Annotated in this window: 56 protein-coding genes and 1 other annotated feature; of the genes, 27 read left to right on the top strand and 29 right to left on the bottom strand. The window is 36.8% G+C overall.

What is annotated here, in order from left to right; genetic code table 11:
* Positions 1–60 precede the first annotated feature (60 nt).
* Both ACIQ7T_RS13555 and ACIQ7T_RS13550 read left to right on the top strand, forming a co-directional pair.
* Positions 61–579 carry an antibiotic biosynthesis monooxygenase family protein gene (locus ACIQ7T_RS13555; protein WP_402870959.1) on the top strand — a complete coding sequence of 173 codons (519 nt, stop codon included), beginning with the start codon at positions 61–63 and terminating at the stop codon, positions 577–579.
* 379 nt (positions 580–958) lie between these two features.
* Positions 959–2,119, top strand: coding sequence for an amidohydrolase (locus tag ACIQ7T_RS13550; protein WP_402870957.1), 1,161 nt, complete (start codon positions 959–961; stop codon positions 2,117–2,119).
* A gap of 58 nt (positions 2,120–2,177) precedes the next feature.
* On the opposite strand, the gene ACIQ7T_RS13545 is transcribed toward ACIQ7T_RS13550, so the two are convergent.
* Entirely contained in the window at positions 2,178–3,362 is a 1,185-nt protein-coding gene (locus ACIQ7T_RS13545; RefSeq protein ID WP_370080898.1) for an ABC transporter permease, read from the bottom strand.
* Positions 3,346–4,095 (bottom strand): ABC transporter ATP-binding protein, encoded by a 750-nt coding sequence (locus ACIQ7T_RS13540; protein ID WP_370080899.1) that lies wholly within the window; start codon positions 4,093–4,095, stop codon positions 3,346–3,348. The genes ACIQ7T_RS13545 and ACIQ7T_RS13540 overlap by 17 nt, the downstream gene beginning before the upstream one ends.
* A gap of 104 nt (positions 4,096–4,199) precedes the next feature.
* Between ACIQ7T_RS13540 and ACIQ7T_RS13535 the strand changes: the two genes are divergently transcribed.
* From ACIQ7T_RS13535 to ACIQ7T_RS13515, 5 genes are all read left to right on the top strand, one after another.
* The gene (locus ACIQ7T_RS13535) at positions 4,200–4,622 is read left to right on the top strand and encodes an HIT family protein (RefSeq protein ID WP_402870954.1); all 423 of its coding nucleotides are present in this window, start codon (positions 4,200–4,202) and stop codon (positions 4,620–4,622) included.
* A 123-nt stretch (positions 4,623–4,745) separates the two neighbouring features.
* Positions 4,746–5,276 carry a tryptophan transporter gene (locus ACIQ7T_RS13530; RefSeq protein ID WP_370080903.1) on the top strand — a complete coding sequence of 177 codons (531 nt, stop codon included), beginning with the start codon at positions 4,746–4,748 and terminating at the stop codon, positions 5,274–5,276.
* Between the two features lie 141 nt (positions 5,277–5,417).
* Positions 5,418–5,813, top strand: a complete 396-nt coding sequence (locus ACIQ7T_RS13525) for a YtxH domain-containing protein (RefSeq protein WP_370080905.1) — start codon at positions 5,418–5,420, stop codon at positions 5,811–5,813.
* A gap of 156 nt (positions 5,814–5,969) precedes the next feature.
* Positions 5,970–6,530, top strand: a complete 561-nt coding sequence (locus tag ACIQ7T_RS13520) for an HTH-type transcriptional regulator Hpr (RefSeq protein ID WP_370081047.1) — start codon at positions 5,970–5,972, stop codon at positions 6,528–6,530.
* Positions 6,531–6,712: 182 nt separating this feature from the next.
* Positions 6,713–7,258 carry a DUF3267 domain-containing protein gene (locus ACIQ7T_RS13515; protein ID WP_370080907.1) on the top strand — a complete coding sequence of 182 codons (546 nt, stop codon included), beginning with the start codon at positions 6,713–6,715 and terminating at the stop codon, positions 7,256–7,258.
* A 597-nt stretch (positions 7,259–7,855) separates the two neighbouring features.
* Here the strand turns inward: ACIQ7T_RS13515 and ACIQ7T_RS13510 are convergent.
* Positions 7,856–7,960 (bottom strand): YjcZ family sporulation protein, encoded by a 105-nt coding sequence (locus ACIQ7T_RS13510; protein ID WP_082337661.1) that lies wholly within the window; start codon positions 7,958–7,960, stop codon positions 7,856–7,858.
* Between the two features lie 144 nt (positions 7,961–8,104).
* On the opposite strand from ACIQ7T_RS13510, the gene ACIQ7T_RS13505 reads away from it, so the two are divergent.
* On the top strand, positions 8,105–9,067 hold the full coding sequence (locus ACIQ7T_RS13505; RefSeq protein WP_370080909.1) for a peptidylprolyl isomerase: 963 nt from the start codon (positions 8,105–8,107) through the stop codon (positions 9,065–9,067).
* A gap of 310 nt (positions 9,068–9,377) precedes the next feature.
* On the opposite strand, the gene yhaM is transcribed toward ACIQ7T_RS13505, so the two are convergent.
* The 3 genes from yhaM to ACIQ7T_RS13490 are packed head-to-tail and all read right to left on the bottom strand — an operon-like array spanning position 9,378 to position 14,424.
* Complete coding sequence (yhaM, locus tag ACIQ7T_RS13500; RefSeq protein WP_370080911.1) at positions 9,378–10,316, bottom strand: 3'-5' exoribonuclease YhaM; 939 nt, start codon at positions 10,314–10,316, stop codon at positions 9,378–9,380.
* Complete coding sequence (locus ACIQ7T_RS13495; RefSeq protein ID WP_402870948.1) at positions 10,313–13,204, bottom strand: ATP-binding protein; 2,892 nt, start codon at positions 13,202–13,204, stop codon at positions 10,313–10,315. The genes yhaM and ACIQ7T_RS13495 overlap by 4 nt, the downstream gene beginning before the upstream one ends.
* 5 nt (positions 13,205–13,209) lie before the next feature.
* Positions 13,210–14,424 carry a metallophosphoesterase family protein gene (locus ACIQ7T_RS13490; RefSeq protein WP_402870945.1) on the bottom strand — a complete coding sequence of 405 codons (1,215 nt, stop codon included), beginning with the start codon at positions 14,422–14,424 and terminating at the stop codon, positions 13,210–13,212.
* Positions 14,425–14,773: 349 nt separating this feature from the next.
* Between ACIQ7T_RS13490 and ACIQ7T_RS13485 the strand changes: the two genes are divergently transcribed.
* Complete coding sequence (locus ACIQ7T_RS13485; protein WP_370080917.1) at positions 14,774–14,959, top strand: YhzD family protein; 186 nt, start codon at positions 14,774–14,776, stop codon at positions 14,957–14,959.
* Positions 14,960–15,112: 153 nt separating this feature from the next.
* Here ACIQ7T_RS13485 and ACIQ7T_RS13480 read toward each other — a convergent pair whose 3' ends face one another.
* Positions 15,113–15,895, bottom strand: coding sequence for an enoyl-CoA hydratase (locus ACIQ7T_RS13480; protein ID WP_402870941.1), 783 nt, complete (start codon positions 15,893–15,895; stop codon positions 15,113–15,115).
* 137 nt (positions 15,896–16,032) lie between these two features.
* Here ACIQ7T_RS13480 and trhO point away from each other — a divergent pair, with 137 nt between their 5' ends.
* Positions 16,033–17,004 carry an oxygen-dependent tRNA uridine(34) hydroxylase TrhO gene (gene trhO, locus ACIQ7T_RS13475; protein WP_402870938.1) on the top strand — a complete coding sequence of 324 codons (972 nt, stop codon included), beginning with the start codon at positions 16,033–16,035 and terminating at the stop codon, positions 17,002–17,004.
* A 61-nt stretch (positions 17,005–17,065) separates the two neighbouring features.
* Here the strand turns inward: trhO and ACIQ7T_RS13470 are convergent, their stop codons facing one another.
* A complete protein-coding gene (locus tag ACIQ7T_RS13470) occupies positions 17,066–17,263 on the bottom strand; it encodes a hypothetical protein (RefSeq protein ID WP_370080923.1) in 198 nt (65 codons plus the stop codon).
* A gap of 182 nt (positions 17,264–17,445) precedes the next feature.
* A complete protein-coding gene (locus ACIQ7T_RS13465) occupies positions 17,446–19,098 on the bottom strand; it encodes an FAD-binding dehydrogenase (protein ID WP_402870935.1) in 1,653 nt (550 codons plus the stop codon).
* A 408-nt stretch (positions 19,099–19,506) separates the two neighbouring features.
* Positions 19,507–19,745, top strand: a binding site (T-box leader).
* 162 nt (positions 19,746–19,907) lie between these two features.
* Between ACIQ7T_RS13465 and serA the strand changes: the two genes are divergently transcribed.
* The 8 genes from serA to ACIQ7T_RS13425 all read left to right on the top strand — a co-directional run bounded on the left by serA (position 19,908) and on the right by ACIQ7T_RS13425 (position 27,776).
* Positions 19,908–21,515, top strand: coding sequence for a phosphoglycerate dehydrogenase (serA, locus tag ACIQ7T_RS13460; RefSeq protein ID WP_370080927.1), 1,608 nt, complete (start codon positions 19,908–19,910; stop codon positions 21,513–21,515).
* A 153-nt stretch (positions 21,516–21,668) separates the two neighbouring features.
* Entirely contained in the window at positions 21,669–22,256 is a 588-nt protein-coding gene (locus ACIQ7T_RS13455; RefSeq protein WP_402870933.1) for an RNA polymerase sigma factor, read from the top strand.
* Positions 22,216–22,974, top strand: coding sequence for a hypothetical protein (locus ACIQ7T_RS13450; protein WP_402870931.1), 759 nt, complete (start codon positions 22,216–22,218; stop codon positions 22,972–22,974). The genes ACIQ7T_RS13455 and ACIQ7T_RS13450 overlap by 41 nt, the downstream gene beginning before the upstream one ends.
* Positions 22,968–23,849, top strand: coding sequence for an ABC transporter ATP-binding protein (locus ACIQ7T_RS13445; RefSeq protein WP_402870928.1), 882 nt, complete (start codon positions 22,968–22,970; stop codon positions 23,847–23,849). Before ACIQ7T_RS13450 ends, ACIQ7T_RS13445 begins: the two co-directional genes overlap by 7 nt.
* Positions 23,846–25,081, top strand: coding sequence for an ABC-2 transporter permease (locus ACIQ7T_RS13440; RefSeq protein WP_370080935.1), 1,236 nt, complete (start codon positions 23,846–23,848; stop codon positions 25,079–25,081). The genes ACIQ7T_RS13445 and ACIQ7T_RS13440 overlap by 4 nt, the downstream gene beginning before the upstream one ends.
* A 1-nt stretch (position 25,082) precedes the next feature.
* Positions 25,083–26,213, top strand: a complete 1,131-nt coding sequence (locus ACIQ7T_RS13435; protein WP_402870924.1) for an ABC transporter permease — start codon at positions 25,083–25,085, stop codon at positions 26,211–26,213.
* A 146-nt stretch (positions 26,214–26,359) separates the two neighbouring features.
* On the top strand, positions 26,360–26,857 hold the full coding sequence (locus ACIQ7T_RS13430) for an RNA polymerase sigma factor (protein WP_370080939.1): 498 nt from the start codon (positions 26,360–26,362) through the stop codon (positions 26,855–26,857).
* The gene (locus tag ACIQ7T_RS13425) at positions 26,844–27,776 is read left to right on the top strand and encodes a hypothetical protein (protein WP_370080941.1); all 933 of its coding nucleotides are present in this window, start codon (positions 26,844–26,846) and stop codon (positions 27,774–27,776) included. Before ACIQ7T_RS13430 ends, ACIQ7T_RS13425 begins: the two co-directional genes overlap by 14 nt.
* A gap of 287 nt (positions 27,777–28,063) precedes the next feature.
* Here the strand turns inward: ACIQ7T_RS13425 and ACIQ7T_RS13420 are convergent, their stop codons facing one another.
* From ACIQ7T_RS13420 to ACIQ7T_RS13400, 5 genes are all read right to left on the bottom strand, one after another.
* Entirely contained in the window at positions 28,064–28,852 is a 789-nt protein-coding gene (locus ACIQ7T_RS13420) for an HAD family hydrolase (protein WP_370080943.1), read from the bottom strand.
* Positions 28,853–29,150: 298 nt separating this feature from the next.
* Complete coding sequence (locus tag ACIQ7T_RS13415) at positions 29,151–29,399, bottom strand: DUF3006 domain-containing protein (RefSeq protein WP_370080945.1); 249 nt, start codon at positions 29,397–29,399, stop codon at positions 29,151–29,153.
* Complete coding sequence (locus tag ACIQ7T_RS13410; RefSeq protein WP_402870920.1) at positions 29,386–30,585, bottom strand: MBL fold metallo-hydrolase; 1,200 nt, start codon at positions 30,583–30,585, stop codon at positions 29,386–29,388. Before ACIQ7T_RS13410 ends, ACIQ7T_RS13415 begins: the two co-directional genes overlap by 14 nt.
* A gap of 238 nt (positions 30,586–30,823) precedes the next feature.
* Entirely contained in the window at positions 30,824–32,170 is a 1,347-nt protein-coding gene (locus tag ACIQ7T_RS13405) for a GntP family permease (RefSeq protein ID WP_402870918.1), read from the bottom strand.
* Positions 32,171–33,310, bottom strand: a complete 1,140-nt coding sequence (locus ACIQ7T_RS13400; RefSeq protein ID WP_370080951.1) for a glycerate kinase — start codon at positions 33,308–33,310, stop codon at positions 32,171–32,173. It abuts the gene before it with no gap.
* Between the two features lie 98 nt (positions 33,311–33,408).
* Between ACIQ7T_RS13400 and ACIQ7T_RS13395 the strand changes: the two genes are divergently transcribed.
* Positions 33,409–34,533 carry a CdaR family transcriptional regulator gene (locus ACIQ7T_RS13395; RefSeq protein WP_402871021.1) on the top strand — a complete coding sequence of 375 codons (1,125 nt, stop codon included), beginning with the start codon at positions 33,409–33,411 and terminating at the stop codon, positions 34,531–34,533.
* A gap of 128 nt (positions 34,534–34,661) precedes the next feature.
* Here ACIQ7T_RS13395 and ACIQ7T_RS13390 read toward each other — a convergent pair whose 3' ends face one another.
* The 7 genes from ACIQ7T_RS13390 to ACIQ7T_RS13360 all read right to left on the bottom strand — a co-directional run bounded on the left by ACIQ7T_RS13390 (position 34,662) and on the right by ACIQ7T_RS13360 (position 41,233).
* Complete coding sequence (locus tag ACIQ7T_RS13390) at positions 34,662–36,167, bottom strand: coproporphyrinogen III oxidase (protein WP_402870915.1); 1,506 nt, start codon at positions 36,165–36,167, stop codon at positions 34,662–34,664.
* A gap of 150 nt (positions 36,168–36,317) precedes the next feature.
* A complete protein-coding gene (locus tag ACIQ7T_RS13385) occupies positions 36,318–37,358 on the bottom strand; it encodes an LCP family protein (protein WP_370080954.1) in 1,041 nt (346 codons plus the stop codon).
* Positions 37,359–37,519: 161 nt separating this feature from the next.
* A complete protein-coding gene (locus tag ACIQ7T_RS13380) occupies positions 37,520–38,440 on the bottom strand; it encodes a stalk domain-containing protein (protein WP_370080956.1) in 921 nt (306 codons plus the stop codon).
* Between the two features lie 347 nt (positions 38,441–38,787).
* Positions 38,788–39,450, bottom strand: coding sequence for a ribonuclease H family protein (locus ACIQ7T_RS13375; RefSeq protein ID WP_370080958.1), 663 nt, complete (start codon positions 39,448–39,450; stop codon positions 38,788–38,790).
* A 109-nt stretch (positions 39,451–39,559) separates the two neighbouring features.
* Positions 39,560–39,742 carry a hypothetical protein gene (locus tag ACIQ7T_RS13370; RefSeq protein WP_402870911.1) on the bottom strand — a complete coding sequence of 61 codons (183 nt, stop codon included), beginning with the start codon at positions 39,740–39,742 and terminating at the stop codon, positions 39,560–39,562.
* Positions 39,729–40,073 carry a YlbF family regulator gene (locus ACIQ7T_RS13365; protein ID WP_370080960.1) on the bottom strand — a complete coding sequence of 115 codons (345 nt, stop codon included), beginning with the start codon at positions 40,071–40,073 and terminating at the stop codon, positions 39,729–39,731. Before ACIQ7T_RS13365 ends, ACIQ7T_RS13370 begins: the two co-directional genes overlap by 14 nt.
* A 17-nt stretch (positions 40,074–40,090) precedes the next feature.
* A complete protein-coding gene (locus ACIQ7T_RS13360; RefSeq protein ID WP_370080962.1) occupies positions 40,091–41,233 on the bottom strand; it encodes a DUF445 domain-containing protein in 1,143 nt (380 codons plus the stop codon).
* Between the two features lie 315 nt (positions 41,234–41,548).
* On the opposite strand from ACIQ7T_RS13360, the gene ACIQ7T_RS13355 reads away from it, so the two are divergent.
* From ACIQ7T_RS13355 to ACIQ7T_RS13345, 3 genes are all read left to right on the top strand, one after another.
* Positions 41,549–41,752 carry a YheE family protein gene (locus tag ACIQ7T_RS13355; RefSeq protein ID WP_370080964.1) on the top strand — a complete coding sequence of 68 codons (204 nt, stop codon included), beginning with the start codon at positions 41,549–41,551 and terminating at the stop codon, positions 41,750–41,752.
* 255 nt (positions 41,753–42,007) lie between these two features.
* On the top strand, positions 42,008–42,424 hold the full coding sequence (locus ACIQ7T_RS13350; protein ID WP_370080966.1) for a hypothetical protein: 417 nt from the start codon (positions 42,008–42,010) through the stop codon (positions 42,422–42,424).
* Between the two features lie 767 nt (positions 42,425–43,191).
* Entirely contained in the window at positions 43,192–44,520 is a 1,329-nt protein-coding gene (locus tag ACIQ7T_RS13345; RefSeq protein ID WP_370080968.1) for a hemolysin family protein, read from the top strand.
* Positions 44,521–44,842: 322 nt separating this feature from the next.
* On the opposite strand, the gene ACIQ7T_RS13340 is transcribed toward ACIQ7T_RS13345, so the two are convergent.
* From ACIQ7T_RS13340 to ACIQ7T_RS13330, 3 genes are all read right to left on the bottom strand, one after another.
* Positions 44,843–45,121, bottom strand: a complete 279-nt coding sequence (locus ACIQ7T_RS13340) for a hypothetical protein (RefSeq protein ID WP_370080969.1) — start codon at positions 45,119–45,121, stop codon at positions 44,843–44,845.
* Between the two features lie 212 nt (positions 45,122–45,333).
* Positions 45,334–46,074 carry a zinc ribbon domain-containing protein gene (locus tag ACIQ7T_RS13335; protein ID WP_370080970.1) on the bottom strand — a complete coding sequence of 247 codons (741 nt, stop codon included), beginning with the start codon at positions 46,072–46,074 and terminating at the stop codon, positions 45,334–45,336.
* Positions 46,075–46,144: 70 nt separating this feature from the next.
* Positions 46,145–47,065: a helix-turn-helix transcriptional regulator gene (locus tag ACIQ7T_RS13330; protein WP_402870905.1), complete on the bottom strand. Its 921-nt coding sequence runs from the start codon at positions 47,063–47,065 to the stop codon at positions 46,145–46,147.
* A 611-nt stretch (positions 47,066–47,676) separates the two neighbouring features.
* On the opposite strand from ACIQ7T_RS13330, the gene ACIQ7T_RS13325 reads away from it, so the two are divergent.
* Positions 47,677–48,795 (top strand): response regulator, encoded by a 1,119-nt coding sequence (locus ACIQ7T_RS13325; RefSeq protein WP_370080972.1) that lies wholly within the window; start codon positions 47,677–47,679, stop codon positions 48,793–48,795.
* Between the two features lie 78 nt (positions 48,796–48,873).
* Here the strand turns inward: ACIQ7T_RS13325 and ACIQ7T_RS13320 are convergent, their stop codons facing one another.
* Together ACIQ7T_RS13320 and ACIQ7T_RS13315 are read right to left on the bottom strand one after the other, a co-directional pair.
* Positions 48,874–49,521: a response regulator gene (locus tag ACIQ7T_RS13320; protein ID WP_370080973.1), complete on the bottom strand. Its 648-nt coding sequence runs from the start codon at positions 49,519–49,521 to the stop codon at positions 48,874–48,876.
* An 11-nt stretch (positions 49,522–49,532) separates the two neighbouring features.
* Complete coding sequence (locus tag ACIQ7T_RS13315; protein WP_370080974.1) at positions 49,533–50,648, bottom strand: GAF domain-containing sensor histidine kinase; 1,116 nt, start codon at positions 50,646–50,648, stop codon at positions 49,533–49,535.
* A gap of 443 nt (positions 50,649–51,091) precedes the next feature.
* Between ACIQ7T_RS13315 and ACIQ7T_RS13310 the strand changes: the two genes are divergently transcribed.
* The 3 genes from ACIQ7T_RS13310 to ACIQ7T_RS13300 all read left to right on the top strand — a co-directional run bounded on the left by ACIQ7T_RS13310 (position 51,092) and on the right by ACIQ7T_RS13300 (position 54,902).
* Positions 51,092–51,517 (top strand): disulfide oxidoreductase, encoded by a 426-nt coding sequence (locus ACIQ7T_RS13310; RefSeq protein WP_370080976.1) that lies wholly within the window; start codon positions 51,092–51,094, stop codon positions 51,515–51,517.
* Positions 51,518–51,572: 55 nt separating this feature from the next.
* Positions 51,573–52,412: an RluA family pseudouridine synthase gene (locus ACIQ7T_RS13305; protein ID WP_370080978.1), complete on the top strand. Its 840-nt coding sequence runs from the start codon at positions 51,573–51,575 to the stop codon at positions 52,410–52,412.
* Positions 52,413–52,739: 327 nt separating this feature from the next.
* Positions 52,740–54,902, top strand: a complete 2,163-nt coding sequence (locus ACIQ7T_RS13300; protein ID WP_370080980.1) for a 5'-nucleotidase C-terminal domain-containing protein — start codon at positions 52,740–52,742, stop codon at positions 54,900–54,902.
* Between the two features lie 51 nt (positions 54,903–54,953).
* Here ACIQ7T_RS13300 and ACIQ7T_RS13295 read toward each other — a convergent pair whose 3' ends face one another.
* The 3 genes from ACIQ7T_RS13295 to ACIQ7T_RS13285 all read right to left on the bottom strand — a co-directional run bounded on the left by ACIQ7T_RS13295 (position 54,954) and on the right by ACIQ7T_RS13285 (position 56,511).
* Entirely contained in the window at positions 54,954–55,784 is an 831-nt protein-coding gene (locus ACIQ7T_RS13295) for an aldo/keto reductase (RefSeq protein ID WP_370080982.1), read from the bottom strand.
* Positions 55,785–55,868: 84 nt separating this feature from the next.
* Positions 55,869–56,045: a hypothetical protein gene (locus ACIQ7T_RS13290; RefSeq protein ID WP_323657194.1), complete on the bottom strand. Its 177-nt coding sequence runs from the start codon at positions 56,043–56,045 to the stop codon at positions 55,869–55,871.
* 307 nt (positions 56,046–56,352) lie between these two features.
* Positions 56,353–56,511, bottom strand: a complete 159-nt coding sequence (locus ACIQ7T_RS13285) for a hypothetical protein (RefSeq protein WP_402870899.1) — start codon at positions 56,509–56,511, stop codon at positions 56,353–56,355.
* A gap of 157 nt (positions 56,512–56,668) precedes the next feature.
* On the opposite strand from ACIQ7T_RS13285, the gene ACIQ7T_RS13280 reads away from it, so the two are divergent.
* Complete coding sequence (locus tag ACIQ7T_RS13280; protein WP_402870896.1) at positions 56,669–57,514, top strand: VOC family protein; 846 nt, start codon at positions 56,669–56,671, stop codon at positions 57,512–57,514.
* The last annotated feature ends 157 nt before the right edge of the window (positions 57,515–57,671 follow it).

Below are 57,671 nucleotides of genomic sequence, written 5' to 3'. Positions count from 1 at the left end.
CTTCCACTTAAATGGAGATAATCACGCTATATTACGAAAATTCATAAGGAGGTCAATTTTATGTATATTTATTTAACTTCTGGTACAGGTGATTTTTTAGAACAGATTAAGAATAAATATCCAAACGAGGCAATGATTTTAATACATGGAGAAGGGAACTCCGTGCTTATACACGAAACTGAAAGAAAATCAGTCTTTGCCACACCTCGTAAGTTTGAAGTGCTAGATTCAGTAAATGATTTAGAAGAACGCGGCTTCTTTGTATTCAACAATATTCCCGTTACAGATGAGGGTCGACCAGTTTTTGAACATCGCTTTTTAAATCGAGCAGGCGCTATAGAAGATGAGCCAGGCTTTGTAGCATTTCGACTACTTCGTCCATTAAATAGTGAAACATACATTGTCATGACACAATGGAACGGCCCTCATTCGTTTGAAGCATGGAAAAGCTCAAAGGCCTTTGCATCCGCACACGCTGAACGAAAAGAACCAACAGGTGTGAATCAACAAAATATTTTCTCAGCAGCTTCATATGTCACAACCTATAGCGCTGCTCCAAAGGAAGAAAATGAAGATTAGTTAGGGCGTGCAGGGATTCACTGCTTTCCACGGGTATCTCCCGGGTGCGAGGATATTCGCTTCTCTTCCGCGAGTATTCTCCCAGATTCGCGAGTATTCGCTTCCCTTCCGCGAGTATTCTGCTCGGGTGCGCGAGTATCCACCAGGTGCAGGGTACTCGATGTTCTTCCGCGAGTGTTCGCTGCCCTTCCGCGAGTATTCTCCCCGGATTCGCGGGTATCCACCGACCTTCCGGGGGCATTCTCCAGAACGCGGGGAATGCATTACTCTTGCCAAGAATATTCTTTTATGAGAAGTGCTGAACCGCTGTTTATCCAGTTTGTGAAACTATTATGTTACTAATAAAAATCTAGGATAATCTGTTTAAGGGGGTTTTACTGTGAACCAACGTTTACTTGAAAAGATTGATGCCCATTTTGATGAAATGGTGGCGATTCGTCGTCATCTACATATGCATCCGGAGCTGAGCTTTCTGGAGCAAGAAACCGCTAATTATATTATTCAATTTTATAAAAATCTAGGCGTACCGGTTGAAGCTAATGTCAGTGGATACGGTTTAATTGCACGGATTAAGGGAAGCAAGCCTGGCAAAACGATTGCCTTACGAGCAGACTTTGATGCACTGCCTATACAAGATGAAAAAGACGTACCATACAAATCAACTGTATCTGGCGTTATGCATGCTTGCGGGCATGATGGTCATACAGCTACTTTGTTAATTGTCGGTAAGCTATTGTGGGAAATGCGCGATGAATTAGCAGGAGAATATGTACTGATTCATCAGCATGCTGAAGAGGCTGATCCAGGAGGAGCGATTGGGATGGTACAGGCTGGAGCTTTGGATGGCGTTGATGCTATTTTTGGTACACATCTATCTTCTAACCATCCAACAGGCATGATTGGCTACCGCGTCGGTCCAACGATGGCTGCTGTTGATAGTTTTGAAATGAAAATTCAAGGTCAAGGCGGTCACGGCGCTCATCCGGATCAAACAAAGGATGCAATCGTTATTGGCTCTCAGCTTGTTATGAATTTACAACAACTTGTCGCACGTCGAGTTGACCCAATCGAATCGGCTGTTTTATCAGTTGGTTCATTCGTAGCATCTAATGCTGACAATATTATTGCCGATACAGCCTATTTAAATGGTACAATTCGAACATTTGATAAGAATGTTCGTGAAACGATGGAGCGTGAGTTTAAACGGGTTATCCAAGGTACAGAAATTGCGCATGATTGTACAATTGAACTGAATTATCGTCGTGGCTACCCCGCAGTTGTAAATCATGAGAAAGAAACACTATTTGTGCGTGACATCGCACAGGATATTTGCGATGTTATGGAAGTTAAAGCAAGTATGGGGGCTGAAGATTTCGCTTACTACTTAGAAGAAAAACCAGGTACTTTCTTCTTTACTGGAGCCAGACCATCTGAATATGCACCACATCATCATCCAAAATTCGATATAGATGAAAAAGGTATGCTCATTGCTGCAAAGGTATTATTAACAGCAGCACTAGACTACCAATTAGTAGAATAGAAAATAAAGCTCATTTCTCCAATTCTTTTATCGGAGAAATGAGCTTTTGATTTCATTATCAAGATTTTGAGACCTTAGCAGTCAATTCACTTACAATCAGTATGATAATAAAAGTTACATAAAACATTGGCTGTGTGATACCACATAGACCAACTATAATAGCTTGAGTGATCATCGCAAGACGTACAATTTGATTGACTGCTACCTTACGTGCTTCATCAGGTAAAGGATAAAGCATGTCCATGCGGAACTCACCACTTGATAATAATGCCGACTTTAATTGTATAGTTGTAGCAAAGCTTAATGCACCTGCAACAATCCATGAAACGACTGGTATATCTACAAAGGCTGCAATAACAGCTGAAATCACTGTTAAACGGAACCATAAATAAAAATGATCATCTGTTCGGATGAATGTACGGTACACCAAGTATTTTTGAGTATTATCCTTGTTGTATGGAACAAATTTGTAAAGCCAGTCAAGCCAACCTCGACGACGGATGCTACCACGTAGATGTGGAACGTCTGTGAAATAATTAGCAAAACGATAGAAGCTCATCATGCGGTTTTGTTCAAGCTTTACGAAATGCTCGTATGGGACAGGTTCACCCGTGCATTTTTTTCTAAATATTACAATATACACACACCCAATTGCAGCAGCAACAATTGCTAAAATAAGCTGCATATGAAGCCCCATGTACACAGCAACACTAAAGATAACAGCTCGAATTAGCCTGTCCACCCATATCATTTGACCCCGTTCACTATAACGAAAGCTAAATTCGCCCTGAACGCTCAAATACTTCAATATAATAATAAGTAGGAACACTGACCAAATTTCAAATGTAGTTAATTCAGTAACAGCCTTTAGTAAAGGGATACTAACGATATAAACAATTGCCACAACCCACACCTGTGACCAAAACGTCCACGCTAACGCCTTTTTGAAATACTGCGACATTTTTGATTCTAAAGGTAATAAATACACTTGGTCTGGCTCTCTCAAAAGTGAAGTTGGACGACTAAATGCTAGTAAAATCCCTACAAATACTGCGATTAATACCTCTGCTGGAAAATCAGACTGTACAACTTTCAGCCATTCACTATATTGATAACCCCCTGCTCCGATAAGAAATACTAGTACAATCGCTAAATGCCCTGTAAAAATAAACCGCATATATTTTTGCACTTCACCTATATAGTGCATGAAGCGAGAGGACCATACATCACGCAAGTTCTTCATGGTCGCGCTCCTTTGTCATTGCAATATATAAATCATCCAATGTCGCATGTGGCATCGCAAATGCGTTGCGTAAATCCTCCATTGTTCCTTGTGCTCGCACACGTCCTTCATGCAATAAAATGATGCGGTCACAATGCTTTTCAGCGGTCGATAAAATATGCGTGGACATTAATATAGAAGCGCCCTCTTTTTTCTTTTCATCCATCTGATCAAGCAATGATTGAATCCCAAGTGGATCAAGACCCACAAAAGGCTCATCAATAATGTAAAGACTTGGATTGACTAAAAAGGCACACATAATCATAACCTTTTGACGCATTCCCTTTGAGAAATGCGAAGGGAACCAATTAAGTCGCTTTTCCATTCGAAATTCTTTTAATAATATTTCTGAACGAGCTGCGAGTGTTGCTTCATCTAAACCGTAAGCCATTGCGGTCAATTCTAAATGTTCACGTAATGTTAGCTCATCGTATAATACAGGTGTTTCAGGAATATAGGAAAATGCTGTACGATACTTGTCCGTATTTTCCTTTAACGTCACACCATTCAAACGAATGTCGCCTTCTTTCGGAAGCATTGTTCCGATGATATGCTTAATCGTTGTACTTTTCCCAGCGCCGTTCAAGCCTATTAAGCCAACAAGCTCTCCTTTTTCAATCGCAAATGATAAATCTTTAATAACAGGCTTTCTTGTATAACCACCTGTCACATGTTGTACTTCTAATACCGTCATGCCCTCACTCCTCTTCTAGTTTATATTTTATCAAAAATTAGCAAATGATACAGTTATGAGTGTGATAGAATGTACTTACATATAAAATAAGGAGGAATTTTCAAATGAGCGATTGCCTATTTTGCAAAATCATTGATGGATCTATTCCAAGCACAAAAATTTATGAAGACGAGCATGTCTATGCATTTACTGACATTTCGCCCGTTGCAAAAGGTCATACACTATTAATTCCAAAACATCACTGTAAGGATCTATTCGAAATGCCTGAGGATGTAGCTCGTAATTTATATGCAGTAGCACCGAAAATTGCAAATGCTATTAAAGCTGCTTTTAATCCAATCGGACTGAATACAATTAATAATAATGGTGCTGCAGCTGGACAAACTGTTTTCCACTATCACTTACATTTTATTCCACGTTACGATCAAAAAGAAGGCTTGGGCTTAATTTGGCAAACACAAAAATATACACCAGAGCAATTAACTGAAGTTGCTGAAAGCATTAAAGCTAACATTGAGACACTCTAATTGTCAGAATTGTGTGTTGCAATTTTTAAATTTATAGCGTACAATCACAAATAAGTTTCGCTAACGGTCATGAGGACACGTTAGGAGACAAAAAAGATTAGCATAGTCGAGGAGAGATTAGAAATGAATACAAAGAATTTAGTATTAATGGCACTTTTAGTTGGTGTTGGTGCTACCCTTTACGTGGTCACACCAGGTATGGTAAATGGCATGAAACCTGATTTCATGCTAACAATGATGTTTATTGGCATTTTATTGTTCCCTACTTTTAAAGAAACGTTCTTACTTTCTTTAGCAACAGGAGTACTTTCAGGATTGTTTACAACATTTCCAGCTGGCCTTGTTCCAAATATTATCGATAAAGCAGTAACAGGCTTTGTCTTTTTAGCTGTCTTAATGGTGCTAAAAAAATTGGCAAGCAATTTCGCAGTATCTGCTGGCTTAGTTGGTTTAGGAACAATTTTATCTGGAACGGTCTTTTTAGCAGTCGCACTTTTTGTTTTCAATGCAAATGTTGGTGCAACATTCGCTGTTCTATTTGTAGGCGTTGTATTACCTGCTGTAGTATTTAATGTTATTGCTTTTGCAATTATTTATCCTATAGTTGCAAAATTAGTGAAGCGTTCTAAATTCCAAACAGCTATTTCAATTTAATAAAAATACATGTTCATCTACAAAGGAAACTAAACAGTGATTCAAAATCACTCGTTTAGTTTCTTTTTTCTTTTTGTATTTGTACATTTCATGGTTTAATAGTAGGTAACACATGATCATTAAAGAAATGAGGTATTCAAAATGAAAGCAAAACCATTTTTATTTGGACTGGCAGCTGGGATTGTCGGCGGTACAATCGCTGTATTTTTTTCAACTCCTCAATCAGGACAACAATTACGTGCTAATTTGCGAGCAAATGCTGCAAGTACAAAGGACAAGCTTTTAGATGTAAAACAGCAAGCAGGCACAGTTAAACAATCCGTTAATTCACTCACAAATGAAATGAAAAATAATATACCACTAATAATAAATGATTTAAAACAAACTATTACTACATTTACTGAAGAAATCGAGCCGTCAAAAAATAACTTACAACAAGAAATAGAAGCATTACAGAATTCAATAAGCGAAATCGAGAAAAACGTTGCACAATTTACAGAAAAAAAGAAAAAACCGCAAGAAAAAGTTAGCGACTAAAGTCCTTGCACACTGATAAATAAACTGCATTTTTATCAATTTCAATCTATATAATGTTATTTTTCAACCACTTTTCAATTTTTTAATTTTTCTAACTTTAAACTTTTTTCCTTTATTGCTATAATATTTTTAAAATGTTAAAGAAAGCAGTAGGTGATGGCTTTGTCAGAGGAATTATACACTCAAAAAGAAGCGATGCTTTATAGTCAAAGAATTGCGCAATTATCAAAAGCCTTATGGAAAGCAGTGGAAAAAGATTGGCAGCAATGGATTAAACCCTACGATTTAAATATTAACGAACATCATATTTTATGGATTTCGTATCATTTAAAAGGGGCTTCAATTTCCGATGTGGCAAAATTCGGGGTTATGCACGTTTCTACAGCATTTAATTTTTCTAAAAAATTAGAAGAACGTGGATTCCTTAAGTTTTCAAAGCGGGATGACGATAAGCGTAATACGTATGTTGAGTTAACAGAAACAGGTACAGAACTTATTGTTGAAATGAATAGTAATTATCATAATACGTATCATTCTGTGCTAGAAGGCTCATTAGCTTTAAAAGACCTATACGGTCGCTTCCCAGAATTTTTAGACGTTATGGCTGTTATTCGCAATATATACGGTGAGGACTTCATCGACATTTTTGAGCGTTCCTTCCAACACTTCCGTGAGTCCTTTGATAAGGTAGAAGAACGTCCAACTGTAAAAGGATGAAAGTGAAAATAATAGGCTTTTAGGGTCGGTTGTTCGTAATCTGAGCTTAATGGCCTTAAAGCCTATAAATCATGCTAAAAGAGGTACTTCAGAAATTTTTCTGAGATACCTCCTTTTTCTTGCATTCTAGCAAAAATCAATTTACATTAGATAGGACCATTCATACTACGGAGTTGATAATCATGCATTGTTGGAAAATATTAAACCTTGAACATCATTACGGAAAAACGCGTATTATGATCATGGCTATATTTTCTTTTTTAACTGTATTCTCTCTTTCCTATGTAACATTTAATTTATTTAATGATGAGCACTATACAGATCGTTTGTTTTGGCTATTTGTAATTGCTGTATTTGCAATCTATCCAATCCACAAATGCTTACACTTTCTAGCATTGTATGATTTACGTCAACATTTAAAATTGCGTGTGCGTACCCAATTTTATGTTATTCCTGTGCTACACATGCGTATCCGTGAACCTTTATCGAAAAATCGTTATATTTTAGCTTTACTCACACCATTTATTGTTTTAAATACAAGCATTATATTAGGTACACTGCTATTCCCTGCGTATACACATTACGGCACTTTACTTTTAGCTTACCATTGTAGTCTATGTGTAATTGATATTCTATATGTGAAATATTTATTGAATTCACCTAAAGACTCCCAGGTTGAGGAGACGCCTAAGGGCTATGAAATTTTAGTGCCACCTACTATTCACTAAATTGCTTGTACTTGTGTTTTATTGACGTTTTTTGTTATGCTATTAATACTGAAAGAGGGGAGGAATAGACTTGCTGTTAATGATTGTAGTTCTATTCTCGGTGTTCTATTTATTTCAAATAAACCGCATGACTTATGCGCTGTGCATGCGACGTGAAATTCCCGAAGAAAAACAACCAAAAGTATTCCGAACTATAAATATACTTATAACAATATTACTTGTCTCATTTTATATTGAAGTTTTATATGCAGTATAGTAGATCAATTATGCCTCGGCATAATTCCGTGACATCCGCCGGAGGCTTTAACTTATTTCAGCGGATGTTTGGACACCTTTTGAAAGTTACTTAAATCCGCATTCATCTCGCCACCAATAGAGGTGGAAGATTTTTGTAGCTGGCGCTTCGCTTTCGCTACAAAAGTCATCTGCTGAAAGAAGTTAATAAGAAAAAGGCATCCACTTCCTTTTGGACACCTAATGTGATCACTTGGTCTGACCATATATTTGTGACGTGACCTCAAAACTGCGGTGTGGATGCCTTACATTGTAAAAAAAGCTAAGGACGTTAAACCCTTAGCTTTTCGTCATTTTTATTAATTAATATAGGAACGCTGCACCAACGATAATTAATAAAATAAACAACACAACTAATAAAGCAAAGCCTGAGCCGTAGCCACCGCCACCATATCCTCCGCTGCTCATAACTTCACCCCCTTTCTTTTCTATATCCTATGCGCTTGAAAGTTTGAAATATAGGCTATACTCAAGGGGGAACCATTTTGTTTTTAAAACGTTTATGTTATAGTAAAAAATGGACGAAACCATTGTAAGGAGAGAATATCCACTATGAAAAAGACAGTTTTATCTTTAACATTAGCTGCTTCGGTATTAGCGCTTGGTGCTTGTAGCGGAGGAGACAACAAAACGATTGCAACTTCAAAAGTAGGAGACATTACAGTTGCTGACTTTAACAAAACATCAAAAAATTTAGCAGGTTCTCAAATACTTTCACAAATGTTGACTGAAAAAGTATTAGCTGATAAATATAAAGTATCAGATAAAGAAGTCAAAGAGGCATATGACGCAACTGCTTCACAATTTGGTGATGACTTTGCCCAAGCACTTTCTGAGAACGGCCTAACTGAAGAAGGCTATAAAGATGCTTTACGTGTTCAACTTCTTTCTGAAAAGGCTTTAAAAGATAAAGCTTTTAAAGAAGCAGATATCAAAAAACATTATGAGCAAATGAAAACTGAGTTAAATGGTCGTCATATTTTAGTAGCAGATGAGAAAACAGCTCAAGAAGTCATTGCCAAAATTAAAGGTGGCGCTAAATTTGCTGATGTAGCAAAAGAATACTCAACTGATACTGGCTCTGCTCCAAAAGGCGGAGAGCTTGGTTGGTTCTCTGTTGGCGCAATGGTAGATGAATTTAATGATGCTGCTTATGCCCTTCCTGAAAACACTTTAAGTGAACCAGTTAAAACAAGCTTTGGTTACCACGTTATTGAAATTACGGACAAGCGTGATGTAAAAGGTGTTGGCTCATTCAAAGATGAAGAAGAAAACATCCGTTCACAGATGCTACAAAAATTAGGGCAGACAGGTGAGGACCAACAAGTTCTTAAAGATATCATTGCAAAAATGGCAAAAGATGCTGATATTAAAACATCTGATAAAGAATTAGAACCTGTTATCAAGTCCCTTACAACAACAAGTGAAGAGCAAGCTAAAGCTCAAGAAGAAGCAGCTAAAAAAGCTCAAGAAAACGCTGAAAAAGAAAGTAATAAAGATACTGACAAAAAATAATCTAAATTTGTTGTTATTTTACTATATGAAAAAGGGTTACGCTTATACAGGCGTAACCCTTTTTATACAAAAAGTATCTTGAAAACACTTATAAAAGACAAATGAAGAGGATTTATTTTGAATAAAGTTTAATCAAAATGAATCCTCTTTCCTTTTAAATGCTATTTCATTTTTTCACAAAGGCGCTATCACATGACTTTGCTTTTAGCCTTCTTCCTTTACTAAGAGGCTCATCTGTGACGCTTTCGCTCGGTCCTGAATCCAATTAACTTATAGACAGAGCATCCCCTCTGAAGCCTCAGATCTACATTTATTTAATAGACGGCTTATAAAACGATCGATTATCAAGCGGAAATAGTCGCTCAGTAAACTCACCTGGCGCTGTTTTACCTAATGCTCGTGCTAGCATGTTCATCTTTGCATCAATATTATCAATATAATGCAAGATTTCCGCTTCTTGAATCATCGGTTTTTTCGGGCTGCCCCATTCTTCTTTACCGTGGTGAGAAAGCACCATATGTTGCAATAGCATGACTTCCTCTCCCTCGATCTCTAGTTCACTAGCAATCTTGGCAATTTCATTGACCATAATCGTAATATGACCAAGTAAATTCCCTTCTACAGTATACATTGTTGCAACTGGCCCTGATAGCTCAACAACCTTACCGATATCATGCAGAATAATCCCTGCATATAACAGATCTCGATTTAATGTAGGATATAAATCAGCAATTGCTTTTCCTAGTCTTAACATTGACACCATATGATCCAAAAGACCAGATGCATAATCATGGTGATTTTTCGTTGCAGCTGGATATACTAAAATAGCATCTTGATGTTTTTTAATAGCTGCACGTGTAATTCGAGAAATATTTGGATTTTTAATATCAAAGAAAAATTGCGTCAATTCTTCATATAATTCTTCTTTTGGAGTTGCTGAGGAAGGAACTAAATCATTAATAGCAATTCCCTCCTCCGGTTTTGCTACACGGATTGATTTTATACGCAATTGGTTTTTGCCACGGTAGTCATGAATTTCTCCACCTACACGGACAATTGCCTCAGCGTGATACATTTTTTCATGATCATCATTTGTATCCCATAGCTTTGCCTCAATATCTCCACTTTTATCTTGTAATAACAGTGACATAAATGGCTTTCCAACTGTGGTAACTCCTTTTGTCGCCTGTTTAATTAATAAAAATTGATCAACTGATTCTCCAACCTGGAGCGTCGTAATACCCTTCATTTTGACGCCACTCCCCTTTCATTTGCTAGTGCTCCTACATTAACTATTTGGTCTTTCTGCCAATGTTCGAGCATCCCGTCATGGCAAGTAAAATATAAAATTTGACGTTCATACCCTACTTCTTTCATTAATTGTACCATTTTGTCTGTACGGTTTCGATCAAAATGGACAAAAGGGTCGTCCATAATAAATGGAAATGGAGCAGAAGTTGTCAGTGTTTTTGCTAGTGCCATGCGCAACGAAATATAAGCTTGCTCCTTCGTTGCCTGTGATAATTCTGCCATTTGATAACGTAATCCAGAAACATCCTGTGTAACAAAATAGCCTTCATCATTAATTAAAAGCTTCTCGTAACGTCCACCTGTTAATAAATTAAATATCGCATTAACCTCTGTCAAAACATATGGTAGTTTTTCTTCTCTTAGGCGGAACAATGTTTCATGAATTGCAGTAGCCAATGCCTTTTTTGTAGCCCATTGCCCTATTAGCTGTTGCAGCACTGATTTCTCCTCTTCAAACTGTTGAAGCAATTGACCATATTTCTCGTCATTTAGAAGATTCTCCTTCTGAATTTGTAGTGTCGCGCGTTGTTCTAAGCAATGATCTATAGCTACCTGCATTGCGCCACGCTCTTCTTCTAAAGTAAGTAGTTTTTCTTTAAGCTGTTCCTCGTCCATTAATGACTGTTCGTTTCCTACATTCAGCGAGGCTAGCTGACTCTGAATGGCTTGAAGTTCTGTTGTTATTTTTTGTTGTTGCTCAAATTGTTCATGAGTTTCGTAATAAGCCTTCTCTGATTGAACATTCGCAGCATTATATAACTGAGTAATTTCAGACTCATAGCTGTCTATATGTGATTGAACTCCTTGAATTTTGGTCTGAAGGCTAGTTAACTGCTCTTTTGCTTGTTGAGATATCTGTTGCTCCTGCTGTAAGGTAAGGAATGTATTACGTAAATGCATAAAGAGTTCTTGCTCACTATACTCTGCATGTAAGACTCGCTGTACTTGATCTAGAAGCTCAATTTTCTCCGCTTGTACCGTTTGTAGGAGTGTAAATGTACTCTTCTTTTTTGCTGCCAACTCTTGAGCACCACGAATGCGCATAAACAGCTCGGGTAATAATGTTTTCGGTATATTCCCCTCTAAGCGATAGCGCCCTAAAAAATGTTGAAGCGACTGAGTAGCCTCTTCACTCACCTGCTCAGCCCGCTGAATTTTATATTCAAGTTTCACATATTGATGTTCTTTTTCTTGCTGTTGCTCATTTACATGTAACAAGCGATCTTCAAGTTTTTGTTTTTTCAGCAGGATGGCTTGAGCAACATTTTCCTCCTGCTCTAACTCACGTATTTGCTGACTTTGTTGTTTACTCGGCGCTTCATGTGTTTGTCTAGCAAATTTCAAATATAAAATAATGATCAGCGACATAACCGCTCCTACAACGATGACAGCCATATTTTTTTCCATAACACCATAAATAAACGAAAGTATACTTATGGCTAACACAATAAATATAAAAACATTTGGTTGTTGTTGTTTCGAGCGCTGCGACCTTCCATAGCGCAATTGTTCAAGCTTTCGCTTTCGTTGAGGCCACTGTGCTAAAATATGTTCTTCCTCTGTAGATAATGACTCCTGTTGAAGCTGTTGTTTTAGTTGAGCAATTGTATCTAATTCTGCATGTAGTTGCTCCAACGAACGCAAATGAAATTTCAGTTCTTCTTCTGCTTCTTCTAATAGGCTTAATTGTTGTTGAAACTGTTCTTCTTGCTGTAATGACACTGTTTCCACAAGTAGAATATCCTGCGCTGTTTTTTCCTGAACACCTAACAAACGAAACTGCGCTTCTATTTCTTGCTCGATTAAAAACAGCTCATCCATTAAGTTCTGTTCCTTAACGACTAACTGATTCCATGTTGCTTCCCTATTTAAAAGCCGAGACATTTCAGTAATAGTTTGCTCGTCCACCGTTAATTGTAGCTTTTTTTGTAGTTCCTGATACTGCTCCCTCAGCTGCTGCATTTGTAGTGTTTCATGCATAAGCCGATCCTTTAATTGCTCATAACGTCGGATCCCTTCTGGTGGAAACTGCACATGTTCATAGCTTTTTTGCGTCTGTTCGAAAGCTTTTTGCTGTTTTAAAAGCGGCATAGCCTGCTGCAGAATTGTAAGCTGTTGCCAATTTCGTTGCTGTGTTTTTTGCTGATTATATAACCCTTCTAGCCTTTGATCGAGCTGTTGTAATTGTAATAATTTATCCTCAAAGGTCTGAATATTACCTTGTTCTTGTTTAATTGTGCGTTCTAGCTTTTTTACATGCTCCAATTTTTGATTAATGAGTGGCACTTTGCCTGTTTTTTTAAAAAGCTCACCAGATTCTTTGTCCATTTTCTTTTCTAGAGACGATAGCTGTTGAATCCCTGTTGTCCCAGAGGCAAGCAACAAATGTGTAAGCTCTTCCTCTGACATTTTTTCAATGCCCTGTAGTTCATGTAATGAAAAGGAGAAAATGGACTCAAAGGAAGCTTTTGAATAACCATATAATAGTTTTGCTAAAAGTTCCTCATGCCCAATTGTTCCGTCTTCTAGATAAACTGTGACATCTCCAGCGGCCTTGCCTTTAATGCGTTCTATCGTGCATTGCCCATACGTTGGATGCCCAATTGTAAGCTGACCACCGAATTTAGTCGATACTTTCGGCTCATATTTACGTTGTGTCTGCTGTCTCGTGGGAAATCCGAAAAGCATTTGTAAAATAAACTGTTGAATGGTTGTTTTACCCGCTTCATTCATACCATAAAAAATGGTAACACCTTCATGTAAAGTAATGGTGATGTTTTCATGCTTACCAAAACCATAAATTTGGATTTTTTGTATCGTTAGCATGTTATTCACACCCTTTGAATTTCTTCTGCTAATAATTCTTGCGCGTTGTGCATTAAATTTTTAATGTCCTGTTCTGTTAAAGGCTCGATCAGTCTTGCACCACCAGCATGTTGGTATAGTTCCTTTAAAATATCCTTCCATTCAGAAATGTCCCATTGCTCCATTAGATTCATAACCGATTCAGTCGCAGCAGTATGCTCATACAATACTGATGATTGATGTAACACAAGCTTTTGTACCCAGCACATCGGTTCAATCCCATCCTCAGCTTCTCGAATTGTTTCTAGCCATGCATCAACTGTAGCATGTTCAAATAAAGATTGTGATTGTTCATCTATATTTTTCAAATGCAGTTCAACAACAGATGCCCCATACTCTTGACGATTAAGCATCAGTGCTTCCTCACATTTTTTTAGGAGTTCATTTGCATGAAACACATTCGTACAATCCATCTCTACCGTGTTATAAACAACAGCAGATGTCGGTACAAATTCCAAATCAGTAGAGGTTTGTGACAAGGTTACGTCATAGAAGCCCTTTATCCCCTGCTCTTTCCGATGTCGGCTTTGAATATTGCCTGGATAAACAATCGGTGGATTTTGATGTAAAAGTTGTCGTTTATGAATATGCCCTAAAGCCCAGTAATGATAGTTTTTTTCAAGAAGTTGATCTTTTGTGAACGGTGCATAAACAGCATGTGTGGTATCACTAGCCTCACTACCATGAAGCATACCAATATGAATAGCATGCTCGTCCTGTGCAATAGGATAACTATCAATCATTGATTTCGTTATATGACGGTCACTATAGCTGAAACCATAAATATTAACTTGCTGACCACGTATTTTTAATTGCACAACACTTGTTTCAGCTGGTAATTCATAAACGTTGCTCGGTAAAGCAAAGCGGGTCCAAGCACCATTTAAGTGATCGTGATTACCATAACTTAAAATGACCGGGATATTATGCTGAAAGAGTTTCTCCATAGCTTCTTGAAATCGTCTTTGTGCCTGCAGGCTACGATTTTCACCATCATATATATCACCGACAATCAGTAAAAAATCAGGTTTCTCCTGAATAGCTTTTTGAATAATTTTATCAAAAGCTTCAAAAGTACTTGTTCGAATCTTTTTGAAATTTTGCTCTGGTAAACCAAATAAGCCCTTAAATGGACTATCTAAATGTAAATCCGCCATATGGAAAAAACGAATTGCTGACATCCAATCACCTCAAGTAATAAATAATCTATACCTTGTCGTCATTCTTTCATCACTCGCAGTGCAGTAATTAATTCAGTACATCGGAATTGCTACTTCAATAATTTACTAACTGCTATTTGTCTCATTTCTATAATGAGACATTCGTGAATCACGCCGAAACCGAATATTTGTTCTATTTTATCATACTTCCCGCTAGTTGAGAAATGTATTCAAAGAATGTTCATTATTAGTATTGCCTCAAATTTTCCACAACTTTCATAATTTATCGAAATTTTCGCTAGTTTTACCGTGAAGTTTATAAATCTTCTATGTATAATAGATATATATTTAAGTAAAGGGTGGGGTTTGTATGGAGAATTATCGTTTTACAGCTTTTGAAAAAACTGGGGAAACGTTGTTTGATGAAACATGGACTTTCGAAAACGATGAGACTGCAAAAATCAGCGGTCTACAGCAGATCGAAGAAAAAGGTGTTGCCAACAAAACTCATCGCCTTGTTAACTCTTCGGGTAAATTAATCTTATTTCATGTCTAAAAATGGCTAGTAAAAGGCACGTAGTACACCTTACTACGTGCCTTTAGGCCTACATGATGTTGGTCACTCAGTCGTTGCCACAGGACGTGGCGTTCTTAGACTGAGTTCCTCTATATCAACGGGTGTTTGGACACCCAATGAAAGAGGTTACATTTATTTTCCTACAAAGGCAGGTGCTCTTTTCTCTACAAACGCATGGATTCCCTCTAAATGATCGGCCGTTTTACGCATCGCTGCTTGCCCAGCTGCTTCCATCGATAAAATACTCTCTAATTGCGGTAAATTTTGAGCATGGAGAATTTTTTTAGTCGTAATCATCGAGGCAATTGGAGAAGCAAGCATTTTTCCAATTAGTTGGTCAGTAATCGCAAAAACAGTTCCTTCTGGTGCAACGTAGTCAATTAACCCTTCATCATGCGCTTCCGATGCAGTTAATACCTTACCTTCCCAAATCATTTGTTTAGCTTTGACAGTACCCACACGTTCCTTCATAAAGAAATGACCGCCACCATCAGGGATGAGTCCTATACCTATGAAATTCATAGCGAGCTTACTATTTTCACATGCCACAACGATGTCAGCCCCTAACGCTAGACTAAAGCCTAATCCAGCTGACGCTCCATGAACTGCCGCAATGACGATCATTGGTAGCTGATAATATGCCTTGACAATACGTGTTAAATAAACCATTGCATCATTTATTTCAAGTGGCTTATTTGAATCTAGCATCGCTTTAATATCGCCACCTGCAGAAAATACTTTTCCTTCCCCGCGAATAACGAGAACTTGTATTTCTTGCTCTTGATGTAGCGCTTCAAAGCATTCTGCTAGTTCACGCATCATCACATCATCCATGGCGTTCATGGCATGTGGTCGATTTAATGTTAATGTTGCGCGGCGATCTAATTTTTCTAATGTAATTGTTGAAAATTCCATCCCAACACCCCCAAATATGAATAGTCATTCACTATAACTATTCGTGTTTTTTTAGAAAACTCCTTCTCTCCTACGCAAAATAGCACTTGATATGCTATATTTAAGGACGAATATTGATTTAAAGGTGGTTAATAATTGTGACACAGAAAGACTATCGTGTATTACTTTATTATAAATATATAGCTATTGAAGACCCTGTAGCATTCGCAGAGGAACATTTAGCAGTTTGTAAAGAAATCGGGCTTCTTGGTCGTATTTTAGTTGGATATGAGGGCATTAATGGAACGGTTTCAGGTACAGTCGAGCAAACTGATGCTTACATGAATCATATGAAGGCAGACCCTCGTTTTAGCGATATTATGTGGAAAATTGATGAAGTTGAAGGGCATGCCTTTAAAAAAATGCATGTGCGCCCTCGTAAAGAGGTTGTACACCTTGGTTTGAACGATGATATCAATCCTTTAGAAATAACAGGTGATTATTTATCTCCAAAGGAATTTATGGAACGTATGCAGGAGGATAATACGGTAGTTATTGATGCTCGTAATGATTATGAATATGACCTCGGACATTTCCGTGGTGCGGTGCGTCCAGATATTGAAAACTTCCGTGATCTACCAGCTTGGATGGAGGCTCATAAAGAAGATTTTGCTGATAAGAAAATTTTAACTTACTGCACAGGTGGTATTCGCTGCGAAAAATTCTCTGGCTGGTTAAAACGTGAAGGCTATGGAGAAAGTGTTGGTCAGTTACACGGTGGAATTGCCACGTATGCCAAAGACCCTGAAGTAAAAGGTCAACTATGGGATGGACAAATGTTTGTCTTTGATCGACGTCGTAGTGTACCGATTAATCAGGTGGAACATGTGATTGTCGGCAAGGATTTTTTCACTGGTGCACCGACAGAACGTTATACAAACTGCGCAAACCCTGAATGCCATAAATTAATGCTTTGCGAGGAAAAGCATGAGGCTTTCTATATGCGTAGCTGTTCAGACGAATGCCGCCGCGCAGAACGCAACTTTTTTGTTGAAGAGAATGGTTGGACAAAAGAGCAGATTGAGGAACAAATCGCGAAAATCGCTGAAGTTCAAAATCCTTCTTTATAAGTAAAAGGAGCATCATCCATTTGTGGTGATGCTCTTTCATATCCCAAAATATTTTAATATTTTACACTGGATCATCATCGAAAATTGGAGATAGCATTTTTAAACATAGTTGATTGGAGTGGAGGCTGGGCGACTCCTTGGGGATCAGCGATTTAGAGGAACGAAGGCTAAAACCATCACGTCCTGTGATAACGCCTTCGTGACCAACATCCTGTTGGCCCGAGACCCTGGAGCGAGCAACGCGAGTGAAGCGGCTCATCGGACGCCCCCAGGAAGCTCTGCTCTGCGCGAAAGCGAAGCGTCAGCGGCAAAGCGCCCAGCCGGAACGGAAATCAACCCCACGTTCGATGAGAGAAGTACTCTTTTTCGCCTGAGTAATCGTACATTTAAGCGAGCATTTCCCTCTCTCTAGAGCTTGCTAAATCTCACTTAAATTTGTCTTCATTCCTCTCTAGCCAAGTAACGCCCTACCTGTCTGCCACTAAATAAACAACCACCAACAAATGTCCCTTCTAAAGCACGGTAACCGTGTACACCGCCACCGCCAAAACCACTAACTTCCCCAGCTGCAAATAAACCCGGTATAGGCTGACTATCAATTCCTAACACTGCACCATTCAAATTTGTCTGTAAGCCTCCTAATGTTTTACGCGTTAAAATATTTAAACGTACCGCAATAAGTGGCCAATTGTGGGGATCTAATATTTTATGGGGCTTCGCAACGCGCACAAATTTATCACCAACATAGTTTCTTGCGCCATGAATAGCATTAACCTGTAAGTCCTTTGTAAATTTATTGTCCATTTCACGATCCCTTGCTAAAATTTGTTCTTTTATTTTGATAAAATCAAGAAGATCATTGCCAGCCAACTTGTTCATCCCTTCAACTAACTCTTTTAAATCATTAGCAATCACAAAATCCTCACCATGATTTTTAAATGCCTGAATTGGACCCGGTGCTCCTGGCAAAACACGTTTCAGAACATCACTAATACTTTTATTTGTTAAATCAGGGTTTTGTTCAGAGCCTGATAATGCAAATTCTTTTTCAATAATTTTTTCAGTTAAAATAAACCACGAATAATCATAACCTGTTTTTTGAATTGCCTCTAATGTGCTTAACGTATCGAAACCCGGAAAATTTGGTGCTCCAAATCGATTGCCTTCTGCATCAAACCATAATGATGAAGGGCCAGGCAAAATTCGAATGCCGTGATTTGGCCAAATAGGGTCCCAATTTTTCAAGCCTTCTGTATAATGCCACATGCGGTCTCGATTAACGATACGTCCCCCCGCATGCTCAGTAATTTCTAACATTCTGCCATCTACATAAGCAGGGACACCACTGACCATATTTTTTGGTGGTGTACCAAGTCGAGCAGGCCAATTTTTTCTGATTAAATCAAAATTTGCCCCTATCCCACCGCTCGCCACAATAACCGCTCCCGCTTCATAAGAAAATTCGCCAATCCCTAGCCTAGAGCTTTTTTCACCGCGAATTGCATAGCTTTCAGCCAACACAGTTCCACTAATCCCTGTAATCCTGCCGTCTTGTTGAATAAACTCATCTACACGATGTCTTGGTTTAAAATCTATATATCCATCCTTTATGGCCTTTTTCACTTTTTCAGCAAAAGGCTTTACAATGCCTGGTCCAGTTCCCCAAACAATATGAAATCTAGGAACTGAATTTCCGTGGCCGCCTGCTAATGATCCACCACGTTCTGCCCAACCGACGACAGGGAAAAACTTAATACCTATAGACTTTAACCAACTATATTTTTCACCAGCTGCAAAATCTACATAAGCCTTGGCCCATTTATACGCCCACGAATCTTCATCCTCCAAGCGATCAAAGCCAGCCGTTCCTTGCCAATCTTGCCATGCAAGTTCTTTACTATCCTTAATACCAAGCCTTCTTTGCTCTGGTGAATTTACTAAAAATATACCGCCAAAGGACCAGAATGCCTGTCCTCCCATTGAATTTTCAGGTTCTTGATCTACTAAAACAATTTTTTTCTTTGCATCCGCTAACTCACAGGCAGCTACTAATCCTGCCAGTCCTGCACCGACAATTGCTACATCATACATCATTCTATACCCCCTAAAAATCAATCTTTCATTACTTACATTCTTCTCTAAAGGATCGTTTACCTTCTACACATTATAAATTTGACGAAATTGTGACAAGAAAAAAATGTTCGCTTTCTTCCACTAAACCAAGAAAGTTTCCATTCACGTAGTCCATTTAATCCCAATATATTTCCGTATAATTTTCGACCTCAAATATTTGTTAAACGCCCATGTAATCTGACTTAGCATCTATCGGTAGCGCTTTCATTGTCCTTTCCGAAAAGACGAACGATAATCGAATGAAAATAGTATAAAGTTCGTTTTTAGTTACTTTTCAGACTTTTAAAGTCAAGTTTTTTAATCTTTTTCAGAAATATTGTTGACAAAGGTGAACAATAAGGATTATGATGTTAACAAATTTAATCACACGAAAATATAACGACGGAGACATGCTAGTCGCAAGAAAATCCAAAGAGAGCTGATGGTTGGTGTAAATCAGCGATTTCTACGATAATAGTTCCACTCCTGAATAGATAAGCCGAACATCTCCAAAGTAAGCTTATCCGTCACATGCACGTTACGCATATAGCTAAGACTGCTAGAAATCTTTCAAGCAGTGATTAAGGGTGGTACCGCGAACCAAATTTATTCAGCCTTTCGCCCCTTACAACACAATCTTTGTGTTTGTAAGGCGCGGAAGGCTTTTTTATTGTTTTTTATTCTAGAAAGGAGATTGTTTGCATGCTGTAAGATATTTAGTTTTACAAATTTCAGACTGTTTCGTATATAAAGAACACTAAAAAATTTTTATTAAAAGGAGCTAATTACAAATGACTACTGCAACTAAAACAATTAACGTATTTATCGCTGACCCACTAAGTGAAGATGGTATTTTCCCACTACGACAAGAACAAGATTTAGACTTAAATATCATTGTTGATACTGGTCTTGCACCAGAAGAATTAATCGCAAAAATTGCGGATGTAGATGTTTTACTAGTACGTTCTCAAACAACGGTAACACGTGAAGTAATTGAAGCGGCTAAAAACTTAAAACTTATCGGTCGTGCTGGAGTAGGTGTAGACAACATTGATCTAACTGCTGCAACTGAACATGGCATTATCGTCGTGAATGCACCAGACGGTAACACGAACTCTGCTGCTGAGCACACTATTGCCATGATGACTTCACTTGCTCGTCACATCCCACAAGCATTCAATACACTTAAAAACGGTAAATGGGATCGTAAATCTTATGTTGGGGTTGAGCTTAAAAATAAAACGCTAGGTGTTGTAGGCTTCGGTCGTATCGGTGTTGAAGTTGCTTATCGTGCAAAAGGTCAACGCATGAACGTTATGGCATACGATCCATTCCTAACAGATGAACGCGCTAAAGAGTTAGGGGTAACAAAATCAACAGTTGAAGAAATTTGTGCAGCTGCAGATTTCATTACAGTACACACACCACTTCTTCCTGAAACACGCAACCTTATTAACAAAGAAAAATTCGCTATGATGAAAGACGGCGTGCGAATCATCAACTGTGCACGTGGCGGTATTATCAATGAGGATGATTTATACGATGCAATCGTAGAAGGTAAAGTAGCAGGTGCTGCTCTTGACGTATTCGTATCTGAGCCAGCAACAGATCACAAGCTACTTACTTTACCACAAGTAATCGCAACACCTCACTTAGGTGCATCTACAATTGAAGCACAAGAGTCTGTAGCTGTGGACGTTTCAAACGACATCATTAAATTCTATAAAACAGGTACTGTAACTAACCCAGTAAACATGCCATCTATTCCTAAAGAGTTACTTGCACAAGTCGAGCCTTTCTTTGAATTAGCTGAAAAACTAGGTTCATTCTTATCTCAACTTACAACTGAGCCTGTAAAAGAAATCAACTTATCTTATGCTGGTGAAGTAGCAAATTATGATGTACGTCCATTAACGTCAAACGCTTTAAAAGGCTTATTAGCTAAAAACCACGGTAATCATGTGAATGACGTAAATGCTCGCTACTTATCTGAACGTATCGGTATGAAAATTAATGAGCATAAAACTACAACTGCTAAAGGCTTCACTAGCTTAATTACAATTGAAATTAAAACAGTGAACGAAACACACACAGTTGCTGGTACATTATTAAATGGTTTAGGTGCACGTATTGTTAAAGTTGAAGACTATGTTGTTGACGTTATTCCACAAGGTCACCTTCTTTACATTAAAAATACTGACAAACCAGGTGCGATCGGCCGTGTAGCAACAAAGCTAGCAGAAAAAGATGTGAACATCGCAACAATGCAAGTTGGTCGTGCACAAGTTGGCGGTACAGCTGTCATGATGCTAACAATTGACAATACTGTAACAGAAGAAGATCTAACATTCGTTGCAAAGCTTGAAAATATTGATGAAGTAAAAGCGATTAACCTATAATATTGATAATTTAATATATTGTATTAAATGACCTGAGTTCAACAGCTCAGGTCATTTTTTATTCACCTCGCAAAAAAATTTTATAAAAATCAAAACTATTTAAAAGAACTTTACGAATATATAAATGAGGCGATGAAAGTGATGTGATAATGGATGGATTTTGAAAGCCGATGGATAAGGCGTGTGCAGCAATCAGCTCATGAAGAGAGTGCTAATTTACTTGTTAAAAAATATTATAAAGAAATTTTCTCATTTGTTTATAAGCAAGTTTTGGACGAACAATTAGCTTTAGATTTGACACAGGAAATTTTCATACGCATGCTGCAGGCTATTACTAACTTTAATAAGAAGAAAGCCGCTTTTCGCACATGGCTTTATCGTATAGCTTCCAATCATTGCATCGATTATTTTCGCTCGAAATCGTATCAAGCTGGCCAGCTAACAAACTATGTAGAGGATCTTGAACTTATCGATGCAGTAGATATAGTAAATTACCTTATTAAAAAGGAAGATTTAGAGGAAGTAAATCTTTTACTTTATAAGTATGAAGTACAGACCCAGCAAATTCTTCGTTACAAACTGTTTTTAGAGCTGACTTTTCAAGAGATTGCAGGGCTTTTGAATTTGTCAGAATCGACGGTCAAGACAAGATATTATGCAGTGTTAAAAAAACTTAGAGAGGAAATGGAGGCTAACTTAAATGGAAAACAAAAAATGGGCAATTCCGTATCCAACAGATGAAGAGATTGAACAGCAAGTTGCTTCTATTATCAAGCAAGGACTACCAGTAAAACAAACCTTCATACATTTATTGCTTGACTTAAAGCGTCAAATTGGCTGGAAATATGTTTTCCTTAGCTATGGTGAGGCATTGTTTAGCGGACTTATAACGTTAATGATCTTCGGCTATATATGGCTAATAGCTGATGACATAGCAACGGAGTCTTTTATGTTGAATGGTATGTTCTTTATGCTCTCACCACTTGTTTTCCTAAGCTTAACAGCATATGCATATTATCAAAAACGGTCGAATAATACGTTTGAATTAGAAATGACGATGAAGTATACGGTCTTTCAGTTACTCGTATGCCGCATGCTTTTCTTTAGTGGAATAGCTATTTTAGTTAATATGTCATTTATCTTAATCTTATCATTTAAGGTGGAGATTGATATATTCCGACTGTTACTTCTATCTTTAACAGGGTTATTTCTATTCTCAACAGGCTTACTATTATCACTTTACAATGGACAGGTCTTCAATCGAAGCTTGGTATTTATCATAGCTTGGATATTAGGAAATACACTTTTACTTTTAACAGTAGGTCAACAGTATGCACGAATTTTAGACAACTTACCGATTGCAGTGTACAGTGTCTTACTTATTGGAGTACTAGCACTATACCTTTATTCATTTAAACGTTTAATGACAAAAAATCAGGAGGGAGTTTTTGAATGTTAGTCGTACAAGATGTAGGAAAAAAGTACGGGGATTTTACAGCATTGCATAATATAAATTTACAGTTTGACAATGGTATATACGGTTTACTCGCTCCAAATGGTGCTGGTAAGACAACTCTTATCAAAATGCTTGTAACATTGATTAGTCCAACAACTGGCGACATTTTTTATCAAGGACAACCTATTCAAATGCTTGGTCAATCATATCGTGAGCATGTTGGCTATTTACCTCAGCATTTTGGTTATTACAAACATTCTACACCAAAGCAATATTTAAGTTATTTGGCAACATTAAAAGGGATGGACAAGCAAACCGTAGCCAGTCGAATTGATGAAGTACTCGATATGGTAGCACTTAGTGATGTGAAGAATAAAAAAATGCGAAAATTTTCAGGTGGGATGATTCAACGGGTTGGCATTGCACAGGCACTTTTAAGTGATCCCAAAATAATAGTGCTTGATGAACCAACAGCAGGGCTTGACCCAAAGGAACGTGCTCGCTTTAGACATTTGTTGTCAGAGCTTGCGCGTAACCGAATTATTATCATTTCGACCCATATTGTATCAGACATCGAATCTATTGCGAATGAAATTATCATGATAAAAAACAACGTCATTTCTTATAAAGATTCTGTTGCTAATATTTGCGCAACACTCTCAGGAAAAGTGTTTGAAACAACAATGACGTATGAGGACTTTACCGAATTCCGTAAAAGTTATGTGACACTGGCAGAAAAGCAAGAGCAAGGAAAGATGATTGTACGCTTTGTCGCTGATGAAAAAGCAGAATCATTCTGGAAGTCAGTTGAACCACAGCTCGAGGATGTATTTCTAGTGGAATATGCACATGAAAATACAAGTGGTGGTAACACATGAATATTACTTGGCTTGAAATGAAAAAAGCATTATTTTCACCAACCATTTTAATACTACTCGTGTTGTTTTCTATTTTTAATATTTTCACGATTATTAGTAATTCCTATGTAAGAGACGAATTAAAAATAGCAAATGACATTATTAAAAAGTACGGTGAAACCTTTAATGATGAAATCTTGAGTAAAATGCAGAAAGACTTGAATGCAGATGTTAAAAAACGTAATCCACAGTTTCAAGATGCCAATGTTTTTATCAATTCCATGAATGATGAAAAATATCAAAATTCTACTTTAGCTGAGCAACATGAAATTGATCGAATACATTTGATGCAATTATATATTAATCTTGGAAAGAGTTTAGATGAACGTTACGCTAAGCTTAATATCGAGACACTAAAGGAAGGAACAATTGCTGATTTCGGCTTAACAAACTGGGCGGCTGGCTTTGTATCGAGGGAATTCGATAAATTAAATAATCGCTTCACAGAAATGAAGGAAACTAAAGAATATAATAAGTGGTTTTTTGCAAGTGACTATCGAATGCATAGTGAATTATTTAAAAATCTTATAAAGAAAATCGCTATGGAAGGTGTAATACTAGTCGTACTTCTCACAGCTCTTATTACAAATTTTGAATTTGAACATCGAACACAGCTTGTAACATACGCAACGAAAAAAGGACGTCTATTGATGCGGCATAAACTAATAGCAAGCCTTTTAACGACTCTCCTTACCTTATTGCCGCTGTTCGGAATATCATTAATAACCTTTTTCATGGTATATGATTATTCTGGCGTTTGGACAGCACCTATTACCAGTGGCTTGAACTGGGAATATACGTGGCCACATATAACATGGTGGCCAATTGAGCTCTGGAAGTATTTATTATTAACAATTACTATACTTGTTATCACTTTACTTATTATCTCGCTCCTTACATTTTGCATAAGTACATTTTTAAGAAATAGTTATCTCTCTTGGATACTCTGTATATTAATTCTTGTGAGTATGTTTGTTGTACCTATGTTCTTCAGTGGTATGCCTACGTTATTGCTACTTATGCATTTTAATTTAACACTACTTTTACTCAATCCCCATATGTATTTTTCAGGTGTGTCCAATTTGATGATGTTTGAATATCATGAGGTTTGGACTTTAGTTTTATGGTGTCTCATTAGTTTACTTTGTGTAACATACGTACTCAGACGATTTAATAGAAAGGATATTGTGTAATATGCAGCTATTTTGGATGGAAATGAGGAAAATATTTTCGTGGAAGATTGTAGCGTTAATTGTATTTGTGAATGTACTTCTCTATTGGCTAGTGTTTGAGTTTAATATAACCTACTTTCCCAATGGTCGTCCTGCGGGAGATACATTTGCGATTGAGCAGCAACTGATTCCAAAGTATGGGGCAGAAATAGACGAAAAAGAATATAAAGAAATAGTAGCCATGTACGAGCAGGAGAAAAAGAAGGCAGATACATTTTTAGAACATGATCCGAAAGCTGTGGCGTTAGGTATTACAACATATGAAGCATTTAGTGATCCGGAGAATGAACAGCAGTCAGAGTATTTTAATGCTATTACTTTTCACAGCGAAGAGGATTTTCCATGGGTACTGCAAGCATGGGAACATTTAATTGAAAGTTACCAACACCATGAAATATCACTTCAAGCAGAAATGGAACGCACATCCGGGGCACATCAGCAGCGCTTTAAGCAGTTATTGAATGACAGAAAGCATACGATATACTCTAACATTGTATTAGACAATTTCCAGAGAATTGCACAAAATTTATCTATTATTATCTTATTCAGCATCTCAATTCTGCTATCTCCTATTTATCTTAGGGACAAGGTAACATCTATTATTCCATTGCAATATACATCGAAAAAAGGACGAAGAATATTTTGGATAAAATGGCTTGCAGGGCTCGTCAGTGCAGTGTTTATAACAATTGTATTAATGATTATTTATTTAACTATGTATGCAACAAATAACACTTCTTCCCATTTCGACTTACCATTGTCTTCATTTTGCTGGGACTATTACTGGTACGATATGACGTTTTTCCAATATATCATTTTATCAATCGTGGCAATCTTTATAGCAGCTGTATTCTTAGGTATATTATCGATGGCAATTTCAACATTTGCTCGTAATACAATTGCATTGATTGGTATTCAGATTATTGTTATGTTCGGCATGATTGCTGGTGTCACGAATTATATGATTTCAGACATCATTTCGATTTGGCATCCAAAGTGGTTAACACCGATAGGATACATTTTCCTCATCGGTCTTACAATAATACTTACATTTTATGCTTGGCGACGTGAATCACGTAAAGATATTGTATAAACCTTGCTACTTTGCTACTGCTGAATTTTAATGCAAAATAAAAATAGCGTACTTTGCCATTTACGGCAAGTACGTTTTTTTTATTTTTTGGTAAAATGATACTTTTCAGAAAGTCACTCGTCTTTAAGAGAAAGGAGGTGCACATTTTGACGATTGAAGAGCTGTTTTACTTACATAATCAAACTATTTTTAAATACCTATATTACTTACTCAATGATGAGAAATTAGCGGAGGATTTCACACAAGAGACATTTGCCCGCTATTTAAAATATCAGCAGACAATCAAAGAAGATGCAGAGCTCGCTTGGCTTAGGAGTACTGCACGTAATCTAGCTTACGATCATTACCGCCGGAAAAGACTTATTCAATTTGTACCATTTTTAAACGTCCATGAAGAACTTGAGCTAACTTCACCACACCAATGGCTCATCCAGCAAGAAGATGCAAAGTCACTTTATCTTGCAATTAGTAGACTTAAGCTCACCTATCGAGATGTCATTATTTTACGTAAAATCGAGGGTTTATCCATTCAGGAAACTTGTGATGTTCTAGGCTGGAATGAAGGAAAAGTAAAAAACACATTAAAACGTGCACTTGTCGCATTGAAAAAGCAGCTTGGAGGTGAATTTGATGAAGAACAATGAGGAATCCTGGCAACATTTACGCGATCTCAAATTAACTAAGCAGCAGCAGGAAAAAATACTGCACAATATTACTACACCTACTACAATAGAAAAACGACCAATTAAAAAGTCTTGGAAAATTCCTGCAGTGTCCTTGCTATTTATCACAGTTCTTTCTATTTTAATGTTGTCCTTTATCCAAGGACCGGCTAACTCTCTACTGACAACAGATACAAACAAAACAATTGCTAAAGTCTATGTACACAGTAATGAAAACAAAGAAACTTTTATTGCAAAAGCTTCATGCCTTTATGTACCTCAGGAATGCTATACAAATAAGCAACTTTTAAGTCAGCTACAAGAACAAATGGGACATGCACCTTCCGTTGCAGTAACAGCTCAACAGTGGGAAGCTAATGGTTACTTTAAACCTCAAGATGTGTTGATTGTCTATTCTGATGGAACTCAAGAGAAATGGAAGGTGCTTAATAATGATACTTTCTTTAATGTCGTAACAAAACAAGCAATTCAATTCGACAATGCATTTAATTCATTTGAATACTACTATGATGATAAACGTTCAATCAAGATTATTTTTGGAAATATCTTTGTCTTGCTTATGCATTTCACACTATGGCTTGCAAAAAAAAGAATGCCTCATATTGAACGACGTTTTGTTGCGGCTACAGTTGAACATGCAATAGCCAACGCTATTATGCTAGTCTTGTTTGCAGGTATTTTATTTGCTATCTATTTACTAATGCATTCCATACACACTACGATTATATATGGCTTATTTACGCTCTACTCTATTATGCAAATTTATTATCGTAAAAAAGCAGGTGAGCCTCGAGGTTACCTAGTAGCAAGTGCCGTTGTTCAACTATGTATTGCATTAGCTTTTTCATTGCTATATCTTGCATATTATATACACTACTAGCTGTTCAATAAGTTATTGGACAGCTTTTTTCACAAAAAAAGTATCCCAGAACATTTCTGAGATACCACCTCCGAATCAGGCCAACGCTAGCCCTCACTTCAACGCTATACAAATATTTTTCGCTTCCGTGAAGAATTCTAAGCTATGGTGACCGCCTTCACGCCCTATGCCAGAGAGTGGCGACTTCTGCGGGATGAGCTTGCGCTAAAAGCCCCATTGGACCGTAGTAACTTTTGTCCGACAAGCAAAAAATGTACTGATCCTTTGATGAATCAGTACATTTTTGCTTATAGCTTATTTACAAGTTCTAATAATGCAGTTAAAGAATCAACCTCATATGTTGGAGTGACAACGCCATTCGGTACATTATTTTCACGATTTATCCAAACGTTGCGCATACCAACACGGGATGAGCCTAAAATATCAGTATTTAAGTTATCTCCAACCATGATTGCATCATCTGCAGTAATACCTGCTTTCTCCATTACATGTTCGAAAATAGAGGCATCTGGTTTCCCTTTACCAAAGTCTCCAGAGATGATAATATGGTCAAAATATGGCGCGATTTCTGGTGTTATTTCTAGCTTTAAATTTTGTAAACTTGGTGCTCCATTTGTCAGTAATACGAGTTGATACTTTCCTTTCAGCTTATCTAGCACATCAAAAGTATCTTCATATAAGAATGGTGATACTTTTCGCTCTGCGACAAAGCGCTCCCCTAGCTCCGCCCCTAGTTGTGCATCATCAATGCCAAGAGCTGCTAAACCTTTTGTCCATGCTTCTGTACGATAGCCTGGTACGATATTTTTCATTTTTTGGAAAGAATCTGTTGGATCATCAAATGTTCCCCAAAGTCCTTCGAATGGGTTAATGCCGATTAACACCGTATAATCATATGTTTCATAGCCTTCGTAAAGTACACGTGCTTCTTTACGCACAGATTCCTCTAGCTCAGCTGGATTTACATTATGTATAGTTGCTGCATATTCACACGTTTTCTCAAATGCTGTTTTGACGGATTTTTTATCCCATAATAGCGTATCGTCTAAATCAAAAATAATTGTGTTAATTGACATTGTGTCAGCTCCTAGCTTCCTATTAGTATAATTATTTTAGCATATATTCAAAATATTTAGCATAGCGTTTTAGGCTTTTCTCATCCCATAACGTACGGTTGATTTCCGTTGCGGCTGGGCACTTTGTTGCTGTCGCTTCGCTTTCGCGCAGAGCAGAGCTTCCTGGGGGCGTCCGATGAGCCCCAAGGAGTCGCCCAGCCTCCACTCCAATCAACATATTACATGGTATCCATTTTAACAAATGCCATCCGCCACTTTTATTGATTAGCCTAATCCTAGCCTATTCTTCATTCTATAACTATTGATTTTTCTTACGTAATCTATCCATTAAGCTTTGTATTTCGGCCCTTTTCTGCTCAGTTTCTTCTTTTAAAATTTCAATTTGATAGATGCCATCAATTTCTTCAATTAGCACGCGATCACCAACCTGTACTGGTTTATTCATGGCAGACTGTAAAATGATTAACTGTTCCTCTTCCTCTGGGTACTTCAAAAAAACTGCATATCCATCTTCAATACGGTCTAAGGTGTATTTAGTCGAGTTCACTAACGATATCCCCTTTCGCATTACGTAATTGCGCAGCATCCCCATCATTCAGCCAAATCTGTTTCTTTGTCCATTTTAAATAGTTTTGACCGTCTCGTGCATTTGAGCCACTTGTGACATAAATCGTTTTCCCTGGCTGCAATGTCACATTGGGAAAGTTAAAAACTTGATTCCCTTCAATCGATATAAGCTGCCAATCTTTTAAGGACACTGCTTCTTTACCATTATTTTTAATGCCTACAACTTCTTCTATTAAGTCCTTACTAACAATCTCAACACTTGTACTAGTTGTTGCTGGTGCTGAGGCACTTGTTTGTGGTGTTGAGACACTTGGTGGAGACCATTCCTTCGAATTCACGTCATAGTCTACCCCATCTGTTGATACGATAACAGTTCCCGCTTCTGCAGTAGAGTAAATTTCACTGCCAATTGCTTGTAATCGCTCAACTACTTCAGCATGAGGATGACCGTACTTATTGCCCTCTCCATAGCTTAAAATTGTCACTTCAGGATGTACTTTCTGAATGAACTCCGCAGAGCTACTCGTGTTAGAGCCATGATGACCTGCCTTTAAGATCGTTGCTTTCACATCGTCCTGCATCATCTCTTTTTCTAACGCTACTCCCGCGTCGGCTGTTAATAAAAATGATACATTACCATAAGCAAGCTTTAAGACAATGGAAGCATCATTATTATCTGTTGCATTTTCATTGGCGTTTAACACCTTCACATTAATATCATCATCAAACGCTATACTATCACCTGTTTTTGGAACATTATAAGGAATATTCTTCGTATCAATAAGTGTCAGCATCTCTTCAAAGGTTTGAGATGTATGTACCTTCCCTGAATCATAAAATTGTCCGATATCTATCGAATTTAACACAGGAATTAAACCACCAATATGGTCTGCATCAGGATGGGTAGCGACCACTATATCGAGCTTGTTCACGCCAAGCTCCTTCAAATAAGAAACAACCTTTTGACCAGCACCTTTAACGCCCCCATCAACAAGCATTGTCTTGCCGTTTGGTGATTCAATAAAAATCGAATCTCCTTGTCCTACATCAATAAAATGTACACGCATTTCATGTCCTGCAGTGACGGATACTTTCTCCGTATTTAATGTCTCCGTACAGCCTGCTAATAAAAAAATACAAAGGAGCACTACTATTAATTTTTTCATTTACTAACTTCCTTTCTATTTTTCTATTATACAAAAAAGAGAGCTACCCATGGGCTGCTCTCTATGTCTAATCAATTATGCCTCGGCACAATTGCGTTCAGATTCGGTTTTGTACTTGCACATTGAGATACCCGCTGAAAATTAATTTAAAATCTGATTCATCTCACCACCTAAAGAGATGGGAGATTTCTATATCTGTCGCTTTTGCTTTCGTTATATAAAAAATTGCTGAAAGAAGTTAAACTAAAATCCACCATAAGATCATTGTTACGACAATAGTGACTAGCCCTTGTAGTAAGGTTGCAACTGTTTGCGCTTTGTATGCTTGTGTCACTTCCATTCCGCTATACTGTGTAATCACCCAGAAGAAACTATCATTGACATGGCTAACTGTCATTGCCCCAGCACCTATCGCCATGACTACTAATGCTAACGGTATCGCTCCTCCAATTCCAAGTGTGGCTAGCATTGGTGCTACAAGTGTAGATGTAATAACAAGTGCTGTCGTTGAAGACCCCTGAGCTGTTTTCAATGCTGCTGCTACGATAAATGGCACAATGAGGAATAGGCTTCCTGAAGCAAACATGCCTAAATCCATTTCTTGCAGCATTTCACCAACACCAGCATTTTTTATTACTGTACCAAATGAACCACCTGCTCCAGTAATTAATAAAATAGGAGCTGCTTCTTTTAAACTTTCACCAATCCAACCAGTTAACGTATTTTCACTAATTTCTGGTAATAACAAAGATGCTGCTAAGACACCTAAAAATAAAGCAACTGTTGGAGATCCTAGAAATCTGAAAATCGCATTTAATGTTGATTCTGGATCACCAACTAATGCAGCAATCGAACCAATACCAATTAATACGATAGGTAGTACAATAGGTAAAAATGCTTTAAACGTTGATGGCATTTTACCAAAAGATTTTATGACTTCCTCATAATCTAATGCTTCTACTTCATCTTCTGGTACGCGAATTTTTGTCGCTACTTTCACCGACCATAAATACCCTACAAATGTTGCTGGAATCGCTACTATCAACCCGATAACAATAACTGTTCCTAAATAATCTGATGCACCGATATTTCCAGCTGCTGCAATTGGCCCTGGTGTTGGCGGTACTAATACATGAGTAGCGAAAAGCCCTGTCGCTAAAGCTACAGCCATCGAGGCAATTGTTACATTAGCACGCTTAGCTAAAGATTTCTGTAAGCTCGATAAAATAATAAAGCCTGAATCACAAAAGACTGGGATAGAGACGATATAACCGATTAATGACATTGCTAATTGAGGACGCTTTGGACCAACAACTCGTAATACCACTTCTGCCATTCGATAAGCGGCCCCTGATTTTTCTAATATTAAACCAATTATTGTACCTGCTATAATAACTAAACCGATGCTTGTCATTAACCCACCAAAGCCGGTGTTAATGCTTTCAACCACTGTTAATAAAGGCATACCCGAAACAATTCCAACAAAGAATGCGCTTATTAATAATGCCAAAAATGGATGAAGCTTTAACTTTGCTGTTCCAAATACAACAAACAATACCCCTATTAAAATAATGATGAACAACATTTACTCATCCCCCATTTGTACGTAATACTCAAATATCCTTTTTGTTTTTAGACGAATAAATTCATAAGGCTTTTGCATTGCCTGCTGAACACTAATCTTCTCATCTACTAATGACTCAACAACATTAAAGTAGTTTAGTAGCGCAGGTTTATCAATTTCATCAATAGCCCCTGACAACAAAATAGCCTGTGCATTTGCTAATTTTGCTACCTTCGCTACCCCTAAAGGCGCCTTTCCATGCAATGTTTGACAATCTGATTTGCCTTCACCTGTAATAACAAACCCAGCACCTTCTAAATGTTTTTTTAGCTGCACTGCATCAATTACAATATCAATACCCGCATGAAAACTACCGTTTAAAAAGGCTACTAATGCACCTCCCATTCCCCCTGCCGCACCCGCCCCTTTGAAGTCATGTAGTCGAATGCAAAACTGTTTTTCAATAATATCTGCAAACCGCTTTAGACAGCTATCAAAATAAGCTATTTGATGCTCCTTCACACCTTTTTGAGGTCCAAAAATAGCCGTTGCCCCACGATCTCCAATTAGTGGATTGTCTACATCACATGCAATAATAAATTGCGTTTCATTCAATCGAGCATCTAGCTGACTAGCATCAATTAAAGCTAAATCTAATAGTGATGACACCCCCTCGGAAATTAAAGTGCCGTCTTCTTTTTTTAATTGGAGTCCAAGTGCCTTTAACATACCTACACCAGCATCATTTGTAGCACTGCCGCCAATTCCGATAATAAACTTTCTAAATCCTGCATCAAGAGCAGCCTTTATAAGCTGTCCCGTTCCATATGTTGATGCAAGTTCAGGATTTTTTTCGTTGTCCTGTAACAGCATAATACCGGATGCTTGAGCCATTTCAATTACACATGTTTCATTATCACCAAGTACACCATATCTTGCTTCAATCTCTCTCCCCAATGGGTCAAGTACATATTGTGAAATATATCGACCATCCGTTGAGGCGATAAGTGATACTAGTGTACCTTCTCCACCGTCTGCAACGGGGAGAATAATTGTTTCAATCGATTGATCAACGTCCATGATTCCTGCCTGCATTGCATTAGCCACCTCGATGGCCGATAAAGTGCCCTTATAGGAATCTGGACTAATAACGACTTTCATTTTATACCTCCATAGTTCTTTCTGTAACACAATTAAGTTAAGCGCTTACATTTATTATAATGACAATAAATTCAGAAAACATTATAATGAATGTATAAATTAGCTGTAATATAACAGATGTTTATTATGCGAGGTGTATAAACATATTAACGAAAAAATTAGCAGAAGATATCGTACATCAAACAATGTTACGATTACGTCGCAACATTAATGTCATTAGTCCAACCGGTGTCATTTTAGCTTCTGGCGATAAAATGAGAGTTGAGAATATTCATGAAGGCGCACTCTATGTTGCCAAAAACAAGGAGACGCTTATTATTAATGAGGACAATATAGACCAGTATCCAAACACTAGGCCTGGCATTAATATGCCTATCATGTATCAGGATGATGTCATTGGTGTTATTGGGATTACAGGGGATTCTGAGGACATACTAGAAATCGCCAACCTTGTCCAATTAACGACAGAAATCATGGCACATCAAGCCATTATCGAATCAAAAAGTGAATGGCATAGAAAAAATAATGACTACATATTTGAAGCACTAGTTCATGGTAGCAAGCTAGATGCGGCATTACAGGAACGGATCCATAAGCTGCCATTTCCACTAGTAGCACCTTTTCAAATCCTACTAGTAAGCTTAGATGAACCCTTATACACAGAGAATAGCATCCCTTTCTTTCTAGAAGATCTATTTTATAAGCAGCCTATACTTTCAGGTTATAGTCAGCTACATGAATACTATATTCTGTTAACAAGTTGTGAGGACAATACACAGCAGCAAATAATGAAGGCATTGCGAAAAAAGCAACAAAAACTACATTCCTTACAAATCGGAGTTGGTCCAACCGTCCAACATTTATCTCAGTTACCTCATAGCTATCATGGTGCTAAAACGGCACTAAAGTTTGCCTTGATTAATAAAGAAATCACTTATTTTGAAGATATAGAGTTATTCTCTCTTTTTAAAAATCAAGATTCGGAGGCGATTCGAGCATTCCATCAACGTGTTCTCAAAAGCATGAATGCAAAGCAACTTGAAACATTACAAGCTTTTTTTAATTGTAATTTACAGCTTAAGCTCTGCTCCCAACAGTTAAATATTCATCGCCATACGCTCACCTATAGACTAAATAAAATTAGAGAGCTAACAGGCTACGATCCTCAATATTTTGAAGATGCTGTTATATTAAAAATGGCGTGTGATTTAAGAAAATTATAACGAGATTTTATCGGAATGTTTTTTAATTTTATCGGAACATTTTGTGGTTTTATCTTTATCGAAACATTATCGCGATTTATCGGAATAAAAGAGGCAATCTGAACACCACGTCAGATTGCCATCATTTTTTATGCCTTATATAATTCGTCTAAAAACTCTATTTTTTTACCAATTGCCTCTTCAAATGTCATGATGTAGGCAGCAGGATCTTTTGGATTGTGGAACTGCGTAATCTTCCCTGTTTCAGGATGTACAAATTTAGAGGATGCTCCGCAGCCAATCCCTAATATTGTCTGTACTTCTTCCATTATGACAATATTATAGATACTTTCTTCACCAGCTTTACTGTAGCCGACATTTTCTAAATTACCTAAAATGTTTTTTTGACGATATAAATAGTATGGTACATAATCATTTTCCTTCGTCCATACTTGTGCCATATGCATCATTTGTGCAACAGTATCACGGTCTGCTACCTTGTACTTATCCTTATTACGTGTCATTTCCGATGCACGTTTAAATGATAATGTGTGAACTGTTAGCGATTCTGGCTGCATTTTTGCAGATTCATCTAATGAATGCTGGAACTCTTCAATTCCTTCATTCGGTAAACCAATAATTAAATCCATATTAATGTTATTCATGCCTGATTCACGTGCTAACCAAAACTTATCAATTGTTTCCTGTACCGTATGATGACGACCAATTGCTTTAAGTGTTTCATCTGTATACGATTGTGGATTAACACTTATACGGTCAATGCCCCATTTTTTTAACACGTCTAGTTTTTCAGGTGTAATCGTATCAGGTCTGCCCGCTTCAACAGTTACTTCACGGATTGTTTCAGAATGCGGGAAGGACTCATGCATCGTTTGATACAATGCATCCATTTCATGGGCCTCAATAGATGTCGGTGTACCACCACCCCAATAAATGGACGTGATTTTCATATTATTTTCCTTCAGCCATTTCCCCATTTCACGTAATTCAATATGCAGCCCATCTAAAAATGTAGCAACACGCCCTTGTTTTCGATTGCTGCCAATCGCATAGGCTGGGAACGTGCAATAGGCACATTTAGTCGGGCAGAAAGGAATGCCTATATAAATGCTTATTTCTTTACCGATTTCATCTATATCAGGAATCGTCACTAACTGACGAGCCACTATTTCTTTTAGTAGCGCTACCTTTTCTTCTGACAGACGGAAATCACGAATAAGAATATCTGCAATTTCTTCCTCACTCTTCCCGGCTTTTCGGAATTTATGGTAAAGCTTAGTTGGACGCACACCCGTTAAAATTCCCCATTGCTGATGCATTCCAGTATGTTGCTCTAATACATCTAAAAATACGTGAGACAAAGCACGCTTCATACGAATATTTAGCTCACGTCCTTCAGCCTCAGTTTCATATTGAATACGGTAATCATTCGTATAACGCTTACTTTCTACTTCTAAAACGGCTTTTGTAGATATTGAGAAATCAACCCCTACGTTATATTCGAATGACACTGTCATATCTGTTCCTTCAGACTCTACTCTTAACTTAGAATCCTCAAAAAATAAATTCGCAATATGATTTAATACGCGAATCCAATCTTCAGGATATTTTTGATCTATGTGAATAATTTTCATTTTCTTCGCTCTTTTCTCTCAAAATTACAGTACCAATAGTTTAACAAATTTTTATAACGTTAAGCAAAGCCAGAAATAATAACAGAACATTCTGTCTAATGATACAAAAAATCCATTTTGAAAAAATTAATCAAAATGGATTCTTATCTTTTAATTATCTATAGCCGCATTTGTTTTGAATTTTTCTTCTTTTAGTTTAAGAATTTTTCTTAATTCCATACTTACTTTCTCCAAGCCTTCCATATCGGGTATAAAATAAGAAACTTTACCGATATACTGATCTTCTCCTTTTATTTCTAACGTTTTCGTAGTTATGTTTTTGGAATTCAAATATTGCTTTTGGAGTGCGTAAATTTCATTAGTGTTTAAATCTGTTTCTACGTTTTTTCCTAAAATATCTGCTATTTGACCAATTTTGAATATTGTATTCGTCGATTTTGCTTGATTAATCGTTTCAGTCAAAAATTGTCTTTGTCTCTCTTCGCGTGAGTATGAAGCATTAACAGGTCTATATCTCATTCTTACAAATGCAAGTGCCTCTTCCCCATTTAAATGTGCCTCTCCTTTATGAAATTCTATCCTTTGTTTTCTATCGTAAATATTATCTTCCCAGAAATCCTCTTTTACATCTATTGTAACTCCACCTAAAGCATCGACAATATCTCTAAAGCCATCAAAGTTTACTGCAATAAAGTTATCTATCGGTATATTAAGGAATTTTTCAACTGTCTCTAATTGCAGTTTAATTGCCCCATAGCCTGTAATTGATCCGTAATTATAAGCGGCATTGATTTTATGTATACCTGTATATTCCCCAGCATTCTCTATTTTAACTCTTGCATCCCGAGGTACTGTAATTAAGTTTATTTCAGATTTATCCGGATCCAAAGTAATGACCATTTGAGTATCCGCTCGACCATCCTTCTCCTTACTTGAATAATTTTCAACACCTAATAATAGAATTGAGATTGGATCTTTCGTAAAGGAAACATCCTCTTCCCTAAGTTCTGATTTATTTCCTGCTCTATTTAAATCAACCTTTGAACTATCATAGGCATTTTTAAATTTAACAAACGCATAAGCTCCGTAACTAGTGACGGTTAATAGTGAAATTACAATTACTAGGAAGGTTATTTTTATAACTTTATTTTTAGGTTTCGCTTTTTTAGAGCTTCTTGTTTTTCTTTCCAAATTAAATCCTCTCTTCTATTTGAATTCCTGAAGTAAAGTCATTCTCTCCGTTAATTAAGACGCTGTTTGTCCTTTCAAGTTTCCTATAATGAATATTTTTGGAAATTAAATTCTAAAAATCCCCATAAAGGTAAATCTACCTTTATGGGGATTTTTTAAAATTATTTTAAGTATTCCTCTACAAATTCAACTGGTACATATGTTTTATTACCTCCTAACAAAGCAGGGGCTTCATTAAGTGAGCGTAATGCTTTGTTATAACCAAACATTTTTTCTCCACGAGTAATTGTGTAAGATAAATTGCCTTTAGATACAATTGCACCTTTACCTGTTGACTCCACTGTATAACCAAGCTTTTCGGCAATCAAACGCAACGGAACCATCTTTGTTCCATCAACTTCATAATAATCTGTCGCGATTATTTCTGCTATTTCTGCATCTATAGTATTTTCTGTTGTATTTCCTGATTCGTCATCAAGAACAATTACTTTAGAAGGGGTTGTTTGAGCGGGGATACTTTTTGTTGAAGCTGTATAAAAAACTACTAAGTTCTTCTCTACTAAATCTTTAGCTGCAACTTTCTCTCCCTTCGTATTTAAAAGCTCCGTGTTTTCACCAATGCTTAATTTTAACATATCATAAGTATTTGTTAGGTTTTCAAAGAAGTAATCAACTTCAACAAATCCAGCTTCTTTAGTTTCAATAATGACAACTTCGGGATTGAATTGTGGTGGATAAATTAATTTTTGTGGCTTGTTCGCAAATGTATAAGCTACTATTTTATCCCCTTCTTTAAGATCCACTTTTTTACCTGTATTATCGAAAACAAGTGTATCTTTTGTTATCTCTAAAATGTTCGTTTGATCGCCATCTTTCACTGTGAAATATGTAATTTTTTCACTAGAATTGACTTTTTCAACTGTTCCATAAGTAGTATTAAAAATGTGAACAGGATCAATTTGAATTTGTGGTAGTTGTTGTTCCGTCTTTGTCGGATTATCTTTTGCCGAAGCGACTGGCATTACTACACTTCCAAATAATAATGCTGTCATTGCTACAGGTGCAAATTTTTTCATGTTCATAAAATCTCTCCTTATTATTAGGTTCATAGTAGTAGTAGTTTTAGAATGGTAAAAGTTTCATTAAAAGCAGGAAAATTTGTGACGAAAGCCATTTATTGGTAAATATCTATTATAATTAGCAATAACGAATGCAACGTAGCGACAGCAACAGTTGTTTTTTGTGCGAAAGCGTAGTGCAACGTAGCGGCAGCAACAGTTGTTTTTTGTGCGAAGTGGTAAGATCCTTGATCATGAATTTTCACATAAGAAAAGTGCGAGAAATCAATGTTTCGAAAATTGATTTCTCGCACTTTTTAAAGTTTTGACTAGTTTTGTCCTAGCCACTTTTCTTTTGGAGTATCTAATACCTACTCCTTTACCATTTCCCTTAATCCTGTAATATCGATACCGTTTAATGCTTGAGTTGCAAGACGATCGGCTTCAGAATTTTCTTTACGTGATATAAGCTTGTACTCTGGCTGGATACTGAGCTTCTCTAGCTTTGCATCAATTTTATCTGCCCAGCTAGATAAATTCTTTTCAAGTGCTGGCCATTCTCCGCTTAATTGATTGATAACAACTTGGGAATCACCTGTGAAGCAAACGGGCAAATGGTGAACATTCAATAGCTCAAGCTCGACTAATCCCAAATATAGCGCTGCGTATTCTGCCTCATTGTTGGATTTAAGCTCGGACGAAAAAGAATTTTGTCGCAATCGATATGGCTTGCCATTTTGCTCATAATAAACCACACAGCCTAGTCCTGATTGATTTGTTGCACGATCAAAGCCCCCATCAAAATAGACTGTAATATTGTGTGGCTCAGTGTCAATTTCCTTTAAATATGCCTTGAGTTCCTTTAAAGACCAGTTTGTATCCTGTCGATCGACACAATGCAGTGATTTTACTCTCCCTGTTCGCTCCATGTCCTCCGCAAGTAGTAATGCTTGGGCTGCTGGCATTTCTTCTGAACGTAAAACAGTTTCCGCACCTTTTTTCGCTTTATAGGTCCATTCAATGATTACATGCATAATAAAACCTCCAATAGATATTGAGCCATAAATTGAAAACGTGCTCCTGCTTGCGGAAACACGTTTTTCTTCTTACTTGTTATATGTGCAACTATTAGTATTTTTATGCCTAAGAAAGCTTTTTGATCAGATCGACGATAGCATCTGTTTTTTCAGAACTCTCGTTTGCGACGTTAGAACTTGTTGTTATGCTGCTTGGTCGTTGAACATCGCCGCTAAATGATGCTTTTCCGCCGCCTGGATGCTGATCTCCGCCGCTTTGATGTTTTTCTTCGCTGTTAAAATTCTTCATACAATGCTTGAATAGGTTTTATTAAAATGCGGTTTACCTCTTCAATGATCTTACTTAGCTTCATTTCTGCCTCAAGCATTGCAGAAATTTTTGCATTTTGCTGTGCAAGCTGTGCTGCTTTTTGCGCGTATACAAGTTCATCTTCCAAAATATCTTCGCCAGTTAACTGCTTTTTCTGTAGGTCAATTTGAACCTTACGGAAATTTTTGAATAAATTTACTGCCTCTTCATCTTCCTTAACAGCTGTCACTGCTTCTTTTAACACTTCAAATTCAGGTGTTTTACGTAAAGCTGCCTCTAACGCATTAATTTCATTGTAAATATTAATCATAAACATAATTCTCCTTTTTAAATAAAGTAAACAATTAACCCTTGCACAATCCCAATCAATCCACCAAGAACTGCACCAAGTACTGTAATCATTTTAAACTCACGCTTTGAAATACCTAGTACAAGTTCCTCTAATTTCTCTACAGGGAAAGAATCAACCTGCTCACGTACTACTTCTTGTAAATTTAAGCGTTTCAACACATCTTCTAATTTCTCTTCAGCTTTTACAAAAGCTTTTTCAATGGCTTGTGGAATCACAGTTTCCTTCATCCATGAATTACCTTCTGGCCAGTAATGCGAAATCGGATAATTCAAGCGCTCTTCAAGTGCTAATTGTTCTTTTACGTAAGTTTGCAACTTCGATAATATTTGTTCAAAATGAATATCCTGTAAGAAATCCATTGCTGGGCGATCTTTTAATTTCTCTAATTCCTGAGTAAAAATTTTCGTTAATAATGCTGATGTTCCTGGTTTCTGTAAAAATTTTATAAGCTCACGCTGAACCTTTGACATGAGCGACGAAGAATCACCTAAAAACATATTAATCATTCCACCAAGTGATCCTTTTGACGATAAGAAGTCATCAATCATCGCCTTAATTGTCAGTTCGCCTTCAGGTGATAAAAAATAATCCTCACCTTTTTCTAAAATATGATCAACCGCTACTGGAATCTTTGCATCAATTGTATTTTGAATATCTGCTGATAATAGTGTACGAATTGATTTCGTTGATAGTGTATTCTTAACTGATTCAAATTGTCCCTCAACAATTGCTTCTACCTTCTGTTCAATTGTTGCTGGCATATTGGAAAATCCAGCTAATGATAGCCAATCCTGAATTGTTTTATCATTTGTAAAAATCGTTTCTTCTACCTTTGCTTGTACAAACTGTTCTACCTTGTCCTGAATATCCTTTGAGAAAAACTTCTTTCTAAAAGTTTCAGGTGTTAATAAATAATTCACAACCGTTAGCCCAAGTTGCTTTGCTAATTCGTCACGTCGTTTCGGAATAAGACCTGGTGTAAAAGGCACTCGCCAATTTTTAATATATATGGCATTATGTGGTCGGAAAAGCATTTTAATAGCTAGGTGATTCGTTATACCACCGATTGCAGCACCGATAACTGCCATAAATATTAATGTCACTATAAAATTATCCATTAGTATCCTCTCATTTCAATTGTATTCACTATTGGCGTAATTTGTCGCCTAATGCACTAATTATAGCAGAGCAATGATTTTCTACGAAAGAAATACCCTCTATTAGATTAACTATTTTTATCCATCTTTATTAATTTTGAAATACTAATTTCCGCTACGAGCTACTCGCTTTAATGCGCGATTCGAGTAGTATAAGCAAAATATCAACAAAAAATCCTTTTTCAGCTCATTACGATAGGAATGAGATTTGGAGTTGCAAAATTACCACTATCCTTGAATAATATTAACTACATATATAAGAAATGGGGTTTGGTTATGATTCAGCATTTTAGCTTTAAGCCTTTATTTGAAAATTCTCAGCTTCCAGGGTGGTCTATTTCGTTCTTTTATCAACGTGAACGTTATACAGCGGAGTACTTAAAAGATGGCGTTATACAATGGAATGGAACTATCCCTCCAAACGAAGAGGATGTAAAAAAAATGATTCATGAGCTTATGTTGTACCATGTTTACGACTGATCAATTTCGATTTGGCGTAATTGTGCTGTCGCTTTGCTTTCGCACAGAAAATATTTGTTGCTGTCGCACAGAAAGCTGCTGAATGAAGATGCGAGTAGTATTTTCCTGTTCTCAATTGCATAAAAACACCTATTTTTTACTAATTTCAACATTGCTATTAGCTTAAAAATGGTTAAGTATATTGAAATTCCCTTATTTTTCTTATACATTTATGTTATTAAGAATTAAAGGTTTTTTATGCAGGAGGCTATTTAAATGAGTAAAGTCACTCTTTCTGATGACTTAAACAGTTATAATTCAAAAGCATTAATTCGTACAAAAGTAAAAGAAGTTTTTTCCGAATTTTCCGCTAAAATTTTCGAGTTAGCGAATGAGGCTGAAGCTATTGATAGTAAAAAATTTGAGGCTCTTTCTGGCTTTAAAAGTGATTTCTACAATGAATACTGCAGTCAATTAAAAGGATTTTTCAATTCATCTACTAATCCTTTCGGAAAAAGGCCTGTAAAAAATATATATTTAACGTATAAGGGCAAAAATTATATTTTTACACAGCAAGGTATAACAGAAAAAGCACCTGTTTCAATTGCACTTTACTCAGGTGAAATACCGTTTAAAGAAACGCTTCACGATGTGGAAAAAGCGTGCTTAAAATTACGTTTTCAACAACAATAAATAATTAAAGCAGAAGGAGCCGTCTCAATAAATGAAACTGGCTCCTTTTTTATGAAAAACTATTTTGAAATTAAAGAGTCATAATATCGTTCTTCAGAGGGGGTTGATTTCCGCTCCGACTGGGGGCGTTCAGTCTCCACTCGAATCAACCTCTTTATATCACTCTAATTTATAATGATAAAACTTAACTTCAGCTACAAATATTTTACGAAAGCGAAGCGACTTTCCACAACATCCACATAGATTTCTTTGACCATATTAATTTTCAACATAACAAAAGAGCCACCCCATATGAATGTGATAGCTCCTTTTTGTTGCTATTAAAAATAATTCATTTAAAAAAATCCGCAAGTATAGTTCTCTTGAGATTTTTGACGTGTCGTTTTATATGAGATTAAATGCTTCTTTCTCTAAACAAACTATCTTCTTTGCTATATTTAAAGTTAGCATAACAAATTTCTATTTTCAATCTTTTGGTGTTTGAATTTATTTAATTTTTTCAATTTACGGTGTGAAAAACAAATCAATTTTGCTTCAGCATAATTGATTTGTTTTTTGTGCGAAAGCGTAGTGCAACGTAGCGACAGCAACATGATGTTGGTCACCCGCTGAAAGAAGTTAAAAAAATTGTTGTCAATATTTGTGTTTTGCCTATAAATATTTTATGATTAAGTCATTCAACAATTTTTTAATATCATAGGAGGTGTACACTTTGTTTACCTCCCTCATTCGGGCGGGGACAAAGGAATTATTTGGACGGAGACATAATGGAAATAACCATAAGGTTGGCGGCATTTGCCCTACTAATCATAATGACAGGATTTTTCGTTGCAACCGAATTTGCAATCGTTAAAGTAAGATCCACACGAATTGATCAATTGCTTGCCGAAGGGAATAAAAAAGCAAAAAATGCAAAACGTGTAATTTCAGATTTAGATGAATACTTATCTGCATGTCAATTAGGTATTACGATCACTGCTTTAGGTCTAGGTTGGCTTGGTGAACCTACATTTAAGATTATCTTGAATCCAGTGTTTGAATTTCTAAATTTGAGTGAAAATTTTACTACTGTCCTTTCATTTATACTTGCATTCTCAATTGTAACGTTTATGCATGTTGTAATAGGGGAATTGGCGCCAAAAACACTTGCCATCCAAAAAGCAGAATTTGTAACATTAAATCTTTCTGGCCCATTAATCTTATTCCACAATGTTACTTATCCAATCATTAAGCTGTTAAACGGATCTGCGCGTGGCTTAACTGGCCTTTTCGGCTTGAAAATGATGTCAGAATCAGAAGTAGCCCATACTGAAGAAGAGTTACGTATGATTTTGTCGGATAGTTTAAAGGGTGGAGAAATTAATACTTCAGAATATGAATATGTAAACAGTATTTTTGAGTTCTCTGATCGTCTTGCGAAAGAAATCATGGTCCCACGTACTGAAATCGTTGGTATAGAAAAAGAACTAACGATTAAAGAGGTTTTCGATTTAATGGGCGTTGAGCAATATACCCGTTACCCAATTATCGATGGTGACAAAGACCATATTATCGGCTTAGTCAATATGAAACACTTATTAACTGCTTACATTAAAGACCCAGCAAATGGCGATAAGCAAGTGATTGACTATATGCAGCCAATTATTCGCGTAATGGAAACAACGCAAATTAACGACTTGTTACTAAAAATACAGCGTGAACGTATTCATATGGCCATTTTAATGGATGAATATGGCGGAACATCTGGTCTAGTTACGATTGAGGATATTATTGAGGAAATTGTCGGCGAAATTCAAGATGAATTCGATGAAGATGAAATTCCAGAGGTTCAGGAAATTGCAAAAGATCACTTTATTTTAGATGCGAAGATGCTAGTAGAAAACGTAAATGATATGCTAGGTACTGACATAGAAGATGATGATATTGATACAATCGGTGGTTGGTTCATGACAATGCGCTTTGATGCAGTCGAAGGAGACAGTATTGAAGAACAAGGTTATGAATTTATCGCAAAAGAATTAGATGGTCACCATATTTTATACTTAGAAGTTCTGAAATTACCTGAACGTGATTTATCAAATGAAAACGATGAGTAACAGACAAAAAATCTATTATGCCTCGGCATAATTGCGTTTGGACAAGCGCTGAAAGAAAATAAATTGCCTTATCGTATTTGCCTTGGTAATATAAAAATTGCGCTTGTTTGATTCGGGCGATAAAAATAGTATTTTGCTCACAACCTATAATGGCAAGAGCTTCTACTGAAATAAACTAAATCTAAACGCAAAAAACGACTCCCTTACATGAGAAGGGGGTCGTTTTATTATGCCCGATGGGAGGCAACTGACACAGTGCAATCGCTATTAAAAGCATTTGTGGCGATCGGCAGTGCAGTTTGAACTTCAACACCATTAAGGTTTATGGTTCACCGATTCCCATTGCTAATTGCAATAGAAAAGCATAAACCAAAAGTAATATATTTGCGAAAAGACCAATCCAACCGAAAATACGTTTTTTAGACCATACCAAAGAGACTACTGCAAATATAATACCGATGATTGCTAAAATGCTAAACAAGGTGATACCAAAATAAATATCAAAATCGGGTCCTCTTTTTAAATAGAAAAAAATAACACTTATTATGACGGGTAATAACGATGAAACACTTAAAATGTCCCCTACTTTTTTCTTAGCCAAACAACTACTCCTTCCTTACAGTAATAAACGATTTGTCACCATCATGAGAATTAATTACCGTTGTATTATTCACCTAACAAACATCAGAATATTCTTTTTTTATTATACAGTACATAATCATAGGAATGTATGCTTTCACAATATTTCAAATGTAAAAATCCCCAACAAATAAGCCTCCTATCAATCATAGACAGGAAGCTTAATTTGTTTAATTATTTGATTGCAATATAAATATCGACCTGTGCTTCTTGTGGGTTGGCACATCGTTCATCGTACATTTCAAAGTCACCTGTGTATGTTCGCTCTACACCTGAGTTTGCGAACCAAGCCCAAACATCCTGCCATGCTTTTACGACAACTTCTTCAAATGGACCTTTGTCAGAAGTAAAAACTAAATATTTTGCAGCTGGCACTGTTTTTCCGACCATACCTTCAGGAATTTCGTCGGTAGCTACTACTTCCATTCCAAGTGTAATTGAATACTCTCCATTAACATCTGTTTCGTAGTCGGAATACAGGCCATATGTTACTTGATTTACTGCATTAGCTATTTGTCCCGTTACATCTTGTTGATAAAAGTTCGTCCATAATTGTGGGATTTTTGCTTGTGAGGTAATTTCATTCGCATTGCTTGTTCGTGCTGAAATTCCTACAATTTGAAATGATTCTTTATTGTTCACAGCCGGTTCTTTTATGTCATGCTTTCTCCATCTCTTTAAGCTTGGTAAAAAAGAAGTCAACATTTGGCGTGCTTCTTCTTCCCCCATGCCATCTCCCTTTAAATGCGGCACACAAATTTCAATCATTTCTTCAACTGTTAGATTTGGCTGCTTAAACTCTCCTAATTCATAACAATATGTGCAGTAATCCTGACTTTTGTGTCCTTCTTTTTCTGTACCAAGTAAAGCTTCATCCACTAATGGCATTCCACAGCTTTGACAATAACTTTGCATCATTAAATCCACCCTTCGTTCTATTTGTTATGACTATAACAAAGGAAACCTGACATCTGTATGTCATCAATTAGTGTTTTTTATACAACTCAACAATTTCCTGCGCCCGTTTTCGCACAATCTCACTTATATGTGGTGGTTCTAAAACTTTTAAGCGATGGCCAAAGCTTAGAAGAAAGCCATATAACCATTCATCCTCAGGCAATGCAATGTTAATAGTTGAGCTCTCATTATCTACATGTTCAGCGCCAAATGATTCTTCTACTAATGTTGTTATTGCAGAATCGAAAGATAACGTAAGGTTTACTATATTTTGAGGATGATGCCACTCTTTATCCCACGGGAGTTCAGACAAGTTGACTTCTTTGCGCTGAAATGTCGTCATCTCTTCTTTTATATCCTTCATTCTTGAAATTTTAAATAAGCGAAAATCTTCTCTCAATGTGCAATAGCCATAAACATACCAAACTTTTCCCTTTTGTACTAAAGTGTGTGGCTCTAATAATCTTCTTGTTATACAGCCATGGGTAGTAGAGTACGTAAAGCTTATACAATATTCACGTTCAATTGCCTTTTTTAATAAAGTTATCTGTTCCTTGAAAATAACGTTTGGCCCCCAAGGACTAAGGTCAATAAACAGTTGATCAATCGATTGTTTTACTTCGTCATCCGCAACACCTGTTAATTTTTCAAGTACTGCTTCGGCATGCGAATCCTCGTACGTTGTTAATGCACTTTTAATGGCAATAGAAAGTGACGTAAGCTCTTCCTTCGTTAACACTTGCTTATCCACACGATAGCCCTCAATTAAACTAATCCCTCCATTAACTCCCTGCTGGCTAATAACAGGAACCCCAGCACAGCTCAATGTTTCAATATCTCGATAAATAGTACGAACTGACACATTAAATAAATCGGCAAGCTCCTGGGCTGTCACTTTTTTACGATTTATTAAAATCATTATCATCGTTAAAAGACGCTCTAATTTCATATTTGTACTCCTTTACGATAAATTCTATTTGTATGCTAATTGCGTTTTACCTACTAATTCCCTATCTACTTTAAGTATTTTTTAAGTACTTTTTGAGTTTTATTTAAGTCAAATGTACTATAATAGCGCCTAACAAATTATTACATTCATTATACTATTTTTACAATATAAGAAAAAACAACTTAGGTACTTATAATCTCTACTATAACTACGTTGTTTTTAACAATAAACGCTTAATTATTTCAATTCTCTTATCACAACATATAAAACTTCTATCCTCTATATAAGGACACTGAAAACTATTAAGTAGAAAAACTTTATAGTAACTATTTGTGGAAGTCCTAATTTCTATGTAAAAAGGTTTAGCACGGAGCACGAGCCAGCATCGGGAAAAAGCTAAACAAATAAATCCTGTACGAATAGATAGCGTATGAGGAGATCCGACACTAACTTATGGAAAACGGAATACAAAGAGCTAAATTTTGGTGTCAAATTTTTAATTTTATGTGGAATTTACTTTTAGTGCCCACCCTATATTCGAAAAGCATTTTCAAAGACGACAAACTAGAGTTTAATGGTTTTCAATTTAATTGTAAAAAGGAGATTTTGACGTGATTCGAGCCGTTTTAATAGACAATGAACCTTTAGCTTTACACTATTTTCAAAGTAAACTACAAGCATTTCAGCAAATACAGGTAATTCAAACTTTTACAAGTGTAGAAGTATTTTTAAATGAGCTTCCAATAATAGAATTTGACGTAATTTTTTTAGAGGCAAAGCTGAATGAACTGACTGGGCTTGAATTAGCTGATATTATCAAAACTGATCGTCCACATGTTAGTGTTATTTTTATAACTTCATATAAAGAATTTGCTTTACAATCATATGAAATCGGAGGTCTTGACTACGTACTTAAACCAATTAGTCATGCTCGCTTAGAAAAAACTATTTCTCGTATCGAGCATGAATATTCCATTCAGCAAATGATTAAAAAAGCTTCGAAAACCATGTTAAACGTACAATGCTTTAATCAATTTGCCGCATATAGCAACAACAGCTTAGTTGCCTTCAAAACCGAGAAAACAAAGGAGTTATTTGTATATTTCATATTACATCCAAACATTCCTATTCATCGTGATTATTTAATTGAAATTCTATGGCCTGATTTAGACTATGTACGAGCAAAATCGAATCTTCATACCGCACTTTCTTATTTAAGAAAAACCTTAAATAATATAGGTTATGCAAACTGTATTATTTTTTCAAACAAATACTATATCTTCGAAAAACCGAACATCCTTTGTGATTTATATGACTTTCATAGATATTATGAGGATTTCACGAAGTTAGAATTCCCACCAATTTCTTTGATCAATCAAAGTCTCTCAATTTATAAAAATGGACTACTCATTTATGATGATTATGAGTGGGCCACTGCCTATAAAGATAAGCTGACGAAATCATACATAGATTTATTAGAAAAAGGTTTTCAAGCAACATTACTAACGGATATTGATAAGGCATTAAATTTTTTAAATAGACTATTAGAGTTTGATCCATATAATGAACAAAAACTTGAGCACTATTTACACATTTTAATAAATGCGGGGTTTCATGAACAAGCATACAAAGTATTCCTCGCTTATGAACAGAAGCTAAAAGATGACCTATCGATTTCGCCAAGCTCTACATTAATTGATATCTCTAACAATTTCTTTGTTCTAAAATAAATAAAGGATTTATTCATTAAAAAACGACGGGCTACTACAATTTGTAGGAACTCGCCGTTTTACTTATTTTTTTATATTTTATACACCGCTACCCTCTGTTAACCCGTGCTTCACAGCATAAAGGGCTGCCTGCGTACGATCCTGCACTTGTAGCTTCGTGAAAATATTAGAAATATGAGTTTTCACCGTTTTTTCTGTAACGAATAAAGAGGATGCAATTTCTCGATTACTTTTCCCTTTTGTAAGCTCTGCAAGCACATCCTGTTCACGAGGTGTTAGTGGGTTTAAAACATGAGGTGCATTTTTTGATTCTTGACGGTCCATTTCAAGAGTTGTTGTTGCTTCTGGATGTAATGTATTTTCGCCTCGCATAATACGACGAATGGACAATACCAACTCATCAGGTTCAATATCTTTCAACTGATAGCCTGCAGCTCCTGCCTCCATTGCTGGCACTACATGATCACGGTCTGAAAAGCTTGTCAGCATTAGAATTTCTATTTGTGGAAACTTAGCTTTAATGCGCTTCGTTGCCTGAATCCCATCCATCTCAGGCATTACCAAGTCCATGAGTATAATATCTGGCTGTATACTTTCCGCTAAAGTTACTGCCTCTAGGCCATTTTTCGCTTCTCCTACAACTTCTATATCTTTCTGTGTTTTTAAGAAAAATAATAATCCACGACGCACTACATGATGGTCATCTGCGATTAAAACACGTATCATACTCTTCCCCCCTAATATGGCAAGCGGATTAACAGCTCTGTTCCTTTGCCAATTTCACTAACCCAGTCAGCTTTTCCACCAACCGATTTTGCACGATCCTTTATGGATTGCAAGCCTATCGAAAGTAGCTTTGTGTTATGATCGACGACGAAGCCTCGTCCCTCATCACGAATAACAAGTAAAATATCTGTAGAAGTAACCGTAATATAAAGCGCAGCCTCCAGAACACCAGCATGACGGCGAACATTATTAAGTGCTTCTTGGGCTACCCGAAATAATGTTTCTTCGATACGTGATGGGAATTGCAGTACACCTGAGACCGTTACATGAAGCTTCAAGCCAAGCATTTCAGCATACACTTTTATCGCTTCAAGTAAACCATTTTCTAATCCTTTTGGACGGAGTTGCCAAATAAGAGCACGCATTTCTGTTAAGGCATCCTGTGTTAAGTGCTGAATCTCCTTAAACGTTTCCTTCACATCACTATCGTTTGTCATTTCAATACCAGCTCTCGCCGTTAATGTAACTGAAAAAAGTAGCTGATTCACGGAATCATGTAAATCTCGAGCTAGACGATTGCGCTCCTTCACAAGTGCCATTTCTTGCTCCTGCTTTGTCAGTAAAATACGCTTAATGGCCGACCCCATCTGAAATGCAACCGATTCAAGTAATGCTAGCTCTTCCTCTGAAAAACGCACGGTATCCTTCGATGCAACATTTAAGACACCAAAACGCTCTTGTCCAGATTGAAGCGGCACTGTTGCATGATGTGTAATGCCTTCGTGATCACCAACATTTGCTGCAATGGCGCTTTCAATACGTTGACATTCAATAATATTAGAGGCTTTCTTTAATTCCTCATTACGATAGCGGGAAACACACCAACAGCCTCCCCTTTCTAAATAATGGCAATTTTTATGCTCCAGTGCCTCTGGTAAATTGACATGGACAACAAGCTCTGAGCGCCCTTTTTCATCGATAAAAAAAATCCAGCCCGTTTCAAAATTTGTGCCATTTAAAAATTTCACAAGTGCTCCCTTTAGCATCGACACAATTTCAGTTTCTTCGTTTAATAACTCTGCAATTTCTTTTAAAATACCAATATTGGAATGATCATTGTCCCTCACAAAAACACCTCTTCTTTGGCATTACTAATTTTAATGATAACATTTCAAAGTCTGGAACGTCTGCCTCAGCCGTTCATACTTTAGACTGAAATTTTTCATAAGAATATACCTTATTTTGGTTCATCACCAAAAGTTGTGGATGACTTTTGTTAAAACGTATACTATGTAAATAAGTGGATTGTAGTGGAGGCTGGGCGACTCCTTGGGGATCAGCAATAGAGGAACGAAGGCTAAAACCATCACGTCCTGTGATAAACGCCTTCGTGACCAACCTCGTGTTGGCCTAAGCGGCTCATCGGACGCCCCAGGAAAGCGCCCAGTCGGAACGGAAATCAACCACACGTTTTGGTGATGATACCTTATTTTGGGTAAGTTAATTTACATATAAAACTAGAACAACTATAATCGAACAAGTACATGGTTATACTAAGGAGAGAATTTACATGTCTAAAAAAGTGGAAAATGGCTTATTATTTATTTGGATTGTCTCTGTCGTTGCAACACTGGGTTCCTTATACTTTTCTGAAATTCGTCATTATGAACCTTGTAAAATGTGTTGGTACCAACGAATTTTCATGTATCCAATTGTCATTATGACAACGATTGCCTTTATTCAAAAAAATGCACGTATTGCTGTAACAACCGCTGTTTTTGCCATTATGGGAGGCAGTATATCACTTTACCATTATGGTATTCAAAAGCTAAGTTTTTTAGCTGATACCGCACCATCTTGTGGTCTTGTTTCATGTACTGGTCAATATATTAACTGGTTAGGTTTTATCACAATCCCATTTTTAGCGCTAACTGCATTTATTTTAATTGCAGGGGCAAGCTTTTATGTAATGAAGGCTGCTAAAACAGCAAAATAATTATGAGGCCGTGTTCTACATTTTGGAATACGGTCTTTTCTACGGAGGAAGATTTATGTTTCACTATGAAATAAATACGAATAATTTGACAATCGAGGATCTATTACGCAATCATTGGCGACTCGGTAAAAAGCTAGTCCATGAATTACGAATGGCGAAGGCTATCACAACAATGGACGGAGAGCCAATTCAGTGGAATGACCCACTACAGATAGGCACAACAATAAAATTTACATTTCCTATTCCGGCATCCAATTATCAACCGACACCTGTTTGTGCAATTGATGTCGTCTATGAGGATGACCATTGTTTGATCGTTTCTAAACCAAAAGGTATGTCGACACATCCAAATGATGCACGTGATACTCACACTTGTATGAATCATGTTATGGCTCATATTAAAGAGCAAGGTGGCACTTATGCGGAGCATGTCCATCGTTTAGATAAAGGAACACAAGGTTTGTTACTTGTAGCAAAACATCCTTTAGCAAAATCAATCTTTGATCGTATGATTGAGGAAAAATCCATTATTCGAACTTACGCTGCAGAAGTGCAAGGGAATTTACGCTCTACTTCTGGCACGATTTCTGAAGGAATCGGAAAAGACCGACATCATGCAACAAGACGTGTCGTTTCAAAAACTGGACAGCATGCGGTTACACACTATGAAGTTGTAGCGCGCTATAAAAGCTCTTGTGTTGTCCATCTAATTCTTGAAACAGGAAGAACACATCAAATTCGCGTACATTTAGCACATATCGGTCATCCGATTATTGGAGATACAATGTATGGCGCAAGAGAAACGGCAAGTGACGACTATGAGCTCCATGCTATTCAATTGGAATTCGAGCATCCATTTTTAAATAAGGTGATCGTTGTAAAGGATCAGCAGTAATTATCGTACTGCACTTTAAATTGTTGCACATAAGCTAACAATTTAAAGTGCAGTTTTTGTATGCCTTTTTTATTTCTTTCGCTCATCATCAAAAGTTGTGGATGACACTTGTTGAAATCAACAACACGTTATGGTGATGAGCTATTACTTCAATCCATTTACTTATAATCCTAAAAAAGTATAAATATAATATTTACATTTCTTTCATCTATTTTTTACAGTAAATTTATTATACATTTCCATTATTGGTAATGACGGTGGATTTCTTTCATGATAGAATTAGATTAAATTGTCAGTCATCTGACTAATATGAGGGGGAATTTATTGATGAAATGGGTTAAAAGTATTGCAGCAACAACTCTAGCTGCTAGTTTACTAGCTACACCCGGTTTTGCCGCACATGCAGCGGAAGCAACACCAACAGCTAAGAAAGATGATTTCAAATTAACAATTCTACACTCAAATGACACGCATGCACACGTTGAGGATGCTCCAAAGCGTGCAACAAAAGTAAAAGAACTTCGTGCTGCAAATGCAAACTCACTTCTTTTAGATGCTGGTGATGTTTTCTCTGGTACTTTATACTTTAACGAATTTGCTGGGGAAACTGATATGAAGTTAATGAACTTAATGGGTTATGATGCCATGACTTTTGGTAACCATGAGTTCGATTTAGGATCAAGCCCAGAAGGACATGCTGCACTTGCTAAATTCGTTAAGGGCGCAGAGTTCCCATTACTAGGATCCAATCTAGATTTTTCAAAAGATTCTTTATTCGATGGCTTACAATTCAAAACAGTCACAAAAGACTTTAAAAACGGTAAAATTTATGACGGTATCATTAAAGAAATCGATGGACAACAAGTAGGTATTTTCGGCTTAACAACAGAAGAAACACCTACCATTTCAAGCGTTGCTAACGTCCAATTTGCAAACTATATCGACTCTGCGAAAAAAGCAGTAACAGAATTTGAAAAACAAGGTGTTAACAAAATTATCGCAGTTACTCATATTGGCTTCGATGACTCCGCTGATTGGGATAATGACCAATTACTAGCGAAAGCTGTAGAAGGCATTGATGTAATCGTAGGTGGTCATACACATACAAAATTAGACAAGCCTGTGAAAGCTGAAACACCATTTAAGAACCCTACAATTATCGTTCAAACAGGCCAATATAGCGAAAATTTAGGTGAATTAGAACTAACATTCGACGATAATGGTGCCGTTGTTGACTACTTCGGTCAGTTACATGCTTTAAAAGATGTCCAAGCTGACGCAGAGGCTACAGCACTTTTAGCTCCATATAAAGAGAAAATTTCAAAAATATTAAATCAATCAACAGGTAATACAGCTGTTTCACCACTAAATGGCGGTCGTAATCTTTGGGGTGTTCGTGCTGGTGAAACAAACCTTGGTAACTTAATTACTGATGGGATGCTTGCTGGTGCTAAAAAAATTGACCCTGAAGTACAATTTGCATTCCAAAATGGTGGTGGTATCCGCGCTGGTATTGATGCAGGAGATATTACTGTTGGTGAGGTTATGACAGTTATGCCATTCGGTAATGCACTTGGTATCGTAAAATTAAAAGGTGCTGAAATTTATGAAATCGTTGAACATAGTGTGAAAGAGTTCCCTAAAGAATCTGGTGGCTTCCTACACTTCTCTGGTTTACAAGTAGAATTTGACGGTAAAGCACCAGCTGGTAAACGTGTAAAATCTATTAAATTAAATGGTAAAGAGATTGATAAAGCAGCATATTATAAAGCGGCAACAAATACATTCACTGCTAAAGGTGGAGACGGCTATGATACACTGAAAAAAGTTTATGAGGACGGCCGTGTAAGTGAACCTGGTACAATTGACTACGAAATGTTTATTGAACATTTAGATACACTGAAAAAAGTTGATCCAAAAGTAGAAGGACGTATTATCGCAACAATTCCGTTTAAAGATATCGCAAAAGGTTCAGAAACAGAAGGCTTTGTTCGTGACCTTTATTACCGTGATTTAACTAACGGTACTTCAGCAACAACATATTCACCAAACGCAAACTTAACTCGTGCACAAGCTGCATCATTTATCGCACGTGCCTTAAAGCTTGAAGCAAAAGGTCAAGCAACATTCTCTGATCTTGCGAATGTAAATCCTGCAACACAAAAAGAAATTACAGCACTTGCTGAAGCAGGAATTGTACAAGGTGTGAATGGTAAATTCAATCCTAATACAAAAGTAACTCGTGCTCAACTTTCCTTAATGTTTGCTCGTGCATACAACCTACAACACGATGCAAAAACTGGTTTAAAAGCTGATTTCAGTGATATTTCTCAATACAACGCTGAAACTCAAAATGCTATTGCCCTTATGAAAGACTTAAAGATTGTTAGCGGCGTAAACGGCAAATTTATGCCTAGTAACAACGCGACACGTGCGCATATGGCAAAAATGCTTTCTAACTATATTCCATTTGTAAAAGAATCTAAATAATAAATTTACAAAATCCCGCTTCTCAAATTAGAGAGCGGGATTTCTATTGCACTAAAAATTAAATTTAAAGTTATCTGGGTCTTGTCCAAATCGTTCATTGCGATTTAACGTAGCTATTTTATCCATTTGAGCTAGTGTTAATTCAAAATCAAAAATCTGTGCATTTTCCTCAATACGACTAGGTGTCACAGACTTAGGAATAATAAGTGTATCATTTTGCAAATGCCAACGCAGCACTACTTGAGCAGCTGTCTTCCCTATTTCACGACCAATTTCCATAATCGTTGGATTATCAAGTACCCCGCCACGGCCTAATGGAGACCATGCCGTAACAGCAACTCCATGCTCATTACAAAATGCTCGTAATGCGTCCTGCTGTAAATATGGATGCACCTCTACTTGATTGACCATTGGCGCTATATTTGCTTTAGCTAAAAGCTTTTGTAGATGATGCTCATGGTGATTTGAGACACCTGTTGCACGAATTAATTTTTCATCATATAAACGTTCAATTGCTCTATACGTTTCTTCAAATGTTTCTGGTACTGCCCAATGCGTTAAATATAAATCTAAATAGTCCATATTTAACTTTTTCAATGATACTTCAAAAGCTCGTAATGTTTCATCATAGCCTTGGTCATTATTCCAAACCTTTGTCGTCACAAAAATATCCTCACGTTTAACACCTGAATGACGAATAGCTTCGCCCACCTCGGCCTCATTACCATAAAGAGAAGCCGTATCAATAGCTCGGTAGCCATATTTAACAGCTTTATCAATAGCCTGCAAAGTCTCATCACGCTCTGTCATTTTATAAACACCTAAGCCAAAGCGAGGCATTTCCACACCATTTGCTAATGTTTTTGTTGATTGTAAATTCAAGAATAACAACCCCTTTCTTTTCCTAGTTCCATTATACAAAAAATTGGTTTTAAGAAATATAAGGAAAATTTCCGGGGTAATGTCTTATTGATCTTTCGCTTTCTCTTCATAATCATCTACTTGAATAGGATCTGGAATTCGATTGTCTTCTACAAGCTCTAGACCATCACGCAAATGCTCCATCTGCTTCCCTAAATCCTGTAAATCTTTAAAGTTTCTAGCCATTGTACCGTTTTCGATATTTGGAACCTTTTTTTCCATTATTATCACCTCTCCTATAGTTTTCCCGAAATAGTTATTTCTGAACCATTTCTGACATATTTTATTCCGCCATGTCGTTTCATTTTTATAGTAGATAGTCTATACTAAAAAGAGATGTCTTTATAAACTGAGGAGGGTTCTTCCATGAGTTTAATATTAATTATTGGTGTAACTGTTGCGTTCTTAACTGCAATTTTCACTGCTGGTTATGAAGGCGATTACAGAGCAGACAAATAATACCTCAAGAAAATCACTAAGCATGAATATATGCTTAGTGATTTTTTTGTTTAAAACTATTACAGCAAAGTCATTTTAGATAAAGTTTGCTCTTCGGCAAAAACGAGTTGTTGATTTCCGTTACGGCTGGGCGCTTTGATGTTGCTGTCGCTTCGCTTTCGCACAGATAAAACATTTGTTGCTGTCGCGCAGATAAAACAATTGTCGCTGACGCTTCGTTTTCGCGCATAGCAAAGCTTCCTGGGGCGTCCGATGAGCCACTTCGGTTATTTCTCATTTTTTTTGGAACAATATAATTACTTGACAATCTGTACTTTATAAAATAAACTTACTTACATAAAGTAACTTGATAATCAATCATAACTTAAATTCGGAGGTAAATTACTATGCATTTTCATGAAAAACCTAACACATATGTCACTAATGTTGAAATTAAAGTGAGCGATATACAACGTTCATTAACTTATTATCAGAAGGTCATTGGCTTTAAAGTTTTACATCAGGAATCTCATAGAGCAACTCTAACAGCTGATGGCAAAACAGCATTATTGACAATCGTCCAACCTGAAACAGTAGAAGAAAAAACGAGCTTAACAACTGGACTTTATCACTTTGCAATTTTACTGCCTACTCGTCGTGATTTAGCAAATATTATTACTCATTTCCATAACAAGGGCGTGTACTTCGGGGCATCTGACCATGATGTAAGTGAAGCACTTTATTTAAATGATCCTGATAATAATGGTATTGAGGTTTATGCGGATCGCCCTGAAAATGCATGGACTTGGCATTTCGACCAAGTGCATATGGTGACCGAACCTCTTAAAATCCATTCTATATTAGAGGAAGGCGATGGAAGATGGGATGGCCTACCAGCTGATACGGTTATGGGACATATTCATTTATCAGTTTCTAATTTGGCTGCCGCAGAGGAATTTTATACAAAAGGATTAGGATTTGAGATTGTCACTCGCTATGGAGCACAAGCTTTATTCATCTCAACTGGCCGCTATCATCATCATATTGGTTTAAACACTTGGCACTCTGAAAACGCACCAAAGCTTGGTAAAAATCAGGTTGGCTTACAAACATTTTCACTGCGTCTAGATAATGAAGAGCAAGCAGCAACAATGAAAGAAAATCTCCGTTCAATTGGTGCACCTGTTATTGATATAGATGGTGGTTTCCAAACAGAGGATCCATCAGGTATCGTTGTTTTATTGAAATTTTAAGAGTGATGTGGCGTACTATCCGTCGGGGTGAGGATTGTATCCGTCACTTGACGGGCTTTATCCGTCGATTGGCGGGTTTTATCCGTCGCTTGACGAGCAATCCGTCACTTGAGGAGTTCTTTCCGTCGCTTGACGGGCTTTATCCGTCGCTCGCGAG

It is taken from the genome of Lysinibacillus sp. NPDC096212, from assembly GCF_044763105.1.
Lineage (GTDB): Bacteria > Bacillota > Bacilli > Bacillales_A > Planococcaceae > Lysinibacillus.
This window is presented reverse-complemented; position numbering and strand designations above follow the sequence as displayed.

Excerpts from the sequence above, each read along its gene's own strand:
- ACIQ7T_RS13370 (WP_402870911.1), bottom strand. The coding sequence starts at position 39,742 with ATGAAGAATTTTAACAGCGAAGAAAAACATCAAAGCGGCGGAGATCAG.
- ACIQ7T_RS13285 (WP_402870899.1), bottom strand. The coding sequence starts at position 56,511 with ATGCGCGAAAACGAAGCGTCAGCGACAATTGTTTTATCTGCGCGACAG.
- ACIQ7T_RS13365 (WP_370080960.1), bottom strand. The coding sequence starts at position 40,073 with ATGATTAATATTTACAATGAAATTAATGCGTTAGAGGCAGCTTTACGT.
- ACIQ7T_RS13335 (WP_370080970.1), bottom strand. The coding sequence starts at position 46,074 with ATGCAAAGTTATTGTCAAAGCTGTGGAATGCCATTAGTGGATGAAGCT.
- ACIQ7T_RS13300 (WP_370080980.1), top strand. The coding sequence starts at position 52,740 with ATGAAATGGGTTAAAAGTATTGCAGCAACAACTCTAGCTGCTAGTTTA.
- ACIQ7T_RS13410 (WP_402870920.1), bottom strand. The coding sequence starts at position 30,585 with ATGAAAAAATTAATAGTAGTGCTCCTTTGTATTTTTTTATTAGCAGGC.
- ACIQ7T_RS13495 (WP_402870948.1), bottom strand. The coding sequence starts at position 13,204 with ATGCTAACGATACAAAAAATCCAAATTTATGGTTTTGGTAAGCATGAA.
- ACIQ7T_RS13455 (WP_402870933.1), top strand. The coding sequence starts at position 21,669 with ATGGATTTTGAAAGCCGATGGATAAGGCGTGTGCAGCAATCAGCTCAT.
- ACIQ7T_RS13350 (WP_370080966.1), top strand. The coding sequence starts at position 42,008 with ATGAGTAAAGTCACTCTTTCTGATGACTTAAACAGTTATAATTCAAAA.
- ACIQ7T_RS13520 (WP_370081047.1), top strand. The coding sequence starts at position 5,970 with ATGGCTTTGTCAGAGGAATTATACACTCAAAAAGAAGCGATGCTTTAT.
- ACIQ7T_RS13375 (WP_370080958.1), bottom strand. The coding sequence starts at position 39,450 with ATGCATGTAATCATTGAATGGACCTATAAAGCGAAAAAAGGTGCGGAA.
- ACIQ7T_RS13305 (WP_370080978.1), top strand. The coding sequence starts at position 51,573 with ATGTTTCACTATGAAATAAATACGAATAATTTGACAATCGAGGATCTA.
- ACIQ7T_RS13440 (WP_370080935.1), top strand. The coding sequence starts at position 23,846 with ATGAATATTACTTGGCTTGAAATGAAAAAAGCATTATTTTCACCAACC.
- ACIQ7T_RS13450 (WP_402870931.1), top strand. The coding sequence starts at position 22,216 with ATGGAAAACAAAAAATGGGCAATTCCGTATCCAACAGATGAAGAGATT.
- ACIQ7T_RS13480 (WP_402870941.1), bottom strand. The coding sequence starts at position 15,895 with ATGGAATTTTCAACAATTACATTAGAAAAATTAGATCGCCGCGCAACA.
- ACIQ7T_RS13330 (WP_402870905.1), bottom strand. The coding sequence starts at position 47,065 with ATGAAATTAGAGCGTCTTTTAACGATGATAATGATTTTAATAAATCGT.
- ACIQ7T_RS13540 (WP_370080899.1), bottom strand. The coding sequence starts at position 4,095 with ATGACGGTATTAGAAGTACAACATGTGACAGGTGGTTATACAAGAAAG.
- ACIQ7T_RS13360 (WP_370080962.1), bottom strand. The coding sequence starts at position 41,233 with ATGGATAATTTTATAGTGACATTAATATTTATGGCAGTTATCGGTGCT.
- ACIQ7T_RS13290 (WP_323657194.1), bottom strand. The coding sequence starts at position 56,045 with ATGGAAAAAAAGGTTCCAAATATCGAAAACGGTACAATGGCTAGAAAC.
- yhaM (WP_370080911.1), bottom strand. The coding sequence starts at position 10,316 with ATGAAGGGTATTACGACGCTCCAGGTTGGAGAATCAGTTGATCAATTT.
- ACIQ7T_RS13525 (WP_370080905.1), top strand. The coding sequence starts at position 5,418 with ATGAAAGCAAAACCATTTTTATTTGGACTGGCAGCTGGGATTGTCGGC.
- ACIQ7T_RS13355 (WP_370080964.1), top strand. The coding sequence starts at position 41,549 with ATGATTCAGCATTTTAGCTTTAAGCCTTTATTTGAAAATTCTCAGCTT.
- ACIQ7T_RS13390 (WP_402870915.1), bottom strand. The coding sequence starts at position 36,167 with ATGAAAATTATTCACATAGATCAAAAATATCCTGAAGATTGGATTCGC.
- ACIQ7T_RS13435 (WP_402870924.1), top strand. The coding sequence starts at position 25,083 with ATGCAGCTATTTTGGATGGAAATGAGGAAAATATTTTCGTGGAAGATT.
- ACIQ7T_RS13545 (WP_370080898.1), bottom strand. The coding sequence starts at position 3,362 with ATGAAGAACTTGCGTGATGTATGGTCCTCTCGCTTCATGCACTATATA.
- ACIQ7T_RS13515 (WP_370080907.1), top strand. The coding sequence starts at position 6,713 with ATGCATTGTTGGAAAATATTAAACCTTGAACATCATTACGGAAAAACG.
- ACIQ7T_RS13465 (WP_402870935.1), bottom strand. The coding sequence starts at position 19,098 with ATGATGTATGATGTAGCAATTGTCGGTGCAGGACTGGCAGGATTAGTA.
- ACIQ7T_RS13510 (WP_082337661.1), bottom strand. The coding sequence starts at position 7,960 with ATGAGCAGCGGAGGATATGGTGGCGGTGGCTACGGCTCAGGCTTTGCT.
- ACIQ7T_RS13420 (WP_370080943.1), bottom strand. The coding sequence starts at position 28,852 with ATGTCAATTAACACAATTATTTTTGATTTAGACGATACGCTATTATGG.
- ACIQ7T_RS13555 (WP_402870959.1), top strand. The coding sequence starts at position 61 with ATGTATATTTATTTAACTTCTGGTACAGGTGATTTTTTAGAACAGATT.
- ACIQ7T_RS13380 (WP_370080956.1), bottom strand. The coding sequence starts at position 38,440 with ATGAACATGAAAAAATTTGCACCTGTAGCAATGACAGCATTATTATTT.
- ACIQ7T_RS13490 (WP_402870945.1), bottom strand. The coding sequence starts at position 14,424 with ATGTCAGCAATTCGTTTTTTCCATATGGCGGATTTACATTTAGATAGT.
- ACIQ7T_RS13445 (WP_402870928.1), top strand. The coding sequence starts at position 22,968 with ATGTTAGTCGTACAAGATGTAGGAAAAAAGTACGGGGATTTTACAGCA.
- ACIQ7T_RS13425 (WP_370080941.1), top strand. The coding sequence starts at position 26,844 with ATGAAGAACAATGAGGAATCCTGGCAACATTTACGCGATCTCAAATTA.
- ACIQ7T_RS13505 (WP_370080909.1), top strand. The coding sequence starts at position 8,105 with ATGAAAAAGACAGTTTTATCTTTAACATTAGCTGCTTCGGTATTAGCG.
- ACIQ7T_RS13400 (WP_370080951.1), bottom strand. The coding sequence starts at position 33,310 with ATGAAAGTCGTTATTAGTCCAGATTCCTATAAGGGCACTTTATCGGCC.
- ACIQ7T_RS13535 (WP_402870954.1), top strand. The coding sequence starts at position 4,200 with ATGAGCGATTGCCTATTTTGCAAAATCATTGATGGATCTATTCCAAGC.
- ACIQ7T_RS13310 (WP_370080976.1), top strand. The coding sequence starts at position 51,092 with ATGTCTAAAAAAGTGGAAAATGGCTTATTATTTATTTGGATTGTCTCT.
- ACIQ7T_RS13485 (WP_370080917.1), top strand. The coding sequence starts at position 14,774 with ATGGAGAATTATCGTTTTACAGCTTTTGAAAAAACTGGGGAAACGTTG.
- ACIQ7T_RS13345 (WP_370080968.1), top strand. The coding sequence starts at position 43,192 with ATGGAAATAACCATAAGGTTGGCGGCATTTGCCCTACTAATCATAATG.
- ACIQ7T_RS13280 (WP_402870896.1), top strand. The coding sequence starts at position 56,669 with ATGCATTTTCATGAAAAACCTAACACATATGTCACTAATGTTGAAATT.
- ACIQ7T_RS13405 (WP_402870918.1), bottom strand. The coding sequence starts at position 32,170 with ATGTTGTTCATCATTATTTTAATAGGGGTATTGTTTGTTGTATTTGGA.
- ACIQ7T_RS13320 (WP_370080973.1), bottom strand. The coding sequence starts at position 49,521 with ATGATACGTGTTTTAATCGCAGATGACCATCATGTAGTGCGTCGTGGA.
- ACIQ7T_RS13470 (WP_370080923.1), bottom strand. The coding sequence starts at position 17,263 with ATGAGCCGCTTCACTCGCGTTGCTCGCTCCAGGGTCTCGGGCCAACAG.
- serA (WP_370080927.1), top strand. The coding sequence starts at position 19,908 with ATGACTACTGCAACTAAAACAATTAACGTATTTATCGCTGACCCACTA.
- ACIQ7T_RS13530 (WP_370080903.1), top strand. The coding sequence starts at position 4,746 with ATGAATACAAAGAATTTAGTATTAATGGCACTTTTAGTTGGTGTTGGT.